Source organism: Acinetobacter sp. AOR14_HL, assembly GCF_027855175.1.
Classification (GTDB): domain Bacteria; phylum Pseudomonadota; class Gammaproteobacteria; order Pseudomonadales; family Moraxellaceae; genus Acinetobacter; species Acinetobacter calcoaceticus.
In genome coordinates this window covers 230,687-288,357 of record NZ_JAKTII010000005.1, presented here as the reverse complement: position 1 = coordinate 288,357, position 57,671 = coordinate 230,687, and the positions used below count along the sequence as shown (strand labels likewise).

The following is a 57,671-nucleotide window of genomic DNA, read 5'->3' as shown; positions in this document are numbered from 1 at the left end:
CTAGCCGATAGGCTAGCTTTTTTGTGAGTTGTGTAAAAGTCAATAAATATTTTTGTTAAATAGGTCACAATGCGCACAAATTTAATATTTTGTTACACTTTTGATTATTTTTTAACCCATAACTGTAAGTTTTTGCCCTTTTTGTAACGATTTCTCGTTAAAGACTAGACACTCTCCGTAAGCGATGAATATTATCCACCCCAATGTAGCAATTGCAAAAGTGAATAATCAGACATGTTCACTTTAAATTTCAGTCAATCACTGAAAGAAAAAAGTACATGTTCTCAGGAGTTTATACAAATGCAGTTATCGCTGAAATACGTTCTTGCACTGACGGCTAGTTTAAGTATGGCCCCATTGCACGCTGAAATGGTGCAATCTTCATCATTAAATAATGATGTAGATGGCTCTAATTTAGCAGCTCGTGTATTGAGTAAAGATACTCAAAATTTTAATTCTCGTTTTTCTAATATTAACAGTCTTTCAATCACTGAACGTTCTGGCGACCAAATTCGTCGCCAAGCTATCGCAGCAAAAATTGAAATCCCTGAAGATGAGCCTTCAGTGATTGAAAAACTTAACACAGTAGCTTCAAACACTGTTCGTAAGTTTAGCCAAACTGGCATGGCTTCATGGTATGGTCGTCAATTCCATGGTCGTAAAACAGCAAATGGTGAAACATTCGATATGAATGCTCTCACTGCTGCTCACCGTAGCCTACCATTGAACTGTTACATCCGAGTAACCAACAAAGACAATGGTAAAAGTGTGGTTGTAAAAGTAAATGATCGTGGTCCTTTCCATGGCAATCGTGTACTTGACCTATCATACGGTGCAGCTAAACGTCTTGGCATTACCAATGCTGGAACTGCAAAAGTAAATATTGAACGTGTTGATGGTCCAACTTCATAAGTTATAGCCTCTAGAGTTCATGTAAAAAGCCGCAATTTTTTCTGCGGCTTTTTTATGTTTTAAACTATAAAAATAATTTCTAACTTAGGTTTAAAAAATTATCTTTTTTAGCCCTTCTCCACCCTTAAATTTGAATATTTTTTACACAAAAAAGTACGTTTATCTTATCCAAGCTTATTTTGCTTCTAAATTGCGTTTAGAGCGACTTTACTAAATTCGCGCTACCCTAGTACCATTTCTCTAAAATTAGGGCTATTTATGGCGTTTTTAGAGTAGATGAGTAGAGCTTTTTCATACAATTTTCCCACCTATCTCAAAATTACACTTTTTTTGATGATTTCATCATTTAGCAACCTATAAAAAATATTCTGAAATATTGCATCATTCTCAAGGTTACATTGAGTACTTTTTCTATCACCCAGACATTACGTTTTTCTCATGTTCTTTTTAAATCTTTATTGCCAAGTTCCTATAGTTGAATAATACCGGTTTCTTGTCGCCTACCTTAAGAACAGGATAAAATATACTCAGAAAAAATAAATCAAAGCTAAAACAAGGAGTGTGCAATTAATGAAATCCATTACAGAATGGTTTGATGAATATAGCGAAAGCCATCAAAACCCAACCAACAAACAAATTCACTGGCTCTGCGTTCCTGCCATTTTATTTTCTATTATTGGAATCATTGCCCATTTCAGCGCTTTACTCACAGCTCTATTACTTGTACTAACTCTCGTATTTTATGCACGTTTAGATCTTGTACTTGCTGTTGCAATGGCTGCTTTACTGGTGGTTATGGCGTGGCTTATTTACACCCTACCTGTAGGAGTAGGATTTTATATCGCTATTTTTGTAGTTGCTTGGGTCGGACAGTTTTATGGCCATAAAATCGAGGGCAAAAAGCCATCTTTCTTTAAAGATTTACAATTTCTACTGATTGGACCAGTTTGGTGCATGGATGCCTATCTAGGAAAAATCTTACCTAAATGGAAAAGCAGACAAAAACACGCTCTTTCCTAATGATTAAATTAAAGCTGGATCATCTCGATTCAGCTTTTTACATTTTACTGATTTATTAGAAAATTTATAAAATAGAAAAAAACTAAACTAGCGACAACACTTAAAAGCACTCTTTTTAGATAAATGGAAATCACAATACCAAAGATTGCTGCATAAATATAAGAATTATCTAAAACTCCTTTTAAATTATCGCCATCAAAAAAAACAATCGGAATACAAATTGCTGTTAATAAACAGGGAGCAGAATAATTAAGCATCTTATTCATAATAAGAGGCAGTTTAATTTTAACGTTAGGCTCTAAAAAATAATAACGATTAAAAAAGATGATTGCTGCCAAGCCTAAAATCATGAACCAGGACATATTATCGCTCCTTCTCTATTTTTTCAGTTAACACAGCAACCAACATCCCTAGTAATCCTGAAAGTAAAATCGCCCCTTCAACCTGATAAAATTTAAAGAAAAATCCGCTAAAACAGGTCATTAGCACACCAGCAAGTACAGGCAACCCCTTACATAACGGTACGATCATGGCAACAAAAATAGCCACAATTGAAAAATCTAAATGATAATTTAATAAATCAGGAATCACTGTTGCTAAAAGTATTCCTACCAAGCTAAACACTACCCAGAATAAATAAAAAGATAGACCTGCACCCAACAGATATTCTGGCTGCCTTTTTTCACCGGATGCACATACCGCAAATAATTCATCTGTTAATAAAAAACCCAAACTTAATCGTTTCGAAAGAGGCAAAATAGAAATGTCATTTCTTAAAGTTAATGCATAAATAAAATGCTGAGCTGTTAAAAAGAAAATCGTCACATAAATTGTAAAAGTGGATGCACCTTCCATGACCATGCTTAAGCTAACTAATTGTGCTGCTCCAGCAAAGACAATTCCTGACATCGCAAGCGCCTTATAGAAAGATAAACCTGCATGAATTGCCATAGAGCCTGCTAAAATTGCCCATGGAATAACAGAAATTGACAACGGTAAAATATCCATTGCACCGCGCAAAAAAAGATAGGATCGCCTATTTTTTGGAAACTCAACCGACTGATTAAGCTGAATATTCATATATAGAATCCAATATAAGAAGCATCTCTATAAAATGCTTGATGAGAGCCGACTTATATTGAATAAAATTGCTGTAAATAAATTTTTAATAATTTAGTTATTTAGACTAGCTACATATTGAGTTGGTGTCACTCCCATTGCTTTTTTAAAGTGGCGATTAAAATGGCTTTGATCAGAAAAGCCACACTGCTGTGCCACCATCGCAATTTGATCACCCTGTTTTAATAATTGTCTTGCTTTTTGTAAGCGCGCTTGAACAAGCCAAGCATGAGGTGGCAAGCCCACATATTTTTTAAATTGTCTTAAGAAATGCCATGCGCTCAAGCCCACCATGTCAGCCAGATCTTGCAAAGAAAAATTCGTTTCAGGCATTTCTACCAACAACTCTTTAACTCTTAATATTTTTGAATATGCCTCTGGCAGCTCACAAAAAGTCTGATTGGATTTACCATGTCTCTTCATTAGACAGGCTAAAGTAGACAAATACATTGTTTCTTTGAGTAGGAAATTATCTTTTTGTTCCAATAAATCAAAGAGTAAACAAAATTGTTGCGCTAAACCCAAGTCATGAATCACAGCTTGAGGAAACCACGGCGCCCCACGTGAATTTTCAAAAAAATCTTGACTGACTTCTGCCAACATTTCAGGTGTGGGATAAATCGCCCGATATCGCCAACCCGACTCAACAGCAGATGAACCCGTATGAATCTCGTCAGCATTTACTAAAATAATATCGCCTTTGGGAGCTACATGTAGCTGGCCTGTCCTAAAAAAAGACTGTGCACCCTCTTCAATCACGCCAATACAATAGCCTTCATGAGTATGCTTCGAAAATTGCGTTTGGTGATAATGTGCTTTTAATAACTCTAAACCGCCCAGCTCTCGCACATGCAGATAATCGGCTTGCTCCCGCTGCATAAATACGTCTCATCCATTCAATAAAAAAACCATAGCATGTTTTAAGAAACTGAATAGAATAAAATTGCTCTATAAAAACAATCTCTTTATTCGTTTATTCGGCTTTATTGATAGATTTGCCCATCATGTTTGAGCCAACCGCTTTCATGACGACTTTGTGGATCACGATGAGTCCAGTGTAATACACCACCTTTAGGGTTGTATTCATATTCGCCATAAAACTCTACCACGTCACCTTTTTTTAAATTAGGAATTTTAGGTGCTAAATCGATATTATGTGCGACTAAAATTGAAAGGCCATTTTTTAAAACAAGAATAAATTTCTGGTGTCTCGACCCATCATTATCATCTTTTAAAATTGCTTTTACTCGACCACTTCCCTGCACTTGAACATTACTTTGTCTCTGCTCATGAGCAGCTTTTATGTTGTCGACTCCATTACTTGGTAATGTAGTTTCTGTATGCTGGGCTTCGGGTATGGTTGTTGACGGTAATTGATTTTGCTTATGCCCAGATAAATCTAGACCAAAATATCCAGCAACCAATAAAATAATGACACTGCCAATACTAAGATTTTTTTTATTTATCATGCTAAGCCCTCATTTTAGTTGAGATAAAAAAAGCCCCAAAGGGGCTTTTTTTATCGTGATACGAATTACTTCGCAGCAGCTTGAGCAGCAGCAACTTCTTCAGCGAAGCTAAGTTCTACTTTCTTCTCGATACCTTCACCAACTTCGAAACGTACGAAGTTAGCAACAGTAGTACCAGTTGCTTTTAATACATCAGCAACTTTTTTGTCGTTGTCGATTACGTACATTTGACGATCAAGAGCAACTTCGTTCAAATATTTATCAACAGAACCAGTTACCATTTTTTCAACGATATTAGCTGGTTTGCCAGATTCTAACGCTTTCGCTTCAGCAATTTCTTTTTCTTTAGCGATAAGGTCAGCAGGAACAGCTTCAGCATTTACAGCTACTGGGTTGAATGCAGCAACGTGCATTGCAATACCTTTACCAGTATCAGCATCACCAGTATAAGAAACTACAACACCGATTTTTAAACCGTGCTTGTAGATAGCCAAGTTTTCGCCTTCAACGATTTTCGCGCGACGAACTTGGATGTTTTCACCGATTTTTTGAACAAGTGCAATACGAGCTTCTTCAACTGTTTGACCGTCTGCTAATTTTAATTCAGCGATTTTAGCAGCATCAGTTTCGCCAGCAGCTAATGCTGCAGTAGCAACAGCTTTTGAGAAGTTAGAGAAGTTTTCGTCTTTAGCAACGAAGTCAGTTTGACAGTTAACTTCAACTAAAATTGCTTTGTTGCCTTCTTGAACGATTGTGATTGCACCGTCAGCAGCAATGTTACCTGCTTTTTTAGCAGCTTTAGCTTGACCAGATTTACGAAGGTTATCAATAGCAAGCTCGATGTCACCGTTCGCTTCTGTTAATGCTTTTTTGCATTCCATCATTGCAAGACCAGTACGGTCACGTAATTCTTTTACCATGCTTGCAGTAATTGCAGTCATGTTGATCTCCTAAAATCGGTAGAAAATAAATCTTTTCAACAAAAACGGCCCAAAGAAACTCTGGGCCGTTTGCACTCTCGACGCTTAATTTGCCACCATTACATGTCGCAAAAATGACAAGCCTGCGTCAAAACGCATTAAGCCTCAGAAGCGTCTTTCGCAGCGTCATCGCCTTTTGCTTGAGCGTTCGCTTGAGATTGAGCGTATTCTTTACCAGCAAGAATTGCGTCAGCCATAGCTGAAGCATATAGAGTTACTGCACGGATCGCATCGTCGTTACCCGGAATAACGTAATCAACGTTATCTGGGTTAGAGTTTGTATCAACGATACCGATAACAGGAATACCTAAGTTCTTCGCTTCTTTGATTGCAATCGCTTCGTGATCAACGTCGATTACAAATAATGCGTCAGGTAAACCACCCATGTTTTTAACGCCGCCTAAAGAGCGCTCAAGTTTTTCCATCTCACGAGCACGTTCTAAAGCTTCACGTTTAGTAAGCTTAGCAAAAGTACCATCTTGAGATTGAGTTTGAAGATCTTTTAAACGGTTGATAGATTGGCGAAGTGTTTTCCAGTTCGTCAACATACCACCTAACCAGCGGTGATCTACATATGGTTGACCAGCGCGTTGAGCTTGTTCACGGATGATGTTAGAAGCAGCACGTTTTGTACCAACAAACAAAACTTTGTTCTTTTTGCTTGCTAATTGGTTAGCGAAGTTCAAAGCATCATTTAACGCAGGAACAGTGTGCTCAAGGTTGATGATGTGAATTTTGTTACGCGCGCCAAAAATGTATTGACGCATTTTTGGGTTCCAGAAACGTGTTTGGTGACCAAAGTGCGCGCCAGCTTGAAGAAGGTCGCGCATGCTTACGTTGTAATCTGCCATTTTCTTTACCTTAAAGTTTGGGTTAGGCCTCCATATATCCGCATTCTCCACCCTTTTACAGGCACCCAGAGTAATGTGACGATATATGTGCGGATTTTTTACCCCATCTATCAAAATTGTTCGTAAAAGATATTCACGAAAAGCATTTGATAAAATGGGCGGCTATTTATACCATAGACACTTGTAAATTACCAAAAGTTTTTAGAGATCATGAACAGTACTTATACAGCTCCACGTCGATTAATCAAAACTCCAGATGAAATTGAAAAAATGCGCATTGCAGGACGACTGGCGGCTGAAGTTCTAGAGATGATCAAGCCCTATATTAAAGCCGGTGTGAGCACACTAGAACTTGATACCATCTGTCGTAATCACATTGAAAATGTACAACATGCTATTCCTGCCTGTGTCGGCTATGGTGGCGCTCCTGGACGCCCTGCTTTTCAGCACTCTATTTGTACTTCGGTTAACCATGTTGTCTGCCATGGCATTCCTTCTGAAAATAAAACCTTAAAAAATGGCGACATCCTGAATATTGACGTAACTGTGATTAAAGATGGTTATCACGGCGATACAAACATGATGTATATCGTCGGTGGTGAAACTTCTATTTTAGCCAACCGTCTATGTAAAGTTGCTCAAGAAGCAATGTACCGAGGTATGGCAACTGTTAAAGATGGTTCATATTTAGGTGATATCGGCCATGCAATCCAGAAATATGTCGAATCAGAGCGTTTTAGTGTAGTACGTGAATATTGTGGTCACGGTATTGGAACTGTGTTCCATGATGAGCCTCAAGTATTACATTATGGTCAAGCCGGTACTGGTATGCGTCTGGAAGCAGGTATGACTTTTACCATTGAACCAATGGTAAATGCAGGCGTATGGCAAACTAAACTGTTAGGCGACAAATGGACTGTGGTAACGAAAGACCATAAACTTTCAGCTCAATATGAACATACTATTTTAGTGACTCAAACGGGCATTGAAGTTTTAACTGCACGCCCTGAAGAAGACTTATCTCGCTTCAACTAATAGTTTAACTACATTTAATAAAAGGCTACTTTATGTAGCCTTTTATTATTTATTATGTATTTTTAATTAATAAATATTGCTAAATATAAACAATTATTTCAAAAAAAATTACAATTATTAATTTTTAATAAACAATCATTTTAATAAAACGCGGTATGGTTGGCTCAATAAAAATCAGTAAACAAATGTCGGACATGGAGTCCTTTTATGATGAAAAAGTCATTATTTTGTATGACAGCTGCCTTTTTTGCTCTGCCAACAGTCACCTCTGCCGCTTCCCCATATTTTAGTTTAAAAGATGGTGATGGCTTCAAACGTTTTTCAGTCTCTGCTGGTCCCTTATATGTCAAGCCTACAGGAAAAGCTCAACCTTTCAGAATTAATACTTCTGTTAAAGAGAATGAGCAGTCTAAGGTCGGAGATATTAAAGTAAAAACCATTCAAGATAATATTTCGGACAGTAATAGTAATGTTGTGCTGGAAGAGCTCATTGATGTTATTGGTTTAGGTACTGATACTATTCCCGCATGGTTAAGTGGAACAGCTGAAATTCGCGGTTTAAGTCAGTGGGAAGCTGAGAATACAGGGCTAGAGGCCGATGACGTTACTACCTTAGGACTCATGAGTAATTACTTTTTTACAGATAATTTTTCATTGGAGTTAAAAGCTGGTATTCCCCCTAAAGTTGATCTACAGGGTAAAGGTAAAATTTATGCACCTTTTTCTGCTACTGCAAAACCTGCTGGTGGAATCCTTGGTTCGATGGAACTTGAAAATAATCTTTTCATTACAGATCTTGAAGGACATGGAAGTGCCGCTTCAGCACGCGCTTGGACACCCGCATTTGAATTTCAATATCATTTCGGCAAAACTGGCGTAAATAAATTTAGACCTTATGTAGGTCTAGGTGTGATGTATGCCTATTTTAGCGAATTAGAAATGAACCCAGAAATTGAGAAAGATTTAGTCAATGCTGGCCATATGATTGTGAATATTAAAGATGGTAAATCAGGAGCTGCTTTAGAAAGAAAAACTAGCTCTGGTGATCCAAAAGTTGACCTTGAAGCATCCGATGCTATTGCTCCAGTAGCAACTTTAGGATTTACCTATGACTTTAATGACAAATGGTACGCTGTAGGTTCTGTCTCTTATGCTCACTTAAAAACAGATACGACCATTACAGTGAGCGACGCCAAATATGGCGAATTAATTAATGCAAAAGCAGACATCGAAATTAACCCAATTTTAGGTTATGCAGGGATCGGTTACCGCTTCTAACTTTTGTTTTATATAAAGCTATAAAAACTTATGCACGTTTTTATAGCTTTCTTTCAATCTATAAACATCTACAAATTGCTTCTTTTTAAATCAAAATGCTAAAAAAATGAGCATTTTTTATAAACACAACAGATAAAACTAACTCCCTATACTCTTATAACCCTCCTCTCGTTTCGATCTTCTTTTTTTAGTTATTTTTATCTTCACAAACTAACTTAATAAAATTAGAAAGTAATTTTTTCTTTTTAGTAAAATTCATTTTTTGGCACGCTCTTTGCTTTATTCACTGCATAATGAATCAATGATGATTCAATGAATAAACCAAGACGGCCAACGATGTCCGCTCTGATCGGTCTGCAGATAGGCAACTTATTGCCATGCAAATTAAATTTCGTTCAGTTCAGGGGGACGGCGTATGTCTTCAAATGTAAATCTAGATGCAAAAAAAGCAACTGAGATTAAATTATTCAGTTTTTCAACTCCAGCAATGCGTGCCTTCCACATGACATGGCTCGCTTTCTTTGTATGTTTCTTCGCATGGTTTGCGTGTGCACCATTAATGCCCGTTATTAAAGGTGAGTTTGGCTTAACAAAAGACCAAATTGCCAATATTAATATTGCTGCTGTCGCCATTACGATTTTAGTTCGACTTATTGTCGGGCCACTCTGCGACAAATATGGTCCACGTATTACGTACACCACCCTCCTATTAGTTGGCAGTATTCCAGTATTTGGTGTAGCTGCTGCCAATAGTTATGAATCTTTTCTGTTCTTTCGCTTACTCATTGGCGCAATTGGCGCAAGCTTCGTAATTACGCAATACCATACAAGCGTTATGTTTGCTCCTAACGTTGTAGGCACAGCAAATGCAGCAGCGGCTGGTTGGGGAAATGCTGGTGGGGGTGCAACTCAAGCATTAATGCCTTTATTGCTCGGTGCCATTGTGATGTTTGGTGTTGAGCAAGCCATGGGATGGCGTGTGGCATTAATTGTACCCGGCGTAATGATGGTTATTGTCGGCATCCTTTACTGGAAATTAACTCAAGATTGTCCTCAAGGAAACTTTAAAGAAGTCCGCGCGCAAGGCATTGATGTTGGTAGTGGTAAAAAAGGCGGTACAGCAATTTTAATGCAAGCCGCTCGCAACTACCGTGTCTGGATTTTATTTGTAGCTTACGGCGCATGCTTCGGTATTGAAATTTTTATTCATAACGTTGCAGCAATGTACTATGTCGATCAGTTCAAAATGGATTTGAAAACTGCTGGTTTAACTGCTGGGATATTTGGTTTACTGGCATTATTTGCTCGTGCACTTGGCGGGATCATCTCCGATAAAGTTGCACTCAAAAAAGGATTAGATGGTCGTACAAAAGTACTCGTACTCATGATTTTAGGTGAAGGTTTATTCTTAATACTCTTCTCACAAATGAATGTGGTTGCCCTTGCAATCATTTCTATGACCATTTTTGCACTGTTTACTCATATGGCTTGTGGTGCAACTTATGCACTCGTACCATTTATTGACCGTAATGCATTAGGCGGCGTTGCAGGAATTATTGGTGCAGGTGGTAACGTTGGTGCTGTCGCAGCAGGGTTCTTGCTCAAAGGATTGCTTGATATTCAAACTTGTTTGTTTATTTTAGGTGGTTTAGTTATGGTCGCAGGCTGTAGCGTAATTTTAATTCGTTTCACCACCGAACATAAAGAAAAAGAACAAGTTCTTTTTGAACAAGCATTACTTGAACGCAATTCCGCAGCTTAATTTTATTGTTTATAAGAAGCAGAGATCAAATAGGCTCTGCTTCTTTTCTTTTTTTCACAAAGCAATACAACCCTACTTACTCTTTAGCTCACCTTAAATATTCTATCCAAACATATCGATATTACTCGATATATCTTCTACAATAAATCATCACATTATTATAATTTTCCATTAATCATGACTAAAACTGGCAATCAATTTTCTCAGCCCCTCATCTATATGTTGATTGGCAGTGCAATTATTCTAGCTCTTTCTCTAGGAGTCAGACATGGTTTTGGACTCTATCTGGTACCGATGAGTCATGAATTTGGTTGGGGGCAACATGTCTTTAGTCTTGCGATTGCTATGCAAAACTTGATCTGGGGAGTCGTTCAACCTTTTACCGGCGCAATCGCAGACAAATATGGTAGTAAAATTGTGGTCGCCATTGGTGGGCTATTTTATACCCTCGGCTTACTCTTAATGGCTTTTAGTTCAAGCGTATTAATCTTAAATTTAAGTCTGGGGCTAATTATTGGCTTAGCTTTATCAGCAACCTCATTTACGGTTTTACTCAGTGCAGTAGGTCGAGCTGCTCCACCAGAAAAAAGAAGCATGGCAATGGGTATTGCGAGTGCTGCCGGATCTTTCGGTCAGTTCATTATGTTGCCATCTACCCTGCTCTTACTTAAAACAGTGGGATGGTCAGCAGCCCTAATGGTGAGTGCACTATTAATTGCTTTTATTATTCCGCTAGCGCTTATGTTAAAAGGGTCAAGCAATCAAACACCAAAAGCAATTGCTCAGCCTCAACTCACATTTAAACAAGTGCTTAACATTGCCAGAAAACATAAGCCCTTCTGGTGGTTAGCTTTAGGCTTTTTAGTTTGTGGATTCCAAGTTGTCTTCTTAGGCGTTCACTTGCCAGGTTATTTAATCGACCATGGATTTGACGCGGCTACTGGCACTGTATTTCTGGCATTGGTGGGGTTATTTAACGTAGTGGGAACTTACGGTGCTGGTTGGTTAGGAGATCGTTTCTCGAAACCTAAATTATTAATGGCGCTTTACGGCAGCCGTGGCATCGCAATCATTGCCTTTTTACTATTACCTTTAAGCACTTATACGGTATATGCTTTTGGCGTCATTATGGGCCTTTTATGGCTCTCTACAGTTCCGCTCACAAATGGCATTGTGGCAAATATGTTTGGCGTTAAATATCTTTCGATGCTGAGTGGTATTGTGTTTTTCACCCATCAAGTCGGTTCTTTCTTTGGTGGATGGCTTGGCGGCGTTAACCATGACTTAACAGGTAATTACAATGCGATTTGGCTATGTTCTATAGCCTTAAGTATACTAGGAGTGATCGTACACTTCTTTGTTAATGAGGGGGCAGTTATTCATGACGCATAATGCCTTACTTTTGAAAACAATTATGACTTTTATCATAGCTGCGCTTTTGGTACTTTCTATAATTTTATGGAAACAGACACCGGATTTATTTGAATATTTTAACCAAGCGTTTTGTGCCCACTAAAATATAAAGCACGTAAATCACTCATTAGAACTGTCATAAAAATATAAAAATCTTATGATCTAATGCAAATAAAAAAGCCCGCAGATTTGCGGGCTTTTTTATTAAAAACTTATTTAAAATCAAAACAAGCGATTCATACCATTGAGCGCAGCTACGCGATATGCTTCAGCCATTGTTGGATAGTTAAATGTCGTTTCAACAAAATATTTCAAGGTATTGTTTGGGCTGTGCATAACTGCTTGCCCAATGTGGATAATTTCAGCAGCGTTATTACCGAAACAGTGAATACCTAAAATTTCCATTGTGTCGCGGTGGAAAAGAATTTTTAACTCACCCACTGTATCACCCGTAATTTGTGCACGAGCTAAATGACGGAAAGATGCTTGACCTACTTCATACGGAATTTTCTCTTCCGTTAATTCCTGTTCATTTTTACCAATTGATGAGATTTCCGGAATGGTATAAATACCAGTTGGGATGTCTCGTACTGGTTTAGCATCTTCACCACTCATGTTTGCGCCAGCACAGCGCCCTTGGTCATAAGCAGCCGAAGCTAAGGAAGGCCAACCAATCACGTCACCAGCAGCATAGATATTTTCAACTTCAGTTTGGTACTGATCATTTACTGAAAGTTGACCACGGCTATTTGGTACTAACCCAACATTCTCAAGGCCTAAGCCTTCCGTATTACCTGAACGGCCATTACACCAAAGAATGGCATCAGCTTTAATCTTTTTACCACTTTGTAAATGTAGAACCACATGGTCATCAAACGTTTCAAGATGATCCATTTGTTCATTGTGACGAATTAATACACCTTGTTCACGTAAGTGATAAGACAAAGCATCAGCAATTTCATCATCTAAATAGCTTAGTAGTTTTTGCTGTGTGTTAATCAAGTCAACTTTATGGTCTAAACCAATAAAGATTGAGGCATATTCACAGCCAATAACACCTGCGCCGTAAATAATGATTTTTTGAATTGAGTAATCAAGATCAAGAATTTTGTCCGAATCAAATACGCGAGGATGGTCAAAGTCGAGACCTTGCGGATGATAAGGACGACTACCTGTCGCAATCACAACTTGTTTACAAATAATTGTTTCTTTAATGCCTTCATGGCTAAAAACTAAAACTGTATTTTTATCTTGAATATATGCACGCCCGTGGAATACACCGATCTTGTTACGGTCATAAAAACGTGTATGTGTATCAACCTGTTGTTGAATCACTTTATGTGCATTACGCAAAACCTGTTTCATGGTGAACTGTTTCCATTCACCTACTTTTTGAAACATTGGATCACGCTGATAGCGGATAATACTAGAAACTGTTTGACGTAATGCTTTACTTGGAATGGTTCCTACATGCGCACAGTTACCACCGAGTTGATCACGCACATCTACAATTGCAACACGCTTACCCGCTTTTGCAAGCTTCATTGCCGCGCCTTCACCTGCAGGTCCAGAACCGAGAACTACCGCATCGTATTTAACGAAATTCCCACTAACGACCTCTTTTTTACGTGGCATTGAAAGCTCCTTCCTCTCTTGAATGACCATATTTTATAATAGATTATGACTAATATGCGGTGAATTTATGTATTTCTCAACCCTATATTTCTGAATAACCACATTTATTATATGAATAGTTATTTTCCGCTATTAACTGAAGAACTTCGCTATAATACAATGTCAATGTCTCTATAAACGAGTGGAAAAGTTAAATATGTCAGAACACCGTAAACCTGAACAGGGTGTAAAACTTCGTGGCGCAGAAAAAGTCGCAAGAATTCCTGTAAAAGTTGTACCTACGGTTGAAGTGCCGCGTAAACCTGACTGGATTCGTGTCAAGATGACGGCACCAGAAGAAGTTCAGCGTATTAAAACGACTTTACGTGCTCAAAAACTCCATACCGTTTGTGAAGAAGCAGCTTGTCCTAACCTCCCAGAATGTTTTGGTGGCGGTACGGCAACATTCATGATCATGGGCGATATTTGTACACGCCGTTGCCCTTTCTGTGATGTTGCACATGGTCGTCCAAATGCATTAGATGCTGACGAACCTCGTCACATGGCAGAAACCATTTCCAATCTGAAACTCAAGTACGCAGTAATTACTTCTGTTGACCGTGATGACTTGCTTGACGGCGGTGCACAACACTTTGTGGACTGTATTAAAGAAGCTCGTGCGCTTAGTCCAACTACATTGCTTGAGATTTTAGTACCAGATTTCCGTGGACGTATGGATATTGCTTTACGCATTATGACTGAATGTCCGCCAGACGTATTTAACCATAACATTGAGACTGTACCTCGCTTATATAAAGCCATGCGTCCAGGTTCAGACTATCAACATTCTTTAACCTTACTCAAAATGTTTAAAGAATATTGCCCTGACATCCCAACAAAATGTGGTTTGATGGTGGGTATTGGTGAAACTGAAGAAGAAGTCATTGCATTACTTGATGACCTACGCGCTCATGATGTGGACTATGTCACTATTGGTCAATATTTACAGCCTTCTAAACAACACGCACCAATTGACCGCTTTGTAACACCAGAAGAGTTTGAACGTTATGCAGAGCATGGCCGCAAACTTGGTTTTAGAAATATTTGGTCTGCACCAATGGTTCGTTCAAGTTACTTTGCTGATCGTCAATACCATGGTGAACCAGTACCAGAAGTTCGTCGTAAAGTAGACCCTGCTAAGAAAATTGCTGTTCAGGTCGTCGAAGCTTAATAAATTAAATATCTATAAAAAGCCCTCTGTATTAGAGGGCTTTTTATTTGTATAAGAAAATCAATAACATTTCTTGACAAATCAATAAAATAACCCCTTACACTTTCACTCAAAAATATCTTATACCTAAAAGTACGATATATCCCTGCTCTAGCATATACATCAATATTTGCGACATAAAAACTCAAATTTAAACAGCAACAAAATAGCTAGTTAAGCCTTAAATATCTCCTCGCTTTTGTAACTTCATCCACTTGAGGGCTTAGCTAGAAAGGAGCAAGTATGATTTTCCTACTCTTTATATTAAGTATTATTATTCAGCTTATTGCAGTATGGGCAATTTTCTTTTTTAACTTAAATAAAGTTCTTGGTAGCGGTGTGGCCATTATTGTTGCCATACTTTCGGCGTTCTTGCTAACACCATGGTCTCTGCTTTTAGGTATTCCAATTATTGCGCTCAGCATCATTATTTTAGTTGAGCCTTTACGATTTAACCTAATTACCAAGCCAGCCTATAAGACTTTAGCGAATTCAATGCCGAGCATTAGTACCACCGAACAAGAGGCTTTAGAGGCTGGTACCAGTTGGTGGGAAAAAGAGTTATTCATGGGAGCACCTGATTGGTCTCAATTTGAAAAGTATCCCTACCCAACTTTGTCAGAAGAAGAGCAAAGTTTTATAGACAATGAAGTTGAACTACTTTGTAGCATGCTCAATGAATGGGAAATTCATCATCACTTAAAAGATCTTCCTCCTGAAGTTTGGCAATTTATTAAAGATAAAGGTTTTTTAGGCCTCATTATTCCAAAGTCTTTTGGTGGTAAAGAATTTAGTTCATTCGCACAAAGTCGCATTATGAGCAAAATTGCTTCACGCTCACTCACCACTGCGGTGAGTTGTATGGTTCCAAACTCGTTGGGACCGGGTGAGCTGCTTATGCATTACGGTACCGATGCTCAAAAACAACAATATCTACCCGGTCTTGCCAAAGGTGAAGAAATTCCGTGCTTTGGTTTAACCAGTCCAGAAGCGGGTTCAGATGCAGGTGCCATTCCAGATTCAGGCGTTGTTTGTTACGGCGAATATGAAGGTGCTCAAGTTCTTGGTCTTCGCATGAATTTCTCTAAACGCTGGATTACGCTTGCTCCGATTGCCACCGTTGTTGGCCTCGCATTTAAACTTTATGACCCAGAAGGTCTACTCGGCGATAAAAATAAAACAGAATACGGCATTACCTGTGCACTCATTCCTGCAAGTCATTCAGGCATAAAAATAGGAGCGCGTCATTTTCCAGGTTCTCCATTTATGAATGGAACAGTAGAAGGAAAAGATGTTTTTATTCCAATTGACTGGATTATTGGTGGACAAGAAAATGCTGGTAAAGGCTGGCGCATGCTGATGGAGTGCTTAGGTGTTGGCCGTGGTATTTCCCTTCCAGCTCTAGCAACAGCTGCAGGTGAAATGAGCTACCTCACCGTAGGAGCTTTTGCAAAAATTCGCCAGCAATTTAATATCTCTGTTGGTAAATTTGAAGGTGTACAAGAAGCTACCAGTGAAATTGCAAGTGATGCCTACATGCTTGAGGCATTCCGTTATTTAGTTACTTGCGGATTAAATCAAGGTGGAACACCTGCCGTGATGACCGCTATGGCAAAATATTATGCAACTGAAACGATGCGCAAAGTTGTCAATCACGGAATGGATATTGCCGGAGGACGTGCAATTCAACTTGGGCCACGTAACTTCCTTGCACTCACCTATCAAGCAATTCCAATTGCAATTACAGTCGAAGGCGCAAATATTTTAACTCGTTCATTGATGATTTTTGGACAAGGTTCAATGCGTTGTCACCCTTACCTTTTTGAAGAGTTGCAACTACTTCAGTCTGAAGATAAAAGCACTTCAGTCAAAAAATTCGATGATCTGTTATTTAAACATTTAGCCTATACCTTTAACCGCGGAGCAAAATCCTTTGCTTACGGTTGGACAGGTGGTTCAAGCGATGCTCCTCAATCAGTAGATCAATTTACTGCCAGTTACTATAAGACGATTAACCGTTTTAGTGCCAACTTTGCTTTAGTTGCAGATATGGCGCTTGGCTTACTTGCAGGAGACTTGAAACGCAAAGAAATGTTATCAGGACGCTTGGCAGATATTCATGCTCACCTCTTTATTTCTACTGCAATTTTAAAGTTTTATGAAGCTGGTCAAAAAACTGAAGCTGAACAACTTCACGCTAAATTAGCTCTGCAAAAAGCTTTCTTGAATATTCAGGAAGCATTTTGGGGCTTATTTGAAAACTTCCCAGCTAAACTCCCAGCAGCATTTGTAAAATGGATCTGTTTCCCTTTTGGTCGTGTCATTTCAAAACCCGATGATGAGTTAAAAAAGCAAGTTGCTGAACTTATGATGCAAGAGCATCCTTTTAGAGAACAGCTTAAACATCACGTATTTTATTCAACCAAAGCCGATGATGTGACTGGTCGTTTAGAGCATACATTCCAAATTTTACGAACCCTTGAACCACTTTGGGATAAGTTTAAAAAAGCTGAATCTAAAGGGAAATTTAAAGGACTTACTTTCGAAGAGAATATTGAACACGCGATAAAAGAAGGTTTCATTTCTGAAAGCGAAGCTCAACAATTATTGCAATACAACGCAATTCGATTCGACAGCATGCTTACAGATATTTTTGATGAAAACTTAAATAAAGATCTTCCTTTATCGAACCCTCATCAAATTTAGTGACTGATGCCTCCACTAATTCACTATTGCAATCACTTTTGATTCGCATTAATTAATAAACAGCCATAAAAGCGTCAATCGACGCTTTTATTTTTAGGAGAAATTAATGTCTAAGCAAGATTACGAAAATGGATTAAAAGTTCGCACAGAAGTAATGGGAGAAGCTTTTGTAAAACGTGCCCAAGAGAATACCGTACCATTTACTCAGCCATTGCAAGACTGGATTAATGAACATGCATGGGGTTCAACTTGGCAACGTGAAGGCGTATTACCGCGTAAATATCGTTCATTAATTACTTTGGCAATGTTAACTGCACTTAAGTCACCAACTGAACTCAAAGGCCATGTTCGTGGCGCTCTCAACAATGGTTGTACAGTTGAAGAAATTCAAGAAACGTTATTGCATAGCCTGCCATATTGCGGTGCCCCTGCTACTCAAGAAGCCTTTCGAGCGGCTTTAGAAGTGATTCAAGAATACCAACAAAAATAACTTTAATATGAGCCAGCACTCTACTGGCTCTTTTTTATCTAATTCAATTTGATTGAATGCATTTGAAAATTACGATCATCAATCACGATAGCCTGACGACAAATCCCTTCCACTTGACGTTGCTTTTCAAAGACTGCCACTGACATCGGTTCAAAACTATCAAAAAAACAGATTTCATTTTGATCTATAGAATAAATGAGTGACTGATTTCCGATACCCTCTAAAGTGTCATAATACACAATCACCATTTTTCCATTTTGAATTGCAGCTTGAATATCCTGATAGCTTAACGCTGGGCCCGTTGGTATTTTCAATACATTTGCTTCTTTATAACTCATACGTTCGCTTGGGCTAATATTTGGGTCTTTATCTGAATGAAATGAAACCTCAAACCCAAATTTTTTTAAAGCAATAGCCAAGGCAATTGTATAGGTGCCGTCTTCATCATATCGACAAATTTGAATCAGCTCGGAAATATCAATTTGAACCCCATGATGCCGAAGTACCATCCAAACCGCAAAAACACCGCTATTCGCTTCGAGGTTTGCCAAAGATTCGGGAATATTTAAGGCCATAATTTAAATCTAAAGTCGTAATTAAGCAGATAATAAACAAAACTGGATTGGCACTAAAAGCTTTTCCAAGTACAATGTTTCGCTAGTCGAGGGATGCTGCGACAAGTGATCGGCACTAAAGATCAATTTGCCAGGCTCGACAATCGGTTAAACGCTCGTTTTTAACCAACAACGGCATCCGCGAACAGAACGATCCATACTATTTTTTCCCTAGGAGATCCTGATGAACGCGGTTAATGCTTCATTTACAGATTATAAAGTTGCTGACATCTCACTTGCTGACTACGGTCGTAAAGAAATCAAACTTGCTGAAGCAGAAATGCCAGCTCTAATTGGTTTACGTAAACGTTATGCAGCTTCTAAACCACTTGCTGGCGCAAAAATTCTTGGCTGTATCCACATGACCATTCAAACAGCGGTTCTTATTGAAACGCTTATTGAATTAGGTGCTGAAGTTCGTTGGACTTCATGTAACATTTTCTCGACTCAAGACCATGCTGCTGCTGCAATTGCTGCTCGTGGTATTCCAGTTTTCGCTTGGAAAGGTGAAACTGAAGAAGAATATGTATGGTGTTTAGAACAACAAATTAATGTTAATGGTCAACCTTGGGATGCCAACATGATCTTGGATGATGGCGGTGACTTAACTGCTCTTGTTCATGACAAATACCCTGCACTTTTAGAACGTATTCACGGTATTACTGAAGAAACCACAACAGGTGTTCAACGTCTTATCGAAATGTGGAAAGACGGTTCTTTGAAAGTACCTGCAATCAACGTAAATGACTCTGTTACTAAGTCTAAAAACGACAACAAATATGGTTGCCGTCACTCATTAAATGATGCAATCAAACGTGCAACTGACATGCTTTTGTCTGGTCGCCGTGCGCTTGTGATCGGTTATGGCGATGTTGGTAAAGGTTCTGCTCAATCTTTACGTCAAGAAGGCATGATCGTTCGTGTAACTGAAGTTGACCCAATTTGTGCAATGCAAGCATGTATGGACGGCTATGAAGTTGTATCTCCATACAAAAACGGCGTACAAACAGGCAAAAAAGAAGATATTAACCAAGACTTACTTGGCAACACTGACCTTGTTGTAACTACTACTGGTAACTACCACGTATGTGATGCTGCAATGTTAGATAGCTTAAAAGCTGGTGCAGTTGTATGTAACATCGGTCACTTCGACACAGAAATTGATACTGCTTATTTACGTGGTTACAAGTGGGTTGAAGTTAAGCCACAAGTTCACCAAGTTTATCGTTCTGAAGATGAAAATAACTACCTCATTCTTCTTTCTGAAGGTCGCCTTGTAAACCTTGGTAATGCAACTGGTCACCCATCACGTGTGATGGATGGTTCTTTTGCTAACCAAGTGTTAGGTCAAATTCACTTATTCCAAGAGAAATTTGCTGACCTTCCTGCAAACGAAAAAACTTCAAAAATTCGTGTAGAAGTTCTTCCTAAGAAACTTGACGAAGAAGTTGCTGCGGCAATGGTTGCAGGTTTTGGTGGTGTACTTACTCAATTAACTCAAGAGCAAGCTGGCTATTTAGGTGTTGCTGTTGAGGGACCATTCAAGTCTGACGCTTACAAATACTAAGAACTTAAGGGCAGACGGTGAACCGACTGCCCTTTTTTCTAAAAATATTGTTTCGCTGTTTACAAGGATTTGACATGACTAAACGTATACCCATTTCTTTTGAGTTTTTCCCACCGAAAACTGATGCCGGTGCTGAAAAACTTCGTATTGTTCATCAAGAATTACAACTATTAAATCCTGATTTCTTCTCGATTACTTATGGCGCTGGTGGTTCTACTCGCGAACGTACTCTTGCTGCTATTGATGATTTCAATGGCAAAGGTACACCAGTTGCTCCTCACCTTTCATGCATTGGTGATGATAAAGCTCGTATTGCTGAGTTACTTGACCTCTATAAAGCGCAAGGAATTAACCGTATTGTCGCTTTACGGGGTGATTTGCCGTCTGGTCAAGTCGGACTTGGCGAACTTCCTTATGCTCAAGATTTAGTACGTTTCATTCGTCAGCATTCAGGTGATCATTTTCATATTGAAGTTGCAGCTTATCCAGAAATGCACCCTCAAGCTGAGAACCTTGATTCAGATATCCAACGTTTTATTGAAAAAGTACAAGCTGGCGCTAATGCAGGAATTACTCAATTCTTCTTTAATCCAGACTCATACTTTTATTTTATTGAGCGTTTAGAAAAAGCTGGAGTTAATATTCCGGTAGCTCCTGGCATCATGCCTATTACCAATGCCAGCAACTTAATTCGCTTTGCTGATGGTACGGGTGCAGAAATTCCTCGCTGGATCCGTAAGCAATTACAAGCCTATGGCGATGACAGTGAGAGTATTAAAGCTTTTGGTCATGAAGTTGTTGTTAAGCTATGTGAACGCCTCATTGCAGGAGGTGCACCAAGCTTACATTTCTATTCAATGAATCAAGTCGAACCAACTCGTCAACTCGTCGTTGATCTTGGTTTAAATTAATTTTGTAAGGCGTACCCAATGAATCGTTTTTTTATCGAAACTGAACTTGCTGTTAGCTCAACAATTCAACTGACAGAAACAGTATTTCATCATTGGGTGCGTGTTTTACGTGCACAATTACAAGAACAAGCTACTCTCTTTAATGGTCAAGGTGGCGAATATCTCGCGACACTAACCGAAATTAATAAAAAAAATGCGTTTGTCACGATTGAGAGTTTTAACCCTACTAACCGTAGTGCCCCTTTTAAAGCTGTCCTTGGTCAGGTCATGAGTAAAGGTGACCGAATGGACTATGCCATTCAGAAAGCCACGGAACTTGGAGTAAATCAAATTCAGTTGCTTACTAGTGAGCGCTGTGAAATGCGCTTAAAGTACGACCGAGATCAAAAAAAATTAGATCACTGGCAAGCTGTTGCAATTGCTGCTTGTGAACAATGTGGTCTTAATATCGTTCCAGAAGTGTTAGCGCCCATTTCTCTAAGTGAATGGTTAAGCTCTACTCAACTTCCCGCTTCAAAATTTGTTTTAGCACCAGAAAAAGAACAAAAAGATGTATTAGCAGGCATACAACCTGAACTTGCCTTATTGATTGGGCCAGAAGGCGGTTTAAGTGAAAATGAAATTACTCAAGCCAATCAAGCTGGTTTTATGAATTGGTGTATTGGTGACCGTGTCTTACGTACAGAAACCGCACCTGTCGTTGCCTTATCTATTTTAAATTATCGGTTTTTATCAACCTAAGTTCATTGAACATTGATTAAATCGTTATTTAAAGTTAATTTACTTTTATTGTATGAATAAAATTTCAAATTCTTTATCACTGATAAATCAGATTCTTTCTGTATATATGTAAAAAAATAGGATAGAAAAATCTTATGTCCGGGCTTCAGGAAGAATATTTACAGCATCAAACAAAAATTGAGCAGCTAAAACTTTCAATTCAATATATACGCTGGTATTTGATTAGCTTAATACTGTTATGTCTGATCTCATATGCTATTTTTTCTTATTATTTTTCATCTTCAATAACCATATTTAACTGGTCTATCGGCCTCACTATTGCATCTTTTACCTGTCTATTATTCGTTCCAAATATTTTAACCCACTATCGTACTATTAATTTTATTAAAAAAGCTGATCTTATATTACAAAGTATTTGTTTTATTTCAGGAATTTTATTAGGGATAACCGTTACAGTTATTCACTTCTATCTTCCTCAAGAGTTAGTTTCGTTACCAGATGCTCATATTTTAATTGCTTTGTTTATCACTTCTGCCCATATCATTGGCCTGACTTTTTTAACGCAACAACCTCGATACTTTTATCTTTTATTCATTCCCAGTACGTTACCCCTATTAATCGCTCAATTTACACATACTCCCATTGCTCAGCTACCTTTTTATTTCGCCTATAATATAGCTTTTGTAGCTACAGTACTCTGCGCATACGCAACTCAACGTAACTATCAAAAGATTTCTCAACTATTATTAAAAAATAAACAGCTTGTTCAAATTTCAGATCAACACACTCAGTGGGCTGAAGAATTATGTGTGCAACTTCAACAAGAAGTGAATAAATCTAAAGATATTGAAGCCCAGCTCCAATTTAATAACCATTTACTTGAGCAAAAGGTACGTGAACGAACTTACGATCTCACAAAAATGAATGAGCAACTCGAAAGCCATCACTACAATTTAGCTTTTGCACATGAAACAGCTGGCATTCGGCCATGGGACTGGGATATTGAAAATCAAAAATTAGAAATTACGTTTTTCGATCAACAAAAACAAACTCAGACGACCATTATTCATCTCAATACCATTTTAGACCGCATACATCCAAGTGATAAAAAGCTTTTTGACGAGCGCTTGAAACAACATTTGGAAGGAATTACAGATCATTTTAATGTCAATTTTCGAATTTTACGTCGTGATGGTTCTTGGCGATGGATTCATGATGTAGGCCGTGTCATTACAAGAGATCCTAAAACACAAAAAGCGCTTCGCATGGTTGGTATGACCCGAGATATACATCAAGAGAAAAAAGATCAAGAACACTTAAGACTATCGGCAATTGTGCTTGAGCAAGCTGCAGAAGGCATATTTATTTTAGATGAACACCTGAACTATATTGATATTAACCCTTACTACGAAAAATTAACCGGATTTTCTAAATCAGAACTCCTAAATAAAGAGTTATTTAGCATTACAATTAATCAAAAAGAACTACAACAACAATTTCATAGCTCAATTACCCAACAGCTCCTCGAAACTGGAGAATATATGGGCCAATTTGACGAAAAGTTTAGTTCTGGCAAAAGCGTATATTTGTGGTTACACATCAATGTGGTCAAAGATGAGTTCAATCAAATTACAAATTATATTGGATTTGCAAGGGATCTCTCTGAGCAAAAACGTCAGGAACAGCATCTATCCTATTTAAAAAATTACGATAGCCTCACTCACTTGCCTAATCGTCTTTACTATTACAACCAACTTCATCAATACCTTGTAAACCCATCATATAACATTAAAAACTTAGCATTAATACGAGTAAACATTGACCGTTTCAGAGCTTTTAATGAATTTTTAAATAATGATAGTGGTGATGAACTTCTTAAACAGTTTGCACAACGATTACGCTTAATCAATATTAATGCAATTTTAGTTGCCTATTTAAATAGTGACGATTTTGCAATTATTTATGAAATTTCCCCAATTCATCCAAATATTGAACAATATTGCCAAAATATTTTGCAGGCACTCAATGCCCCTTTTTATATTGATAATCAAGAATATTTCATTACCGCATCTATTGGCGTAGCATGCTTTCCTGAGCATGGACGACAAATTGATCATCTAAACAATCATGCAGAACAAGCACTTTCAGAAGCAAAACGCTTAGGAGGCAATACCATTTCTTACTATTGCAATCAAACAACTCACTCGTATAAATCTGCCGATTTAGAGCAAGAGTTACGTAAAGCCATTCAAAATGATGAATTTGTCGTTTATTACCAACCCAAAATCAATCTACAAGATCAATCAATTATAGGTTTTGAAGCATTAATTCGCTGGCAACATCCCGAAAAAGGATTAGTCATGCCAAATATGTTTATACCTTTTGCTGAGCGTAGTAGCCTGATTTCGGATATTGGTAAAGTCGTTTTAGATAAAGTTGGAAAACAATTACAAGAATGGAAAAGCCAAGGCTACACAAACATTCAAGTCTCTGTAAATATTGTTGCTCAGCAAATACATCGAGGCTTATTACTCAATGATATTGATGAAATTTTGCAGAAATACAATATACAAGGTTCAGATCTTGAACTTGAGATTACTGAGTCAGCCCTCTTGGACAATACCGATAACGTAAAAACGTTATTACATGCAATAAAACAACGAGATATTTCAATTGCGCTTGATGACTTTGGTACAGGCTATTCATCTTTAGCGTATCTGACAGAATACCCAATTGATGTATTAAAAATTGACCGTGCTTTTATTTCTAAAATTGGTGATCACAAACAAGAAGCCATTGTAAATGCCATGATTGCGATGGGTAAAAGTATGGGGCTTAAACTGGTTGCCGAAGGTGTAGAAACAGAGGAACAAGTTGCCTATCTACAAAAACAGCAATGTGATTTTTTACAAGGCTATTTCTTTAGTCGTCCTATCCCAGCTGAGCAGATTATTCCTTATCTACAAACAGATTCGCCTATTTCTTAATGGTTCTCACAGACTATTTTTACATATGCTGCTTTTTCCAAAAATGAGCGTTTTTGACTGTGAGAAATAAAGAAGTAGTGTTATATTCTTTAGCATTTAGCTCACCACAGGGCTATTGGCAATTCGTCTACTATTCTCTTAATTGGTAAAAATTAAAGCATAGTAGAAGAACCGAGTTGCCTTCCCCTGAATGAGTGATTTGACTAGTTTGCTTTTTTGTATCAAATAGAGACTCAGATGGACGATCAATCTTTAAAACAGGCCGCTTTAAATTACCATGAATATCCAAACCCAGGGAAAATCAGCGTCACCCCAAGTAAGCAACTTGTCAACCAACGAGATTTGGCTCTAGCCTACTCACCCGGAGTTGCTGCGCCATGTTTAGAGATTGAACGTGATCCTTCAACTGCTGCTAAATATACAGCACGCGGAAACTTGGTTGCTGTAGTCACTAACGGTACTGCTGTTCTTGGTTTAGGTAATATTGGCCCATTGGCTTCTAAACCTGTAATGGAAGGTAAAGGCGTTCTCTTCAAGAAGTTTGCTGGTGTTGACGTATTTGACATCGAAATTGCAGAAAACGATCCAGATAAAATCGTGGATATTGTTGCCTCTCTTGAGCCAACTTTCGGTGGTATCAACCTCGAAGACATTAAAGCGCCAGAATGTTTCTATATCGAAAAGAAACTTCGTGAACGCATGAAAATTCCTGTATTCCATGACGATCAACATGGTACAAGTATTATTGTAGGTTCAGCTTTGCTCAATGCATTGCAACTTGTAAATAAGAAAATTGATGAAATCAAAATCGTAGCTTCAGGTGCAGGTGCAGCAGCACTTTCATGTTTAGACTTGCTTTGTGCGCTTGGTGCTAAAAAAGAAAATATTATTGTTGCCGATTCTCGTGGCCTATTAACGACTTCTCGCGAAGGCTTAGACGAATCTAAAAAACGTTACGTTCAAGATATTACAGCATCTCAGCTTCATGAAGTAATGACTGGCGCTGATATGTTCTTGGGTCTTTCTGCTGCTGGTATTCTCACCAAAGAAATGGTGAAACAGATGGCAGAGAACCCAATTATTTTTGCTTTGGCAAACCCAGATCCAGAAATTTTACCTGAACATGCACATGAAGTACGCTCTGATGTCATTATGGCAACTGGTCGTTCTGACTATCCAAACCAAGTAAACAACGCATTATGTTTCCCATACATTTTCCGTGGTGCGCTTGATGTTGGTGCAACTACGATTAATGAAGACATGAAAATTGCATGTGTACATGCTATTGCGCGTATGGCTCATGTAGAAGCTGATGCAGCAACTTATGGTGAAAAATCTGCTTCATTTGGTCGTGACTATTTAATTCCACGCCCACTTGATCAACGTTTAATTTTAGAAATTGCGCCAGCTGTTGCTAAAGCTGCAATGGACTCAGGTGTAGCAACTCGTCCTATCGAAGATTTCGCTGTGTATCGTCAAAAATTGTCTGAGTTTGTATATAACTCTGCATTCTTGATGAAACCAATTTTTGCTCAAGCAAAAGCTGATCCAAAGCGTATTGCATATGCGGAAGGTGAAGACGAACGCGTATTACGTGCAGTACAAATTGCTGTTGATGAAGATTTAGCTAAACCAATTTTAGTAGGTCGTACTGCTGTAATTGAAGCAAATATCAAAAAATTAGGCCTACGTTTACAACATGGCGTAAATATCGAGATTGTAGATCAAGAACAAAACCCGATGTATGAAGAGTTTTGGAAAGACTACTATCAAACAATGCAACGCAAAGGCATCACTGTTGAATATGCTCAACGTGAAGCTCGCCGTCGTTCAACGTTAATTGCATCTCTACTGGTTAAATTCGGTAAAGCAGACGGTATGTTATGTGGTACTTACAGTAGCTATAACATTCACCTTGACTTTGTACGCAATGTCATCGGTCTTAAAGAAGGCATGAATAACTTCTTCACGTTAAATGCATTAATGCTTGAAGATCGTAATTTATTTATTGCAGATACATATGTAAACACGAATCCGACTGCTGAACAACTTGCTGAAATGACTATTTTGGCAGCCGAAGAAGTACGTCGCTTTGGTATTACTCCACGCGTAGCACTTCTTTCTCATTCAAGTTTTGGTAGCGACCAAACTGATTCAAGCGCTCAAAAAATGCGTGAAGTTTATCGTATTTTATCTGAACAAGCTCCTGAGCTTGAAGTTGAAGGTGAAATGCATGGTGATGCAGCATTAGACGAAAATATTCGTCAATTTGCATTCCCTGGTTCACGTTTTAAAGGTTCTGCAAACTTGCTCATTATGCCAAACCTAGATGCAGCAAATATTTCATTTAACTTGTTGAAAGCGACTTCTGGTAACAACGTTACTATTGGTCCAATTTTGCTTGGCGCAGCAAAACCTGTTCATATTTTGACACCGACAGCAACGACTCGTCGTCTTATCAATATGACTGCTTTAACTGTTGCGGAAATCCAACAACAAGAAAAGTAATTTAGAAAGAGCTTTTTACGAAAAGCCTGTCTAATGACTTGAGAAAACCTCTATTCTGTAGCATGATTGCTTGAAGAATAGAGGTTTTTTCATGCAAGTGTATTTAGTAGGCGGTGCCGTCCGAGATTCTCTACTTGGGCATCCCTATCAAGAAAAAGATTATGTTGTGGTCGGAGCAACGCCTGAACATATGCTCGCCCAAGGTTTTCAACCTGTAGGCAAAGATTTTCCTGTGTTTCTTCATCCTAAAACTAAAGAAGAATATGCACTTGCACGTACTGAGCGAAAGTCCGGTAAGGGCTATCACGGTTTTCAGTTTTTTACTGATACCACAGTAAGTTTAGAAGAAGATTTAATTCGCCGTGATTTAACCATCAATGCCATAGCAATGGATCAAGATGGCAGAATATATGACCCCTATGGTGGTCAGACTGACTTAGAAAATAAAACCTTACGACATGTTTCAGAAGCTTTTGCTGAAGATCCTTTACGTGTTTTACGTGTGGCACGCTTTGCAGCTCGATATTCTTCATATGGCTTTCATATTGCATCTGAAACCTTACAATTGATGCAAACGATGGCTGAATCAGGTGAACTCGATGCATTAACACCAGAACGTGTGTGGAAAGAGACTTCGCGTGCGCTTTTAGAAGACCATGCAGATATTTATTTTCAGACGCTACGTGATTGCGGTGCCTTAAAACATCTTTTCCCTGAAATTGACGCCTTGTTTGGTGTACCACAACGCCCAGAATATCATCCTGAAGTAGACTGCGGCATACATACCCTAATGTCTTTACAGCAAGCGTGTAAGTCAAACTATTCACTTGATGTTCGGTTTGCTGTTTTAGTACATGATTTGGGTAAAGCATTAACGCCTATACATGAACTCCCTCGCCATATCATGCATGAAGAGCGCGGAGTGAAACCCGTTACCGAATTATGTGAACGTTTAAAGGTTCCCACTCAAACTCGACAGTTGGCATTATCGGTGTGTAAAGAACATCTAAAATGCCATCAGATTATGTCGTTAAAACCCGGAACGGTATGGCGTTTATTACAGCGTTTAGATGTATTACGTCGCCCTGAGAGAGTGGAAGCTTTTGTACAGGCATGTGAGTGTGATGCTAGAGGAAGATTAGGTTTAGAAGACCGCCCTTATCCTCAAGCTCAGTATATGTTAGATGCGATGCAAGTGGTTCGCTCTATTAAAGTTCAGGACTTACCCGAGAACATTAAGGGTGCTGAAATTGGTGAAATGTTAATTCAATGTCGCATTGATGCTTTAACTGAGTTCAAACATCAACATCAAACACCCACACATTCTTAATTTAAGCCAATAAAAAAGCCTCATTACGAGGCTTTTTTATTTTTACTGTTTAGGCAGTGGTATATATTGAGATTGAGTATTTTGGTTTTTTCTTTCCCCAACTGCTACCACAAAGTTTTCTTGCTTCCCAGCTCGCTCAACCACCACATTAATTTCGCTATTAGGCGCTTGTAATGCAACATAATTAATCAAATGAGATGCCGAAGTGATTGGTTCATTATTGACCTGAATAATTTTATCACCAACTTTTATACCGGCTGAAGCAGCTGGCCCACTTTTTAATACATCAGCAACGACCACACCAATTTGTTGTTTTGAAGCTAATACATCTTCTTGTGTAGGCGGTACTAGACTAATGCCCAACCATCCACGTACAACACGACCATCTTTCAAAATCGAGTTTAATACTTGTTGGCAAATTTTAGCTGGAATTGCGAAACCAATACCTAAAGAGCCGCCTGACTGCGAGAAAATAGCGGTATTTACCCCAATTAGATTACCAGCGACATCAATTAAAGCTCCGCCTGAGTTACCTGGGTTAATTGCAGCATCTGTTTGAATAAAGTCTTCATAGGTATTGATGCCTAAATCAGAGCGCTCAGTAGCAGAAATAATACCTTGAGTTACCGTTTGCCCTACGCCAAATGGATTACCAATCGCTAAGACAACATCACCCACTTCATTACCGCTAAGCTTAAATGGCAACACGGGTAATTTATCTAAATCGATTTTAATTACAGCTAAATCCGTATCAGGATCTGTTCCAACAATAGTTGCCTCTGCACGACGTCCGTCACGCAATGCAACTACAATTTGGTCAGCCTGAGCAATCACATGATTGTTGGTAAGAATATAACCATCAGCACGAACAATAACCCCAGAGCCTAAACTATTTTCATTTTGCTGTTGTTGTTCAGGAACCTGATTTCCAAAAAATTCGCGGAATACTGGATCACTTAACAATGGATGATTTTGTTTAACTTTCTGGGTCGTAAAAATATTAACAACTGCCGGCGCTGCAACTTTCACCGCAGCACTATAAGACACCACCCCGCCCGCTCGTGAAGTATCAACCAGTGGTTCAACTTTTTCGGCAGGCATTTGCACCCCATCAACTGCAACAGTTGGTTTCGGCTGATGGTATTTTTGCCATGCAATAAAACTGGCAATTACAATAATAAGTAACACCCAAGGTAACCATGTAAAGGTGCGGCGCACGTTCATATCCTCTACGCAAAGAAGCTTTTAATTAAATTAATATATTGAACAAAAAGAGTTTTCAGTTAAGCATTTTAAATTAAATATGTCGATATACATAAAAAACTCAAAAAAGATTTGTCTAGCTTTAGTTACACAACAAAATATGTTTCTATAGCTTTAGCAATTATTTACTACTCAATTCAGGAAATATCATGGCGAATTTGCATGAAATTATTCAGTGGTGCGACCAAACCTTAAAAGCAGCAGAATTTAAAGATTACGCACCAAATGGCCTGCAAATTGAAGGTTCAACTGAAGTAAAACGTATCGTTTGTGCCGTTACTGCTTCCGAAGATGCTATTGATGCAGCTATTGCTCAGAATGCCGATCTATTACTCGTGCATCATGGTTATTTTTGGAAAGGCGAACCGTACCCAATTACAGGAATGCGCGGTAACCGAATTAAAAAATTAATTCAAAATAATATTTCACTCGTGGCTTACCACCTACCTTTAGATGCACATCCAAGTTTGGGTAACAATGTAGCCATTGCAGAAAAATTGGGCTTACACCATTTAGAACCACTCGATTTAGCCGAAAAACATCCAATTGGAAATATTGGATATTTAGAGCAAGCTGTTTCTGTTGAAGAGTTTAACGCAAAATTACAAGATAGCTTTGATTTTAAAGTGATTCATTTACCAGCCGAGAAGAAAAGCATTCAAAAAGTAGGCTTTTGTACGGGTGGTGCTCAAGATTTTATTGCTAAAGCAGCTTTGCAAAATTGCGATGCTTATATTTCAGGCGAAGTCAGTGAACGAACTTTCTATGAAGCAAAAGAATTAGGCGTTCACTATTTTGCGTGTGGTCATCATGCAACTGAACGTTATGGAGTTCAACGTTTAGCACAAGCAATTTCAAAGCAGTTTGCAATTGAAGCCGAATATTTTGAATTGAATAATCCGATTTAATTAAGTCTTTTTTTCAATCTGTGTTATGCGTATTAATTAGATCTTTATTGTGTATAGTTCTTTAAAACGATGCCCTATTGTGAACAGAATCATTTACAATAGAGCCACTTAATTGTATAACCCAGCAAATGCAAGGAATAGGAACATGACAACCATTACTTTACCTGCACTTCCATATGGCTATGATGATTTAGCGCCACATATTAGTAAAGAAACTTTAGAATACCATCACGATAAACACCACAATACCTATGTTGTTAACTTAAACAACTTAATCAAAGGGACTGACCTTGAAGGTAAAACTTTAGAAGAAATCATCAAAGCAACTGCTGGTGATGCATCTAAAGCTGGTATTTTCAATAACGCTGCTCAAGTTTGGAACCATACATTCTACTGGAATTCTATGAAGCCAAATGGTGGTGGTAAGCCTACTGGCGCAATCGCTGCTAAAATTGAAGAAGCGTTTGGTAGCTACGAAAAATTTGCAGAAGAATTTGCTGCTGCTGCAACAACTCAATTCGGTTCAGGCTGGGCTTGGTTAGTTGCTGATGAAGTAAACGGTAAATTATCTATTACTAAAACTTCTAATGCAGACACTCCACTTGCACATGGTCAAATTGCTGTATTAACAATTGACGTATGGGAACATGCTTACTACATCGATTTCCGTAACCTACGTCCTAAATACATCGCAACTTTCTTAGAAAGCCTTGTGAACTGGGACTATGCGAATGCAAAACTTGCAGGTCAACCAGCTGGTGTAGAGAAATAATTTTATTTCTTTATAAAAAACCACCCTATTTTGGGTGGTTTTTTTTATTTTTAGTACCTTAAAAGCATATTAATCAAGCAAACGATTCATTTTCTTTAATATTCTTATTGACGCTTTTAGATTTCATCCATAAAATGCGCATCAGATTCTCCAATAGCTCAGTCGGTAGAGCGACGGACTGTTAATCCGCAGGTCCCTGGTTCGAGCCCAGGTTGGAGAGCCATCTACTAATCTCCCATAGCTCAGTCGGTAGAGCGACGGACTGTTAATCCGCAGGTCCCTGGTTCGAGCCCAGGTGGGAGAGCCAAGATTCTAAAAGCCCGCATTCATTGCGGGCTTTTTCTTATCCAATCATTTAATAATTTTCTATTATTGTTAATAAAATCAATGTTTCGAATATTTTTAAACCAAACGATTAGATATTCTCACTAATTCCGTTATTAAGACTTGACCCCGCCACCTTTCCTGCCTAAAATCCTTTTCCAGATTCTCCAATAGCTCAGTCGGTAGAGCGACGGACTGTTAATCCGCAGGTCCCTGGTTCGAGCCCAGGTTGGAGAGCCAAGATTCTTAAAAACCCACTCATCATGAGTGGGTTTTTATTTGTATGATGCCTTCACATGTTCGAATCGAGTCACTTATTTTTTATTGTTTTAGGTTGCATCAGCACCTGCATTTTTCTTGCTGTTTGTTTACGCCCTTATTTATTTCCAAAACAAAAATTCTTTGCTCGTCCTGTTATTACCAACTTTGAAACTCAAATGTTTATCCGCTTAAAACAAAGTTTTCCAAGTTATCATGTTTTAGCACAAGTGGCTTTTAGCGCTTTAATTACCAGTAAGGACTATAAAATTCGTAGTCAGTTCAACCGTAAAGTTACCGACTTCGTTGTGCTTAACGACAAGATGGAAGTAATTGCCATTATTGAACTAGATGACCCTTCTCATCTTGAAAAAGCGGAAGAAGATCGTATTCGCGATCAAATGCTCACAGAAGCAGGTTACATTGTAAGACGTTACACAAATATTCCAACGGTACGTCAGCTACAAAAGGATATTCATTAAAAAGCTGCTGTTATTTCTTTTGAGAATTTGCGGCTTCTTTCTCAGCTATTCTTTTTGCCATTTCTAGACGTTGCTGTTCATATTGTTTTTTAGTCTTAGCATCACTTTTTGCAGCCAAGAAAAGTATTCCGATAATCAGGAAAGGAATAAGCAAACCTAATCCCATTAATAGCCAAGGGACAGATTTTTTTTCAACAGTTGGCTGGCTCATAAGTGATTCAAACTCAAATGGTATCGATTTCGGAATGCGTAACAATATAACAAAAAGGGCCCTCTTAAGGACCCTTTTAATTTGAATATTTTAAATACAAAAAATTATTGTGCTATTCCTGTACATTCGAAATTCTTACTTGCATCTATTACTGATGGATCAAGCACTATATTTGTTTTAGCTGGCATCTTAGATTGTACAAATTGATAAATTTCAGCATTTCTACATACAATCGCTTGAGTATGAGCAGCTCCTAGAACAGGCACAAATGTTACATCCGTTCCCTTGTCTTTAAGTCCTTGTTGCAATCCTTCAGTAACAGGATATGGTACAGCCATATCAGCAGTACCCTGAACAATCATGACCGGTGAATTAATTTTTTTGGTTGCAGGTTGGTTATCCGCCAAGAATTTTTTCACAGTTGGGTTTTCTTGGAAGTTACCAGCTAAACCAGGATAATCTAGGACTGTTTTGCCAGCATTAGTCGCAAGAAAATCACGAATATCATCTGCAAATTTATTATGCAAATCAGTTAAACATACGCCATTTTCACCAGTAGTCCCTTCTGCGAACTCAGCTACACTCTGAGAACGTTGTTGGAAAATTTCACGATAATTAAATTTAGGCTCATAAGCAGTAATACCTACTGTGGTATATGCAGCATATGCGAGTAGCTCAGCATATACTTCTACAGCCGTACCAACAGGTGCAGTACCAGCCTGCTCTTTCTCAAGAATACCTTTAATTGCTTGCGGAGCAATTTTAGAAATAATATCGCCAAGGCTAGAAGCTGGTGCTGTTGCAACCGCACCTTTGTAGTTACTGTCGTTATTAGCAAATTCAGCTGTTCCTAATGAAGCATGGCCTCCTTGGGACTGTCCAATTGACATCCATGAACTATTTAACTGACTACCGTAATGATCCTTCGCAGCTTTAACTGCTGCAATTGCAGATTTAGCCTCACTTCCTAAATTAAGGTATGGATGCATCCCTCGAGTACCCAAACCTTCATAGTCTGGAGCAATCACAACATAGCCAGCTGCCAATAATGTATCTGCTAGAATTTTAAAGCGTGGATTAATCGTATTATTGCTTGGGGCACAACTATCTCCTACACCTACAGTGCCGTGCTCCCATACCACTACGCGATAACCATCTTTAGGCTGAGTCGCTTTAGGGAACATTACCAAAGCAGTTGCTTCAGCTGTTTTTCCTTGTACATTGACCATGTTATAAGTCATAACTTTTATAGATGAAGCACCGCTTAAGCTATCTTTAGAATAGGCTTTTTCAGAAACATAAGTTTTATCAGGGTTCACACCAGTATAGTCATCATTATCGTCATTACATGCTGCAAGAAATAATGTTGAAACCGATAATGTTATAGCTAAAGCAATTTTTGACCGTTTCATAAAATATCCTTTTTATGTTATGTGTTATTTATTCCGCATATTTTTATGCACAAATATTAAGGCATAAAAAAAGTGCTCTGCATAGAACACTTTTCAACCTTACGGTCATTTTTACTATATGAAATTTAAAAATATTCCCAGAAAAATGATTAATCCAACCCAGCGATTGTGACGGAATGCCCAAAAACATACTTGAGGGTTGCGGTCTTTGGTTTTGATTGTTTGATATATAAAATCGAATGCAACAACAATTAAAGCAATGATCGCCCATGGAAATAAGATATTTTCTAAATACAATGCAGTGCCAATCAAAACAAGACTGGTTGCTTGTAAAAGCGCAATAATCTGGATGTCATATCGACCAAAAAGAATAGCTGTAGATTTCACACCAATCTTTAAATCATATTCACGGTCAGTAATGGCATATTGAGTGTCATAAGCGACTGTCCAAGCTAGATTACCAAAATAAAGAAGCCAGCAAGTTATATCTAAAGGCTTACCCATCGCAGTAAATGACATTGGAATTCCCCAAGAAAATGCCATACCTAAAACCACTTGTGGTAAATGGGTATATCTTTTCATGAAAGGATATATAAATGCTAAAACTAATCCAGCTAGTGCACAATAGAATGTCGCTATAGGTAAAAAGAACAAAGTACAAGCGCTAGCAAATACTAGCGCTAAAAATACATATATTGCTTCTCTAGGACGAATTACCCCAGTTGCTAATGGGCGTGTTTTAGTGCGTTCAACATGCGCATCTACTTTACGGTCCGCAAAGTCATTAATGGCACAACCAGCAGCACGCATAAAAATTGTGCCTAAGACCATTGCCAAAAGAATATGCAATGGCGGCCTTCCTTCTGCCGCAACCCAAAGTGCCCACATGGTTGGCCAAAAAACCAGTTCTGTTCCAACTGGCTTATCAAATCGACATAGATAATAGTATGCTTCTAAACGCTGACGCCATGTGGTATCTGTTGCAGTCGTCATAGTAGTTCCTTGTCGTGCTGCTGATGTAGAAAAGCTTCAAAAGCTGGTAAGAATGTTTCTTGGACTATAAATTTACACCCATGCCAAGTATAGCAACTTTGTCGCGTCCACCCTTCTGGCAAACGAATGACACGGCGGTCACAAAGTGGGGTCGTTCTTTGAAATAGAAAAAATCCAATCGGTGTAGAACCAATGTGCTGAAATATGCGGGCTTTTTTTTGTAGGCTTAAAATAGGGAAAATACTTTTTGCTTTAACCCATGGCTCTGCTTCACTGCCATATAAATAAGTCTCACGCACCCATGAGGTGTGAGTATGAGGCATATTCATCCACTGGCTATCTGCAAAAGTTAAACGCTGAAAGTGTTCTTTAAAAGGTTTTACACTGAACTGACCGCCACCAAGATCAGTCAATTGTTGAGTCAGAGAACCGGACGCATACAACCATTTTTTCAACTCAGGATTTAAAGTCTTGTCCTGTTTAAGTACTGGTTGCCGTTTACGCATAATCTGCTCACATGAAAACTCGCACTTAGTTTACCCCAATTTTTTGATAAAAAACGTAGAGAATTCAATCAACATTCCAAGCAATAAAAAAGCCTGCATAAGCAGGCTTTTTATGAAAATACGTATTACAAGCTGTAGTACATATCAAACTCAACTGGGTGAGTAGTCGTGTTAAGACGACGTACATCTTCAGTTTTAAGTTCGATGTATGCATCAAGCATTTCTTTAGTGAACACGCCGCCTTTTAACAAGAATTCGTGATCTGCTTGAAGTGCTTCTAGAGCCATATCTAAGCTATGAGCAACTGTTGGGATTTTTGCTTCTTCTTCTGGAGGAAGATCATACAAGTTCTTATCAGCAGCTTCGCCCGGATGGATCTTGTTTTGGATACCGTCGATACCAGCCATTAACAATGCAGCGAAACCTAAGTACGGGTTCATCATTGGATCTGGGAAACGAGCTTCGATACGCTTACCTTTAGGGCTAGAAACGTATGGAATACGGATAGATGCAGAGCGGTTACGCGCTGAGTAAGCAAGCATGATCGGCGCTTCGAAGTGAGGAACCAAACGCTTGTATGAGTTTGTAGATGGGTTTGTGATTGCATTCAATGCACGAGCGTGCTTGATGACACCACCGATGAAGTACAATGCCATTTCTGAAAGGCCTGCATATTCATCACCAGCAAACAAGTTCTTGCCATCTTTAGAGATAGACATATGAACATGCATACCTGAACCATTATCGCCTACCATTGGTTTAGGCATAAAGGTTGCAGTTTTTGCATATTGGTGCGCAACGTTCCAAACAGCATATTTGAATTGTTGAACTTCGTCAGCTTTACGTACAAGTGTATTGAAGCTCACACCAATTTCTAATTGGCAAGAAGCAACTTCGTGGTGATGTACTTCTACACGACCAGGGCCCATGATGTCTTCGATTTTCGCACACATTTCTGCACGCATATCTTGTGAAGAATCAACTGGAGGAACTGGGAAGTAACCACCTTTAACACGTGGACGGTGACCTGAGTTACCAGACTCGTAATCTTTACCAGTAGACCAAGCAGCTTCTTCAGCGATCAATGTATGACGAGCGCCAGACATATCGATGTCCCACTTCACTTCATCAAATACAAAGAATTCTGGTTCTGGACCAAAGAATGCAGTATCACCGATACCTGTAGATTTTAAGTATTCTTCTGCACGGCGAGCAATCGAACGTGGGTCACGCTCATAACCTTGACCAGTTGAAGGTTCAATAACGTCACAAGTCACAACTACAGTTGGTTCAGCAAAGAACGGGTCAACAAAACCAGTTTCTGCATCTGGACGTAAAATCATGTCAGATGCTTCAATGCCTTTCCAACCAGCGATTGAAGAACCATCAAACATTTTACCGTCTTCAAAAGTATCTTCATCAATAGAATCAGCTGGGTAAGTTACGTGCTGTTCTTTACCCTTAGTATCAGTAAAGCGAAAATCGACCCATTTTGCGCCACTTTCTTGTATGAGTTGAAGGACCTTGTTCGCCATGCTCATTTTGCTCCAATGAAATTTTGTTGCACTTGTTAAGTGCGTGTTAATTGCTGGTATTTATAAAGCAAATCTCATACCAACTTTATAAGACTTACCTAAAACATTGAATTGCTTATAACTATCCATGATTTAGGCCCCTTGTCCTGAACCCATTATACTGTTTGCATAGTGAAATGCACCATATTCAGACATTTTCAAATTATGGCATACAAGAGTAGCTCACAATCGCCCTAATTTAGTGCAAAATTGTTGCGCCAATATGAATCATCGCATCAATATCTAACAGTAATTCATGATCATAATACTTTCTTATATAGCAAGCTGGCATTCTTATTACAATGAATAAAAAAATAATAAACGATGATTTATGAAATTCTAACTCTTAGATGAGAACTCCACATCTACTCATGCCTTTGCCAAAAAGGTTTTAATGTAAATATTGCCTTGAAAAGTAATTTTCAAAAAAATTTAAAAAGTCCTCTTTTGCGTTACAGCTCACCCATTAAAATACTGAGGTTGTTTGAAATTATTATTCTTTTTTACAGCACTTCTATTTTAAGGCTCGTTAAAAACAACTTAATTTTTATTCTTCTTATGGAGTTCTCTGCTGTGAGGCAAGTTTTGATCAGCTTTGGTGCGTAATAGTCTAATAGCTTAGCTTTTCACGATATAATTTTCACTTTTTCATTTTTTACCATTTGTTATATACCTTTTTTATACATGACCAACTTGCTTTTCAATTTAAAAAAAACTAAAAAATAAAACATAACTTTTTTTTATAACTAAACAAACTAAAAGTTTGGCTTATTAAACTACAAATATGTTCAAAGGATTTGAAATGAAGCATGAACTCGAACAATGTGACACAGCTTTTTTCGGCCATCCAAAACCCTTAAAAACTTTATTTTTTACTGAACTGTGGGAACGGTTTTCTTACTATGGAATTCGCCCCTTATTGGTACTTTACATGGTTGCGATGGTCAATGATGGTGGTTTAGGGCTTGATCGTCCTACCGCAGCAGCAATTGTTGGGTTATTTGCTGGCTCTATGTATTTAATGACCGTTTTAGGGGGTTGGATTGCCGATAACTGGTTAGGCCAAGCAAGATCTGTCTGGTATGGTTCCATCATTATTGCATTAGGTCATTTATCTATTGCACTTACTCCTATCTTTGATCAATTCTTTTTTTATTTCGGTTTAGTTCTTATTGTTATTGGTTCGGGGTTATTTAAAACCTGTATTTCAGTGATTGTCGGAACATTATATAAAGCCCAAGATAATAGACGTGATGCCGGCTTCTCCATTTTTTATATGGGGATTAATATGGGTTCATTTATTGCCCCGCTTATTACAGGTATATTAGCCCGCGATCATGGCTGGCATCTGGGTTTTGGGATTGGCGGTCTTGGAATGTTAGTTGCATTACTTATTTTTCGTGTATTCGCTATTCCACAGCTACAAGCTTTTAATCAGTTGCGTCAAGAAAATGACAATTGGAATAAACCAATTGTTGAAAATAAAAATGCGCCAAAAATTGCTTTCTCCTTTTTATTAAGTGTTGCAGTCGTTATTGCCCTCACCTTCTTTGGTGTCATTCACATCAATCCAGTTGCGGTAGCAACTTACTTAACAGTTGGAATAGGCATTGGCATTATCGCTTATTTTGCATATTTATTACTTTTTCTTAATTTAGAACAACATGAAAAATTTAAAATTATTATCTGTTTTGTTCTATTACTAACCTCTGCACTATTTTGGTCTGCCTTTGAGCAGAAACCAACATCTTTTAACCTGTTTGCTCAAGATTATACGGACCGTAATGTATTTGGATTTGAGATTCCGGCAGTATGGTTTCAATCTATTAATGCACTTTTTATTATTATTTTTGCCCCAATTGCAGCATGGCTTTGGGCGAGACTAGGTAAGTCAAATAAAGACCCAAGCTATATTAGTAAATTTATTATTGCGCTTTTACTAGCAGCAGGTGGCTTTCTACTTATGTCATTTGCAAGCCGTTTCGCCATTGCTGGTGGATTAGTTTCGCCATTTTGGTTAGTCGGTACTATATTTCTGCTTACCCTAGGCGAACTTTGCTTAAGCCCAATTGGTTTATCTACCATGACTAAACTTGCCCCCGATGTTATACGCGGTCAAATTATGGGGCTATGGTTTACTGGTTCAGCTTTAGGTAATCTGATAGCAGGGTTGATTGGAGGACATGTATCGGCAGATGGCATTAATCATTTACCTACCCTCTTTATGAGATGTGTTTTGGCACTAGTAATTGGTGCAATCGTGTTATTTTTATTAAAGAAACCTATTTATAGATTAATGAACAAAAGTACTAGTAAAGTTCAACCTGACTTGGAAACCATATGACCAATTTAACTGTTCAAGAAAAGCTAGAGAAACTTCGTGAACTCATGCTTAACCAGCATGTTGATGCGTTAGTCGTCATGAGTGCCGATCCACATATGTCAGAATATTTACCAGATTACTGGAAAGCAAGACAATGGCTTAGTGGCTTTAGCGGTTCTGTTGGAACACTTGTAGTCACTCAAAACTTTGCAGGACTATGGGCAGATGGACGCTATTGGGTACAAGCCGAGCAACAGCTTGTCGGAACGGGATTTGAACTTCAAAAACTGACCAGTGATGAATCATCAACACATCTCGCTTGGATTGAAAAAAATCTACAACCAGAATCAGTCATTGTGGTAAATGGACATACTCTATCCATTCAACAATATAAGGCACTCGAACATACTGCAAGACTTAACAACTATAAACTCGAAACTCAACAAGATTTAATTGGAGCCATCTGGTCTGATCGCCCTGAGCTTCCATCAAATAAAATTCATTTAATGCCTGAAGGGTTAAATGCGCTATCTCGTAAACAGAAAATTCAGAATATTCGTGAAACTTTACACAGCAAGAATATTAAGGGTCACTTCATTTCATCTTTAGATGATATTGCATGGATCTTAAATGCACGTGGACAAGATGTAGAATACAACCCTGTTTTTCTGTCTCATTTATATATTAGTGAAAATCAAGCTGTTCTTTTCATTGAGACGGATAAAGTTGATATAGCCATTCAACAAGCTTTTAAAGCTGATGATATTGAGATTCGTAACTACCAAGATACAGCTAAGTTTTTAGCGAATATTTCTGATGCCACTGTACTTTTAGATCCAGCCAAAGTATCAATTTATCATGAACAAGCCATCGCAAAAGATATTCGGGTTGAATACGATATCAACCCGAGTACGCTATTTAAATCACGTAAGCATGAAAGTGAAATAGCTCATATTCGACATGCAATGGTTAAAGATGGTGTTGCCCTTTGCCACTTTTTCCACTGGTTAGAGAAAGCACTTCATCATCGTGAAAACATTTCAGAACTAACCATTGATGAAAAAATTACAGCTTTCCGTGCTCAGCAAGATGGGTTTATAGGGCCAAGTTTTTCTACAATTGCTGGCTTTAATGCCAATGGCGCTCTACCCCACTACCGTGCAACTGAGGAGCACTATTCATTTATTGAAGGCGATGGGCTATTGCTGATTGACTCAGGTGGGCAATATGTAAATGGAACAACAGATATTACTCGTGTAGTTCCTGTAGGCACGCCAACGCAACCACAAAAACGTGACTATACCTTGGTTTTAAAGTGTCATATTGCTTTGGCAAAAACCATTTATCCAGAAGGTTTAGCTGCACCGCTACTCGATTCAATTTGTCGCCATACCTTATGGCAACATGGTTTAGATTATCGCCACGGAACAGGTCACGGCGTAGGCTTTGCTCTTAACGTTCATGAAGGACCGCAAGTACTTTCTTATTACGCGCCAGTTCATGCTTACAGCAAACTACGTGAAGGAATGATTCTTTCTAACGAGCCGGGCTTATACCATGAGGGACAATACGGTATTCGCATTGAAAATCTAGTGGCAAACCGTCTTCACTCTGGGTTTGAAAAAACTTATGGTGAATTTTTGGAGTTTGAAACACTTACGCTTTGCCCAATCCATTTGGACTGTATCGTTGTTGATATGCTTAACAATGAAGAGAAAGACTGGCTAAATACCTATCACCAAATGGTTCAAGAAAGACTAGCTGAACATTTATCTGGAGAGGTTTTAGACTGGCTGATTTACAATACTCGTGCGATTTAATCTGCTTTTCTAACTAAGGCAGAATACTTTTTAGTTCTAATGAAAAGGCCGATTCTGCCCTAGTTGCACATATCTCTGTTTCTTAACAGATCTAATATCAATTTAAAGCTGACTTTTTTAGCAAATTTCTAACGAATGAAATAGTTAAACTGGTCACTTCATTTTTTGTTATATTAGCCGCTTAGAAAGTGGCTTTTTATTTTTTAATCAAGAAGTTCTTTCTATAAAGTGAGTATTAATGTGAGTAACTACTCTAGTCACTTATTAAATATATATTAATTATTATGAGGTTAAGTTCATCATGCTTCTAATGATCGACAATTACGACTCTTTTACCTACAACATCGTCCAGTACTTTGGCGAGTTGGATCAGGAAGTAAAAGTTGTTCGCAATGATCAAGTCACATTAGAGGATATTGAACGATGGCAACCTAAATATCTGGTTATTGGTCCTGGCCCTTGCTCTCCAAGCGAAGCAGGTATTTCTATTCCGGCAATTAACCACTTTGCCGGAAAAATTCCTTTGCTTGGCGTGTGTTTAGGGCATCAAAGTATTGGGCAAGCTTTTGGCGGAAACATTGTAAGAGCCAAAACGGTGATGCACGGACGTTTATCTGATATGTACCATAGCAATAAAGGTATTTTCAGTAATCTCCCTAGCCCATTCTCGGCAACTCGTTATCACTCATTGGTGATCGATCAGCAAACACTGCCTGATTGCCTTGAAGTAACGTGTTGGACCAATGAAGCAGATGGCTCAATGGAAGAAATCATGGGTGTTAAACATAAGACATTGCCTGTTGAAGGTGTGCAGTTCCATCCAGAATCAATCTTGAGCCAACATGGTCATCAAATCTTTAAAAACTTTTTAGATATTTATGCATAAGTGATATTTATGAACATTCAACAAGCACTTAACCATATTACAAAAAATATTCACCTGACTCAGCCGCAAATGGAAGACATTATGCGCAGCATCATGCAAGGTGAGGCAACCGAAGCACAAATTGGTGCTTTGATGATGGGCCTTCGCATGAAAGGTGAAAGTATTGACGAAATTACTGCTGCCGCACGTGTCATGCGTGAATTCGCTATTAAAATTGATGTCAGTGATATCAAATATTTAGTTGATATTGTCGGTACTGGTGGTGATGGACAAAACTTATTTAACGTCTCTACAGCGTCTAGCTTTGTGATTGCAGCAGCTGGTGCAACCATTGCAAAGCATGGTAATCGCGGTGTTTCAAGTAAATCAGGTTCATCTGACCTACTTGAACAAGCAGGTATTAACCTTGATTTAGATATGGAACAAACTGAGCGCTGCATTCGTGAGATGGGTGTAGGCTTTTTATTTGCCCCAAACCATCACAAAGCGATGAAATATGCTGTTGGCCCACGTCGTGAGCTTGGTGTTCGCAGCATTTTCAATTTACTCGGCCCGCTTACGAATCCGGCCGGCGTAAAACGCTTTGTCATTGGGGTATTTTCAGATGAACTTTGCCGTCCAATTGCCGAGGTTATGAAGCAACTTGGTGCTGAGCATGTCATGGTCGTTCATTCAAGAGATGGACTTGATGAAATTAGCCTTGCTGCTCCTACTGCTATTGCTGAACTTAAAGACGGCGAAATTACCGAATGGACGCTTAATCCAGAAGATGTCGGGATTGAATCACAAACCTTAAATGGTTTAGTGGTAGCAGATGCCGCAGCAAGCTTAAAGCTGATTAAAGATGCATTAGGTAAAAATAAATCTGACATTGGTGAAAAAGCAGCAAATATGATTGCGCTTAATGCAGGTGCAGGCATCTATGTGGCGGGCATTACCAAAACTTATGCTCAGGCTGTTACATTCGCTCAAGATATTATCTATGGCGGACAGGCTTTAGAAAAAATGAGTGTTTTGGCTGAATTTACCAAAACATTAAAGCAATCTCAGGCAGATTAAGGATTTCTCATGATTAATATTCAAAATACCATTTTAGGTAAAATTGTTGACCGTAAACATGAGGAACTTGCTGCGCGTTTAAAACAACGTAATTTGCAAGATGTTGAAGAATTAGCAAAAGCTGCGACTCCAGTGCGTGGCTTTGCAAATGCTTTAAAACATAAACGTCCGGGTGTGATTGCTGAAATTAAAAAAGCGTCTCCATCAAAAGGGATTATTCGCGCAGATTTTAATCCTGCTGAAATTGCAGAGCATTATGAGCAAGCTGGAGCAGCATGTTTATCGGTACTGACCGATGTTGATTTCTTTCAGGGTGCAGATGAAAATATTGCGATTGCCCGCAGTCATTGTGCCCTGCCTGCTTTACGTAAAGACTTTCTGATTGACCCATATAATGTAGTTGAAGCACGTGCTTTGCATGCTGACTGTATTTTATTAATTGTTGCATGTTTGTCTGACCAGCAACTCGAAGAAATGTCTAAAACTGCGTTTGAACATCAACTCGATGTACTAGTTGAAGTTCATGATGAAGAAGAAATGGAACGCGCTTTAAAGCTTTCTGAGCAATGTTTATTAGGTGTGAATAACCGTAATTTAAAAACGTTTGATGTAGATTTAAATACATCCATTCGATTGAAAAAATTACTTCCGGCCTCACGTTTATTAATTACTGAAAGCGGTATAGCGACACCAGATGATGTGCGCATGATGCAAGAGCATGATATTCACAGCTTCTTGGTCGGCGAAAGTTTTATGAAACAACCACGTCCAGATCAAGCTTTTACTGCCCTTTTTGGACAACCTCAAACGGTTTAATGAAGATATATGAGTAATAAAGATTCATCGCTTTCTAAAGAGCAACAAAAGTTATTGAAGCAATTTAAAAAGCAAATCTCCAATCCTCATTCAAGCAAAATCACAAATCAGCCTGAGACTAAAAAATCTCAGGCCGAGCCTGAAGAATTGGAAGATACCCATCTGTTTCAACAGGCTGTTGCAGGTGTTAAACGCATCAACAATAGCAATGTTGCCGATGTAAAAACACCTCGTGCCAGAAAAGTCGACGCACAAACGCTAGCGAAACGTGCAGCTGCCGAAGGTGGTCGTGATACCGAACATGCCGAGTTATCAGATACGCAAGCTGCTTTAAATCCGGTCGCAAGCCAAGCAACGCTAAGCTATCGCATTGCGACTCTGCAACATAAAGTTTTTGAAGATTTAAAAGCAGGCAAGATGCGTTGGTTTGAAGCTGTAGATTTACACGGCTGCACGATTGAGCAAGCACGTGACGCAGTTTTACAGATTATCCAGATGGCAAAAGATGAAAATCAAAATGTCATCAAAATTGTGCATGGTAAAGGCCCTGAAGCGGTCTTAAAAACCTATGTCAACGGATGGTTACGTCAACACCGCGATGTTTTGGCTTTTGTCAGTGCTCCAGAAAATCAAGGTGGTACAGGTGCCGTTCTCGTACTGCTTAAACGTGCAGAAAAAAATCCTAAGTTCGAACAAAAAAAATGATCCTTTGGGATCATTTTTTTACATCAAATACTTGTAATAATTGAGCAACTACTGCAATGGCAATCATTGCAGGTTGTTTCGATGAAATCCCTTCTATCCCGATCGGGCAAACCAAACGTTGCAAAGTTTCCGGAGTATAACCTCGCACCTGCATGCGTTTTTCAAAAATAGCCCTTTTACTTTTTGAGCCAATCATCCCAACATAAGCAAATGGTTTTGCCGTAGGTTTTAAGGCTGAAAAACATAGTTGCAAATCTAATTGATGGTCATGAGTTAATATTAAAATTGCGCCTGAACGGTCAAAATGCTCGATCTCGGCTTCTAAGGTATCAGTCGTTATACAGTGCACCTGTTGCAGTAAATCGGATGGAAAAATATCATCACGTGGATCAATCCATTTCACCCGAACACCAATAGGTAATAAACAACGGACAATTGCTTCACCCACATGCCCTGCACCACAAATCAGTACTTGCATGGCATAAGGCTGAATTTGCTGGCTAAATTGCCATTGCTCACTACTGTCAGAATCAAACTCGAAACTTGGTTGTTGCTTCATATCCATAGTCTGCCAAGTGGATGCATATTGATGTGAGACGGTACGCGATATACGCTTTCCAACTCGCCATGCTTGCAAACTCACGGATAAATCCGATGTGACCGTAGCGGGTGATATTTTTTCAAACAATAACCACATTACTCCGCCACAACACTGCCCTAACCGAGCACTGAGGTTAAAGCGTTCAATACGCCTCACACTAGTTTCCGTTTCTTTTAACATTGCTTTAGCAATATCAATCGCCTGAAACTCTAAATGCCCACCGCCGATCGTATCTGACTGCTGCCATTGCTGTTGCAAATTAAACCGCAACAACATAGTTGCACCAACCTCTCGCGGTGTAGAACCATCAGCGCGGACTACTGTGACCAATACCGTAGGTAGAGCATCGACTTGCCACGCTACAAAATCAGTCCACCATTGTAAATGTTGCATAATCTTCTACATTTTAGCCTGTGGGCGAGCAGCCAAAGCTTGTCCCCGTCCAATCGCAATTGCACGTAAAATTTCTTCGGCAGTTGCTGGAGCATTGAGCACGAGCGGAGCTTTTTCGGGAATAGCCGCCTGTACCGCCTGACGAATTGCAGAGAAAACAGATAATGCCAACATAAATGGCGGTTCACCTACCGCTTTGGAGCGGTAAATGGTGTCTGCCTGATTTTGATTATTGAACAGTTTGACATTAAAAATATGAGGAATATCTACACTGGTCGGGATTTTATAAGTTGAAGGCGCATGGGTAAACAAACGGCCTGCGTGTGGTCCCTGCGGCTGCCAATACAGCTCTTCTGTCGTAAGCCATCCCATCCCTTGCACAAAACCGCCTTCAATTTGTCCAATATCAATTGCAGGGTTAATTGACCGCCCGACATCATGCAAAATTTCAGCACGTAATACTTTCATTTCCCCAGTTAGCGTATCTATTGCGACCTCACTAACCGCTGCACCATAGGCATAATAGAAAAATGGACGCCCCAAATGGTTGACCTGATCATAGTGAATTTCTGGCGTTTTATAAAAACCGCTGTCCCATAGTTGTACACGTGCCATATATGCCCGTTGAACCAAATCAGGAAAAGTCCATGAATGACCATTCACTGTTGAAACCATACTATCTTCAAACTGGACTTGCCCTGCGTCACTGTCACTTATTTCAGCTGCAAGTTTTGCCAGACGCTCACGAATTTTAATACAAGCATTTTGAACAGCTTTACCATTTAAATCCGCGCCACTCGATGCTGCAGTTGCCGAAGTATTTGGCACACGAGAAGTATCGGTTGCAATTAAACGAACGCTATCGATTGGTAAACCCAACTCATGTGCAGCGACCTGCCGTACTTTGGTATATAGCCCTTGTCCCATTTCTGTACCACCGTGCGTAATCGCGACAGTGCCATCCATGTAGACATAGACCAGTGCACCTGCCTGATTGTAATGCACGGCGTTAAACGAAATACCAAACATTAATGGGGTTAACGCAATACCACGTTTAATGATGTCATTGTTCTGATTAAAGGCCTGAATAGCCTGTTTGCGTTTCGCATAATCGCTAGTCTGCAATAATTCAGCTACCAATTTTGGCGCAACATTATCACGGACTTCCGCCCCATAGTGCATACGGTCACGTCCAGCACCGGGCTGTTCGGCAAAGAAATTACGTTGACGAATTTCAACAGGGTCACAACCTAAATAACGAGCAATGTCATCAATAATATTTTCGATGACAAACATGCCTTGCGGTCCACCAAAACCACGATATGCCGTATTGGACACCGTGTTGGTTTTACAACGTAAGTTACGTAGCTCAACTGCATTTAAATAATAAGCGTTGCCAATATGACAAATCGCACGTTCATTCACTGGCCCAGAAAGATCAGCCGAAAAACCGCAATTTGAAGCCAATTGAACCTTCAAGCCTTGCAAAACACCACTGTCATCAAAAGCCACAGACCACTCATAAGCAAAACCATGACGTTTGCCTGTAGCACTCATGTCGTCATCTCGATCTAAACGTAATTTACACGGACGGCCTGTTTTTTGTGCTGCCAAAGATGCAATGCATGCCCACTGTGCCGACTGTGACTCTTTACCACCAAAACCACCACCCATACGGCGACTTTCCACACTGACCTGATGCATATTCATGCCTAGTGCATGACAAATCAGTAACTGCATTTCGGTTGGATGTTGTGTTGAGCAATAGACTTTTAAGCTCTGATTTTCTTGTGGAATTGCATAGGAAATTTGCCCTTCAAGATAAAAATGCTCTTGCCCACCCAGCTCAATAGCACCTGAAAGTTGATGGGCTGCATTTTGAAATGCCTGTTCAACTTCACCATGGCTAAATTCAACAGGCGGCAACACCCACGATTCTTTTTCAATCGCATCTTGAATCGTTAAAATTGGGGTTTCGGGCACATACTCAATTTTTGCTAAGCGAATTGCCTGACGGGCTTGTTGATAACTCTCGGCCACGACCACAAATAAGGCTTGTCCATAAAATTCGACCTGTTCTTCTGCAAAAATTGGGTCATCTTTAACAATTGGCCCCCAATTATTTTCAACCTCAATATCGTTTGCCGAAAAAACTGCATGGACACCTTCAGCCTGACGTACTGCATCCAAATCAAACTTACTGATTTTGCCTTTGGCACAATTTGAAAATCCGACTGCCAAATGCATGGTATTTTCAAGCTCGGGTAAATCATCAATATAGGTTGCCTGCCCAGTTACATGTAAATGTGCACTTTCGTGTGGAATCGAGTCGCCTGCTTTAGCGGATTTTTTAGAAATATTTAAGTCAATGGTTTGATTCATATTAGATCTCCACCATAGCAATCAAGTCATTCACACGAGTAATCGTTTTAGACAGAACTTTTTCTACATAAAAACGCTGTAAACAGTTTTTCGCGACGTGTAATCGATATGCCGAGCTAGCACGTCCATCATCTAAAGGTTGATAGTCTTGCGACAAGGCCTCTTGAGCCTTAGCTATCAATTCTGCTGTAAGTTGCTGACCTTCCAATATGGCTTCTGCATATTTTGCACGTTTGGGAATAGCAGCCATGCCACCAAAAGCAATTCTCACATTGTGAGCAACATAATGAGTATCTAACTCGCATGAAATAGCCGCACATACCGCAGAAATATCTTGCTCAAAACGTTTGGCAATTTTATAGCTGGCAAATTTAAAACGCGTCTGCCCTTCACGAAGTGGAATAACAATCGCCTCAACAAACTCACCAAGCTGTAATGCTGTTTTTTGATAATCTAGATAAAAATCTTCCAAGGCGATTTCACGGGTCTGTTCACCTACACGTAAAATCAATCGTGTACCTAGCGTAATTAATGCCGGCATTGAGTCACCAATAGGTGAACCATTAGCAATATTTCCGCCTAGGGTTCCCGCATTTTTAATAGGCATGGAAGCAAAACGGCGCTGTAATTCTTGAAAGTCAGGATAAAAATCTGAAATTTTTATGAGTGCATCACTCAGACTTACATTTGCCCCAATCGTTAAAGCATGCTCGGTAACTACAATCTTTTTCAGTTCTTCAACCTGACCGATATAAAGCATATCGCCTAAATCACGGCCCTGCTTGGTTACCCACAAACCGACATCTGTGCTACCAGCGACAATACGTGCTTGCGGCAATTGCAAACGTAAAGCGGCAAAATCCTGTAAAGTCTTTGGTGCAAAAAATTGCTGACCATGATCATTCAAATGCAATGCAGGTAATGCTTTGATCTCTTTTAATACATCAAGTACCTTTTGACGTTCTAATACAACACGTGGATAGTCATAAGCTTTTTGTGCTGCCTCTAAAATAGGGCGATAGCCTGTACAGCGACACAAGTTTCCAGAAAGATAATCGCTGATTTGATCTTTGCTCGGAGAATGTTGTTCATTTTCATACATTGACCATAACGACATGATAAAACCGGGTGTACAAAAACCGCATTGTGAACCATGCAAATCGACCATCGCCTGTTGTACCGGATGAAGTGTCCCATCCTGTGTAGGCAATAACGTATGCAGATCTTCTACTGTAAATAGGGCTTTACCATCTAAAGTCGGTAAAAACTGAATACACGCATTCACACTCCGCAATTGCAAGCTGTCATTGACCAACTCACCAATCACGACTGTACATGCACCACAATCGCCCTCAGCACAGCCCTCTTTTGTACCGGTCTGCCTAGTCTTACCAGTTTGGGTGTATTCTCGCAGAAATTGTAAAACCGTCATGGTAGGTAATACATTTTCCACTTGCTGCTGACCACCACGGAAAAAAAAGGTGATTGGACGTTCTGACATGTTTTATCCTTATGCTCTATAACACTGCATCTGTGCAAATATGATGCCACTAGGCGATCATTTAGAACTTACCAACATTAAATGCATATTTCATGTTCAAACTCTTGACTATTAACGATAAAAAACATGAAATTTATTCATCTTTTATTAAACGCGCGCAAAACCAAAATAAATATAGTGCGTCGAGTTATGAACATCTGGTTATGTTTCTGATACAATGCCGAGCTTGTCTAATAGAGTAAATTTATACGTCTTATGTCAATGCAGCAATCGTACGCAAATATTCTGACTGCCGTCGGTGAAGATCTTAATCGTCCCGGCCTTAAAGATACGCCTGTGCGTGCGGCTAAAGCTTTTTCATATTTAACTTCTGGCTATAGTAAAACTTTAGAAGAAGTCACCAATAATGCTGTTTTCCCATCAGATAACCATGAAATGGTATTGGTGAAGAATATTGAATTCTATTCGCTTTGCGAACATCATCTCCTCCCGTTCTATGGCCGTGTTCATATTGCCTATCTACCGGAAGGCAAGGTTCTTGGCTTATCAAAATTTGCACGTATTACTGAAATGTTTGCACGCCGTTTGCAAATTCAGGAAAACTTGACTCAGCAAATCGCAGAAGCTGTGGCTGAAGTGACTGGTGCTCGAGGCGTTGCTGTCGTCATCGATTCAGCACATATGTGCATGATGATGCGTGGTGTAGGCAAACAAGAGTCAACCACTCGTACAGTTTCATTTATTGGCGACTTTAAAACCGATAAAGAATCACGACGTGAGTTCTTGAGTGCAGTACCAGAAAGTTACTAAATTCTTTTTAGTGATAAATTTAAAAGCCCAACTTAGTTGGGTTTTTTTATATCTAAATACAGCGTTTATTCTATAAAACATAACAATTAAATTATGTGATTTTTGTTATAAAAGTACGTCCCTTCACTTTAAAATGTTTGATGAGTTGATAATGCGATTCAAAAAAATTTCTTACTTAATTCTACCTTCTCTTTTTATTTTTAATACCTCAATTTATGCAGGTAACACATCAAAAGAACAAGATATCAAGAAAGTTGTTGATCAGAACTTTAAACCATTATTAGAAAAATATGACGTTCCCGGTATGGCGGTTGGTGTCATCCAAAATAATAAAAAGTACGAAATGTATTATGGCCTACAATCTGTTCAAGATAAAAAATCTGTAAATGGCAATACGATTTTTGAGCTAGGTTCAGTCAGTAAATTATTTACTGCGACAGCAGGTGGATATGCCAAAACGAAAGGAAAAATCTCTTTTGACGACACCCCAGGAAAATACTGGAAAGAGCTAAAAAATACACCGATTGACCGAGTGAACCTACTTCAACTTGCAACCTATACGAGTGGCAACCTTGGCTTACAGTTTCCAGATGAAGTACAAACAGACCAACAAGTTTTAACTTTTTTCAAAGACTGGAAACCTAAAAACCAAATTGGTGAATATAGACAATATTCAAACCCTAGTATTGGCCTATTTGGAAAAGTTGTAGGCTTATCGATGAACCAGCCTTTTAGTCAGGTTTTAGAAAAGACAATTTTTCCGTCTCTTCACTTAAAACATAGCTATGTGAATGTTCCTAAAATTCAGATGCAAAACTATGCCTTTGGCTATAACCAAGAAAATCAGCCGATTCGTGTGACCCCAGGCCCACTAGATGCGCCTGCCTACGGGGTTAAATCTACATTACCAGACATGCTTAGCTTTATTGATGCCAATCTAAATCCACAAAAATATCCGGCAGATATTCGACGCGCAATTGATGAGACTCATAAAGGTTTTTATCAAGTCGGTACGATGTATCAAGCATTAGGTTGGGAAGAGTTCTCTTATCCAGCACCTTTGCAAACTTTATTAGACAGTAATTCTGAACAAATCGTGATGAAACCTAACAAAGTGACTGCTATTTCAAAAGAACCTTCAATCAAGATGTACCATAAAACAGGTTCAACTAACGGATTTGGAACTTATGTCGTGTTTATTCCCAAAGAAAATATTGGTTTAGTCATGTTAACCAATAAACGTATTCCAAATGAAGAACGTATTAAAGCGGCTTATGCAGTGTTGAATGCAATAAAGAAATAATCTTTTCTGAAAACAAAAAAAGGGAGAAATGATTTCATTCATTTTTCCCTTTTTTTATTCGTAATGCTATTTAAAAGAACCAAACATATCCGAGACTTGATTTCATCCAGTCTCGATGATTTTGTTGTTCATAATCCCAGTTTAATCGAACGGCATTATTACTATTAATCACATATTGCCACTGAGTATTTACTCTCAAATTCCATTGATTTTGGTCTTCCCAATATGGCAATTCAATCTGTACAACAGAGTTAAATCGATCAAACCATTGGTTCATACAACCTAAAGTCGGGCCCATTCCCACACGCCACCCTTTATCTAAATTTGAGCCTGTTTGAACATAGGTTTGGAGTTGCCCATAGCAAATATGTTTGCGCTCATAGTCTGCAAGACTGTAACCAACCTGAGCATTAAAATTCGCTACACCATGCTGTTTTTCTTCACTAAAGTTTCCATCATGAATTGCTTCTTGACGCCAGCCTAAGTTAAATCCCCAACTCAGCGGTGTTTTAAAAGGTTGTATTGGGTTATAAGAATTTACTTCTAATAAATCAAGATTTTCTAGTTTTAAATGGTCATCTCGCCACTGCGCATTACCATTTAAAAAGAGTAATTGAGTACCCGCGCGGTATCCCCCTTGAGGATCTATTAAGTCGTGATAGGCTTGCCGATGACCAATTTCGATAAACTTATCACCTTGGACTTCACCGGCTTTCACTGAAATATTACGTGCATTATGGCCTTGAGTTGGCTCTTTTTCTGGTCGTTTAGGTTCTTGACGCTGTTTGTCTAAATCAATCTGGCTTCTTAAAGCCAAAAGCTGACGTAACTGTGGCTGAGCAATGCTTTCTTCTATTTGACGGCTGGTAAATTGAAGATATAAATCATCGTAAGCCATCTCTAGAATTTTGGCCTGATCTTGCTCACTAAAAGTTTTTAAAACCTCTGTAGACTGCTTAATTGGCATCATCGTAATTTGATGTGCAACCTTCGCTAGTGAGGCGCCATGTTGATGAGCTTGGGCCAATAGTTGAGTTTCTAAAGCAGGCCGATACACAGGAGCTTTGGTGAGCCCTTGCTGTTGCATCGATTTAATGGTTTCCATCGGAATAGATGCATAAGTAAACTTTTCTTGTAAGTTAGACTCAGGTTTTACTAAATCGACCAAGCCTAATAACCTATAGGCACAGTTATCACTGACAAAATAATAAGGAAAACTTACATGCTGCATTTCCCAAATATGGCTTACTAAAAACCGCGTTTCTTCAGGGGAAAGTTTCAGCTCATATTCCCATAAATCACGGCTTTCGAAATCACCGTACTCTTTTACCTTACGGTAATAAGGCATCAGTGAATATTCACCCGGATATTGCCCTGTTAAACCTTTCCATGCATATGACCAGTTGTCATTCCCTGCCACAGTTGCCGCATAATTTACAGCATAGGAAACTAAATTTAATTGCTGCTGATCTTTGGGGTCTAAACGCAATAAAGTATGACCAAACATCGAGCTAGGGTTGCCCATAAAATCTGTCGCATAAATTAATGTGGCTTTATAAGGCTTAATCTGTCCAATCCAGTTTTCAAATTCTGAACATTTTATTTGAGGCAATTCATTTTCTTTAATGCCTACTTTTTGTATGAGCCATTGGCTTCGAGCCGGAAACTTACAATGAATCGACTGATTATCTTGAGCAGGCATAAATAATGCCGAGATGTCAGCTTTCAGTTCTTCTTTTAAATTATTTTTCCCATTTTCTGACATGAAATAACCAGAATAAGTGACGTCACTTTTATGGTTTTTATTAGCATACATCAGCCGTTGCCATGTAATGTCTTGATCTAGATTTTGTTGTTCTGCAATGGACCAATATTTTTGAATAGATGGATTTATATCTGCTGAATACGCAATATTAACTGCCAAAGAGGCAAATACTAAAACAACTGACTTCATTAAGCTCATCAATTTTTATCATTAAATATAAGAAAAACCCTGCCATACGACAGGGTTTTCAATTTCAAACTTATACGTAAGCTTTTAAAACGTCGTCTTTAGCCATTACAGTTTGTAATGATGCTAAAACTTGAAGGGTATTTTGATTATTTGCTGAATAGATTTCACCAAAGTTTGCTTTTGAAACTTTAAAGAAATGGTCTTTATCTTGAGGTTTAATTTGCATTAACTCAGCAAGTACGTTCAGGCTTTCACCTTGGCCTACTGCCATATCACGTGCTAAAGCTTCTGCATTTTCATTTGTGAATGTTACAACTTGCGCTGTTACTGTCCCGCCTTGACGGCAGCCTAAAGTACCGAAAGTGATCCCTAATAATTGGTTAGTAAAAATACCGTTTGTTGTTGCAGCAAGAATTTTAGGCGCTACTCCTTTTTTGCCAGCCCATATTTGTGTACCCGCACCACAACCCACATCGTTGTCAGCCATTGCAACACTTGAACCAGCTGCTAACAATGCAGCTAAAGCTATTTTTTTTAACATAGATGTATATCTCCAAAAATCATTATTGATTGTTTCTTATGTCTTGTATTGTTATGTGTAATTTTTATTACACGCTATTAAAGATAGCGATAAGGCTACGATTTAGCAATTAAAAAATAAACAATATGATGAAAAGTGCTAAAGAAAAATTTACCTTAAATTCCAATTACCTTGATTATCTCGATTACCTAATATTTTAAGAACCAATACCAAGCTTAAAAGTAATAATAAATACCACGACCCAAGCTTGCCCCACCCCACCATATGCCAAGCATCGACCTGACTTGGATAGAGCCAAATTTTATAAAATGTACTTATATTTTCAGCAATCCAGATGATAAATGCGAGCGTCAATAATATCGGTAACATCGGGATTTTAAATTTATGTTCATTTATTTGAAAATAAAGTTTTGTTTTCCAGAAAATAAAAATACTAATCGCAAATAAAATATAGCGAATATCTGGAACAAAAAATTTACTCATAAAATTTATATATGAGAAAAATGCCAGTAATAACATAGTTCCAAATCTTGGAAGCTTTTCAAAAGACACTTGAAACAGTCGTATTGAACGTGCGAAGAAGCTACCTACAGCCGAATACATGAAACCTGCAAATAGAGGCACTGTTAAAATTTTAAATACGGCGGGCTGCGGATATTGCCATGAAGCAATTGCAGGATGCGTTAGGAATATTTCCATGACCATCGCCATGACGTGAAATAAGGCAATTACTTTAGCCTCTGCCCATGACTCCAGTTTTAAATAGAGTAAACAGATCTGGATCAGTACAGCATAGATGAGTAAATAATCATAACGATAGAACCCCATATATTCATGGCTTCCCATCGGTGCTGTTAAAGCAAAAGCAATTAAAAGCAAAATACCAAACAAGGCTGCCGAAACAGCCTTGCCGATAAATTGAAACGGTAAAGTTAGATATTGCACAAAAACTATCCTAGATATTTAGCACTATACTCATGCACTGTATCTACAAAGATTTTTGGTTGCGCAGGGTCTACCCACTGAGTAATCCCATGGCCTAAGTTAGCAATGTAACCCGTCTTTTCACCATTTGCGTAGGCATCATCCAACATGGCTTTTACTGCTTTTTCAATTGAAGCAGCCGAACCATATAAAACAGCAGGATCAAGATTTCCTTGCAAAGCGACACGTCCAGCCACCGTAGTTCGAGCTGTATCTAATCGCGTAGTCCAATCTAAACCTAATGCATCTGCGCCTGTGCTAATCATTGGCTCTAACCATTGACCACCACCTTTAGTGAACACAATGATAGGAATACGTCGACCGTCTTTTTCACGTTGCAAACCAGCAATGATTTTATTCATGTAGTTTAAAGAAAATTCGACATATTCACGATGTGCCAATGCCCCGCCCCAACTATCAAAGATCTGGATCGCCTGAGCACCTGCATCAATTTGAGCATTTAAATAGTCAATGACCGACGTAGCCAAGTGATCAAGTAAAGCATGCAAAACTTCTGGTTGGGCGTACATCATTTGCTTGGTAAAACGGAACTCTTTACTTGAACCACCTTCAACCATATAAGTCGCTAGAGTCCAAGGACTACCAGAGAAACCAATCAGTGGAACTTGACCACCTAAAGCAGAGCGAATTGTGCTTACAGCATTCATGACATAATCAAGGTCTGATTTTGCATTTAACTTAGGTAAATTCGCCACATCTTGTTCAGTACGTACTGTTTTATGGAACTTTGGTCCTTCACCTGTTTCAAAATAAAGACCTAAACCCAGTGCATCTGGAATTGTTAAAATATCTGAAAATAAAATTGCTGCATCTAAATCATAGCGACGCAAAGGTTGTAAAGTGACTTCACAGGCAAAATCTGTATTTTTACATAAGGATAGAAAGTCACCTGCTTTTGAACGTGTTTCACGATATTCAGGCAAATAACGCCCTGCTTGACGCATCATCCATACCGGAGTGGTATCTACAGGTTCGCGTAACAAAGCACGGAGGAAACGATCATTTTTCAAAGTCGTCATTACCAATCTCTATCTTCTTTATGTGGCAGCATCATATCAAAAACAGAGACATTTTTATAATTTCAATTTCACACAAAAAACTCGTCAATCTACTAAAAAATGCATATTTACACAAAAGTCTACTGCAAGCTGCGGGGTTTTCTGCAATACTTGCAACATGTTACATTGGGTTTATTGATATTCTTTTAATCACTAAATTGCCAATCTTGGGCTCATAGAGATGAGTCATTGGTAATTTTATGCACTTTAAGATCACATCAATCCTCCTATTGCTTATATGAAAATTCTTAAGGTTGAATTACATGTTTGTTCGCTCATTACTCGCTATGAGTTTAAGTTGTATCATTGCTAATGTTGCTTTTGCTGCTTCAACAACTGAGCAACCCCTGAACCCTAAAAAGGTATCAGCTCCTGTAGAAGATCCGATTGATCCTTTAGCAGTAGATGCAGCTTCAACTGCAAAAGCTCAAGCTTCGACACAAATTACCGCTCAAGAACAAAGTGACTTAAATCGAGCGTCAACAACATTACAAAATTTGCAAAAAACTGAAGACCAAAATGCTGATTCAGGTATTGCCGCTTCAGCACCAGTAGCCGTAGCTAAAACGACCACAACAACTGCAAAGACTTCAGCTCCAGCAGTTTCTTGGACATTAGATAGCTTAAATTCGGCTGAATGGTATGAAAATATTGGTAAGGGCCAGTTTCCAGTTTATGCTCGTGCTCACGTCATGCTAAATAATGCACATGCATCGCCAGGTGCAATTGACGGTATGAGTGGCAAAAACACGTTAAAAGCAATCTCTTCATTCCAGCAAATGAATGGTTTATCACCTACTGGTGAACTGACTAAAGAAACTTGGGATGCACTAGTTGCCAAGCAAACAAAACCTTCATTTATTGAATACACCATTACTGATGCTGATTTAAAAGGCCCATATGCACAATCAATTCCTTCTGATTATGCTTTACAGGCTAAAATGAAAGGTTTGTACTACACTCGTGTTAGCGAAATGTTGGGTGAAAAGTTTCATATCGATGAAGCTTTCTTAAAAACAATCAATCCAACAGCAACATTCAAAAAAGCGGGTGAAAAAATCATTGTTCCAAACGTACGCAATGATTTACCAGAAGATATTCATTTGATTATTGCCCATAAAGGTGCAAAACAATTGTATCTCTTCAATAGCCGGAACCAAATGATTGCCTCATTTCCTGCAACAATTGGCAGTACTGATACGCCTTCTCCGGCCGGTACTTACAAGGTAGTTGG

49 protein-coding genes and 3 tRNA genes (2 of these 52 running past the window's edge) are annotated in these 57,671 nt (G+C 38.8%); 31 read left to right on the top strand and 21 right to left on the bottom strand.

What is annotated here, in order from left to right:
* From mltB to MKL38_RS06460, 3 genes are all read left to right on the top strand, one after another.
* Window positions 1-11, top strand: partial view of a lytic murein transglycosylase B gene (mltB, locus tag MKL38_RS06470; RefSeq protein WP_004643496.1) — the final stretch only. Its footprint begins 991 nt before the window's first position; the window shows 11 of its 1,002 coding nt (coding positions 992-1,002); the start codon falls outside the window, past its left edge; the stop codon is at window positions 9-11.
* A 289-nt stretch (window positions 12-300) separates the two neighbouring features.
* Window positions 301-912, top strand: coding sequence for a septal ring lytic transglycosylase RlpA family protein (locus tag MKL38_RS06465; RefSeq protein WP_045430069.1), 612 nt, complete (start codon window positions 301-303; stop codon window positions 910-912).
* 570 nt (window positions 913-1,482) lie between these two features.
* Window positions 1,483-1,932: an Mpo1 family 2-hydroxy fatty acid dioxygenase gene (locus MKL38_RS06460; RefSeq protein ID WP_004643497.1), complete on the top strand. Its 450-nt coding sequence runs from the start codon at window positions 1,483-1,485 to the stop codon at window positions 1,930-1,932.
* A 44-nt stretch (window positions 1,933-1,976) separates the two neighbouring features.
* Here MKL38_RS06460 and MKL38_RS06455 read toward each other — a convergent pair whose 3' ends face one another.
* From MKL38_RS06455 to rpsB, 6 genes are all read right to left on the bottom strand, one after another.
* A complete protein-coding gene (locus MKL38_RS06455; protein ID WP_270902845.1) occupies window positions 1,977-2,294 on the bottom strand; it encodes an AzlD domain-containing protein in 318 nt (105 codons plus the stop codon).
* Between the two features lies 1 nt (window position 2,295).
* On the bottom strand, window positions 2,296-3,012 hold the full coding sequence (locus tag MKL38_RS06450; RefSeq protein WP_270902844.1) for an AzlC family ABC transporter permease: 717 nt from the start codon (window positions 3,010-3,012) through the stop codon (window positions 2,296-2,298).
* A gap of 93 nt (window positions 3,013-3,105) precedes the next feature.
* On the bottom strand, window positions 3,106-3,930 hold the full coding sequence (locus tag MKL38_RS06445) for an AraC family transcriptional regulator (protein WP_270902843.1): 825 nt from the start codon (window positions 3,928-3,930) through the stop codon (window positions 3,106-3,108).
* Between the two features lie 104 nt (window positions 3,931-4,034).
* Entirely contained in the window at window positions 4,035-4,520 is a 486-nt protein-coding gene (locus MKL38_RS06440; protein ID WP_270902842.1) for a DUF3465 domain-containing protein, read from the bottom strand.
* A 65-nt stretch (window positions 4,521-4,585) separates the two neighbouring features.
* Window positions 4,586-5,461, bottom strand: a complete 876-nt coding sequence (gene tsf, locus MKL38_RS06435; RefSeq protein ID WP_151743292.1) for a translation elongation factor Ts — start codon at window positions 5,459-5,461, stop codon at window positions 4,586-4,588.
* Window positions 5,462-5,598: 137 nt separating this feature from the next.
* Window positions 5,599-6,351 (bottom strand): 30S ribosomal protein S2, encoded by a 753-nt coding sequence (rpsB, locus tag MKL38_RS06430; RefSeq protein WP_002118204.1) that lies wholly within the window; start codon window positions 6,349-6,351, stop codon window positions 5,599-5,601.
* A 210-nt stretch (window positions 6,352-6,561) separates the two neighbouring features.
* On the opposite strand from rpsB, the gene map reads away from it, so the two are divergent.
* The 4 genes from map (at window position 6,562) to MKL38_RS06410 (ending at window position 11,818) form a co-directional block, all read left to right on the top strand.
* On the top strand, window positions 6,562-7,386 hold the full coding sequence (gene map, locus MKL38_RS06425; protein ID WP_004790999.1) for a type I methionyl aminopeptidase: 825 nt from the start codon (window positions 6,562-6,564) through the stop codon (window positions 7,384-7,386).
* A gap of 207 nt (window positions 7,387-7,593) precedes the next feature.
* Window positions 7,594-8,664, top strand: coding sequence for an OmpW/AlkL family protein (locus MKL38_RS06420; protein ID WP_003650621.1), 1,071 nt, complete (start codon window positions 7,594-7,596; stop codon window positions 8,662-8,664).
* Window positions 8,665-9,079: 415 nt separating this feature from the next.
* A complete protein-coding gene (locus MKL38_RS06415) occupies window positions 9,080-10,426 on the top strand; it encodes an MFS transporter (protein WP_209831201.1) in 1,347 nt (448 codons plus the stop codon).
* Window positions 10,427-10,603: 177 nt separating this feature from the next.
* Complete coding sequence (locus MKL38_RS06410) at window positions 10,604-11,818, top strand: MFS transporter (protein WP_270902841.1); 1,215 nt, start codon at window positions 10,604-10,606, stop codon at window positions 11,816-11,818.
* A gap of 243 nt (window positions 11,819-12,061) precedes the next feature.
* Here MKL38_RS06410 and sthA read toward each other — a convergent pair whose 3' ends face one another.
* On the bottom strand, window positions 12,062-13,474 hold the full coding sequence (gene sthA, locus MKL38_RS06405) for a Si-specific NAD(P)(+) transhydrogenase (protein WP_003650611.1): 1,413 nt from the start codon (window positions 13,472-13,474) through the stop codon (window positions 12,062-12,064).
* 196 nt (window positions 13,475-13,670) lie between these two features.
* Between sthA and lipA the strand changes: the two genes are divergently transcribed.
* The 3 genes from lipA (at window position 13,671) to MKL38_RS06390 (ending at window position 17,919) form a co-directional block, all read left to right on the top strand.
* Window positions 13,671-14,684: a lipoyl synthase gene (lipA, locus tag MKL38_RS06400; RefSeq protein WP_003650609.1), complete on the top strand. Its 1,014-nt coding sequence runs from the start codon at window positions 13,671-13,673 to the stop codon at window positions 14,682-14,684.
* 282 nt (window positions 14,685-14,966) lie between these two features.
* Window positions 14,967-17,429, top strand: coding sequence for an acyl-CoA dehydrogenase (locus tag MKL38_RS06395; RefSeq protein WP_270902840.1), 2,463 nt, complete (start codon window positions 14,967-14,969; stop codon window positions 17,427-17,429).
* Window positions 17,430-17,535: 106 nt separating this feature from the next.
* Window positions 17,536-17,919 carry a carboxymuconolactone decarboxylase family protein gene (locus MKL38_RS06390; RefSeq protein WP_000043120.1) on the top strand — a complete coding sequence of 128 codons (384 nt, stop codon included), beginning with the start codon at window positions 17,536-17,538 and terminating at the stop codon, window positions 17,917-17,919.
* 38 nt (window positions 17,920-17,957) lie between these two features.
* On the opposite strand, the gene MKL38_RS06385 is transcribed toward MKL38_RS06390, so the two are convergent.
* Window positions 17,958-18,494, bottom strand: a complete 537-nt coding sequence (locus MKL38_RS06385) for a cysteine peptidase family C39 domain-containing protein (protein WP_270902839.1) — start codon at window positions 18,492-18,494, stop codon at window positions 17,958-17,960.
* 223 nt (window positions 18,495-18,717) lie between these two features.
* Between MKL38_RS06385 and ahcY the strand changes: the two genes are divergently transcribed.
* The 6 genes from ahcY to MKL38_RS06355 all read left to right on the top strand — a co-directional run bounded on the left by ahcY (window position 18,718) and on the right by MKL38_RS06355 (window position 28,577).
* Window positions 18,718-20,100: an adenosylhomocysteinase gene (gene ahcY, locus MKL38_RS06380; protein ID WP_270902838.1), complete on the top strand. Its 1,383-nt coding sequence runs from the start codon at window positions 18,718-18,720 to the stop codon at window positions 20,098-20,100.
* Window positions 20,101-20,174: 74 nt separating this feature from the next.
* On the top strand, window positions 20,175-21,011 hold the full coding sequence (gene metF / locus MKL38_RS06375) for a methylenetetrahydrofolate reductase [NAD(P)H] (RefSeq protein ID WP_045430027.1): 837 nt from the start codon (window positions 20,175-20,177) through the stop codon (window positions 21,009-21,011).
* 18 nt (window positions 21,012-21,029) lie between these two features.
* Window positions 21,030-21,752 (top strand): 16S rRNA (uracil(1498)-N(3))-methyltransferase, encoded by a 723-nt coding sequence (locus MKL38_RS06370; protein WP_270902837.1) that lies wholly within the window; start codon window positions 21,030-21,032, stop codon window positions 21,750-21,752.
* Between the two features lie 134 nt (window positions 21,753-21,886).
* A complete protein-coding gene (locus MKL38_RS06365; protein ID WP_270902836.1) occupies window positions 21,887-24,739 on the top strand; it encodes a putative bifunctional diguanylate cyclase/phosphodiesterase in 2,853 nt (950 codons plus the stop codon).
* A 237-nt stretch (window positions 24,740-24,976) separates the two neighbouring features.
* Complete coding sequence (locus MKL38_RS06360; RefSeq protein ID WP_003650593.1) at window positions 24,977-27,247, top strand: NADP-dependent malic enzyme; 2,271 nt, start codon at window positions 24,977-24,979, stop codon at window positions 27,245-27,247.
* A gap of 91 nt (window positions 27,248-27,338) precedes the next feature.
* A complete protein-coding gene (locus MKL38_RS06355) occupies window positions 27,339-28,577 on the top strand; it encodes a multifunctional CCA addition/repair protein (RefSeq protein WP_270902835.1) in 1,239 nt (412 codons plus the stop codon).
* 42 nt (window positions 28,578-28,619) lie between these two features.
* On the opposite strand, the gene MKL38_RS06350 is transcribed toward MKL38_RS06355, so the two are convergent.
* Window positions 28,620-29,795 (bottom strand): S1C family serine protease, encoded by a 1,176-nt coding sequence (locus MKL38_RS06350; protein WP_270902834.1) that lies wholly within the window; start codon window positions 29,793-29,795, stop codon window positions 28,620-28,622.
* A gap of 194 nt (window positions 29,796-29,989) precedes the next feature.
* On the opposite strand from MKL38_RS06350, the gene MKL38_RS06345 reads away from it, so the two are divergent.
* The 6 genes from MKL38_RS06345 (at window position 29,990) to MKL38_RS06320 (ending at window position 32,584) form a co-directional block, all read left to right on the top strand.
* On the top strand, window positions 29,990-30,748 hold the full coding sequence (locus MKL38_RS06345) for a Nif3-like dinuclear metal center hexameric protein (protein ID WP_270902833.1): 759 nt from the start codon (window positions 29,990-29,992) through the stop codon (window positions 30,746-30,748).
* Window positions 30,749-30,893: 145 nt separating this feature from the next.
* The gene (locus tag MKL38_RS06340; RefSeq protein WP_003650584.1) at window positions 30,894-31,520 is read left to right on the top strand and encodes a superoxide dismutase; all 627 of its coding nucleotides are present in this window, start codon (window positions 30,894-30,896) and stop codon (window positions 31,518-31,520) included.
* Window positions 31,521-31,667: 147 nt separating this feature from the next.
* Window positions 31,668-31,743 (top strand) — tRNA-Asn (locus MKL38_RS06335).
* A gap of 8 nt (window positions 31,744-31,751) precedes the next feature.
* Window positions 31,752-31,827, top strand: a tRNA-Asn gene (locus tag MKL38_RS06330).
* 181 nt (window positions 31,828-32,008) lie between these two features.
* A tRNA-Asn gene (locus MKL38_RS06325) sits at window positions 32,009-32,084 on the top strand.
* Between the two features lie 56 nt (window positions 32,085-32,140).
* Window positions 32,141-32,584, top strand: coding sequence for a DUF2726 domain-containing protein (locus MKL38_RS06320; protein ID WP_017391937.1), 444 nt, complete (start codon window positions 32,141-32,143; stop codon window positions 32,582-32,584).
* Window positions 32,585-32,594: 10 nt separating this feature from the next.
* On the opposite strand, the gene MKL38_RS06315 is transcribed toward MKL38_RS06320, so the two are convergent.
* From MKL38_RS06315 to glnA, 5 genes are all read right to left on the bottom strand, one after another.
* The gene (locus tag MKL38_RS06315; RefSeq protein ID WP_270902832.1) at window positions 32,595-32,795 is read right to left on the bottom strand and encodes a hypothetical protein; all 201 of its coding nucleotides are present in this window, start codon (window positions 32,793-32,795) and stop codon (window positions 32,595-32,597) included.
* A gap of 104 nt (window positions 32,796-32,899) precedes the next feature.
* Window positions 32,900-34,207, bottom strand: a complete 1,308-nt coding sequence (locus tag MKL38_RS06310) for a lipase family protein (RefSeq protein WP_270902831.1) — start codon at window positions 34,205-34,207, stop codon at window positions 32,900-32,902.
* A 114-nt stretch (window positions 34,208-34,321) separates the two neighbouring features.
* Window positions 34,322-35,200 carry a 4-hydroxybenzoate octaprenyltransferase gene (gene ubiA, locus MKL38_RS06305; protein WP_151743306.1) on the bottom strand — a complete coding sequence of 293 codons (879 nt, stop codon included), beginning with the start codon at window positions 35,198-35,200 and terminating at the stop codon, window positions 34,322-34,324.
* Window positions 35,197-35,706 (bottom strand): chorismate--pyruvate lyase family protein, encoded by a 510-nt coding sequence (locus MKL38_RS06300; RefSeq protein WP_005039136.1) that lies wholly within the window; start codon window positions 35,704-35,706, stop codon window positions 35,197-35,199. Before MKL38_RS06300 ends, ubiA begins: the two co-directional genes overlap by 4 nt.
* Window positions 35,707-35,831: 125 nt before the next feature.
* The gene (gene glnA / locus MKL38_RS06295; protein WP_003650573.1) at window positions 35,832-37,247 is read right to left on the bottom strand and encodes a type I glutamate--ammonia ligase; all 1,416 of its coding nucleotides are present in this window, start codon (window positions 37,245-37,247) and stop codon (window positions 35,832-35,834) included.
* A gap of 817 nt (window positions 37,248-38,064) precedes the next feature.
* On the opposite strand from glnA, the gene MKL38_RS06290 reads away from it, so the two are divergent.
* From MKL38_RS06290 to MKL38_RS06265, 6 genes are all read left to right on the top strand, one after another.
* Window positions 38,065-39,624, top strand: a complete 1,560-nt coding sequence (locus tag MKL38_RS06290; protein WP_270902830.1) for a peptide MFS transporter — start codon at window positions 38,065-38,067, stop codon at window positions 39,622-39,624.
* Window positions 39,621-41,423 (top strand): aminopeptidase P family protein, encoded by a 1,803-nt coding sequence (locus MKL38_RS06285; protein WP_270902829.1) that lies wholly within the window; start codon window positions 39,621-39,623, stop codon window positions 41,421-41,423. Before MKL38_RS06290 ends, MKL38_RS06285 begins: the two co-directional genes overlap by 4 nt.
* A 301-nt stretch (window positions 41,424-41,724) precedes the next feature.
* Entirely contained in the window at window positions 41,725-42,309 is a 585-nt protein-coding gene (locus tag MKL38_RS06280) for an anthranilate synthase component II (protein ID WP_003650566.1), read from the top strand.
* Between the two features lie 9 nt (window positions 42,310-42,318).
* Window positions 42,319-43,368: an anthranilate phosphoribosyltransferase gene (trpD, locus tag MKL38_RS06275; protein ID WP_270902828.1), complete on the top strand. Its 1,050-nt coding sequence runs from the start codon at window positions 42,319-42,321 to the stop codon at window positions 43,366-43,368.
* A gap of 9 nt (window positions 43,369-43,377) precedes the next feature.
* Window positions 43,378-44,184 carry an indole-3-glycerol phosphate synthase TrpC gene (trpC, locus tag MKL38_RS06270; protein ID WP_017480714.1) on the top strand — a complete coding sequence of 269 codons (807 nt, stop codon included), beginning with the start codon at window positions 43,378-43,380 and terminating at the stop codon, window positions 44,182-44,184.
* Window positions 44,185-44,193: 9 nt separating this feature from the next.
* Window positions 44,194-44,889 carry a Smr/MutS family protein gene (locus tag MKL38_RS06265; RefSeq protein WP_005068085.1) on the top strand — a complete coding sequence of 232 codons (696 nt, stop codon included), beginning with the start codon at window positions 44,194-44,196 and terminating at the stop codon, window positions 44,887-44,889.
* Between the two features lie 10 nt (window positions 44,890-44,899).
* On the opposite strand, the gene xdhC is transcribed toward MKL38_RS06265, so the two are convergent.
* The 3 genes from xdhC to xdhA are packed head-to-tail and all read right to left on the bottom strand — an operon-like array spanning window position 44,900 to window position 49,766.
* The gene (gene xdhC, locus MKL38_RS06260; protein ID WP_270902827.1) at window positions 44,900-45,883 is read right to left on the bottom strand and encodes a xanthine dehydrogenase accessory protein XdhC; all 984 of its coding nucleotides are present in this window, start codon (window positions 45,881-45,883) and stop codon (window positions 44,900-44,902) included.
* Between the two features lie 6 nt (window positions 45,884-45,889).
* Window positions 45,890-48,265: a xanthine dehydrogenase molybdopterin binding subunit gene (xdhB, locus tag MKL38_RS06255; RefSeq protein ID WP_270902826.1), complete on the bottom strand. Its 2,376-nt coding sequence runs from the start codon at window positions 48,263-48,265 to the stop codon at window positions 45,890-45,892.
* 1 nt (window position 48,266) lies between these two features.
* A complete protein-coding gene (gene xdhA / locus MKL38_RS06250; protein WP_270902825.1) occupies window positions 48,267-49,766 on the bottom strand; it encodes a xanthine dehydrogenase small subunit in 1,500 nt (499 codons plus the stop codon).
* Between the two features lie 261 nt (window positions 49,767-50,027).
* Between xdhA and folE the strand changes: the two genes are divergently transcribed.
* Window positions 50,028-50,576 carry a GTP cyclohydrolase I FolE gene (folE, locus tag MKL38_RS06245; protein WP_005039113.1) on the top strand — a complete coding sequence of 183 codons (549 nt, stop codon included), beginning with the start codon at window positions 50,028-50,030 and terminating at the stop codon, window positions 50,574-50,576.
* A gap of 151 nt (window positions 50,577-50,727) precedes the next feature.
* Window positions 50,728-51,879 carry an ADC family extended-spectrum class C beta-lactamase gene (gene blaADC / locus MKL38_RS06240; protein WP_270902824.1) on the top strand — a complete coding sequence of 384 codons (1,152 nt, stop codon included), beginning with the start codon at window positions 50,728-50,730 and terminating at the stop codon, window positions 51,877-51,879.
* 70 nt (window positions 51,880-51,949) lie between these two features.
* Here the strand turns inward: blaADC and MKL38_RS06235 are convergent, their stop codons facing one another.
* The 4 genes from MKL38_RS06235 to hemE all read right to left on the bottom strand — a co-directional run bounded on the left by MKL38_RS06235 (window position 51,950) and on the right by hemE (window position 56,398).
* Window positions 51,950-53,833: an Lnb N-terminal periplasmic domain-containing protein gene (locus tag MKL38_RS06235; RefSeq protein ID WP_442866678.1), complete on the bottom strand. Its 1,884-nt coding sequence runs from the start codon at window positions 53,831-53,833 to the stop codon at window positions 51,950-51,952.
* 70 nt (window positions 53,834-53,903) lie between these two features.
* Window positions 53,904-54,374, bottom strand: coding sequence for a DUF3015 family protein (locus tag MKL38_RS06230; RefSeq protein WP_270902822.1), 471 nt, complete (start codon window positions 54,372-54,374; stop codon window positions 53,904-53,906).
* A 150-nt stretch (window positions 54,375-54,524) separates the two neighbouring features.
* Entirely contained in the window at window positions 54,525-55,319 is a 795-nt protein-coding gene (locus MKL38_RS06225; protein ID WP_209831225.1) for a DUF817 domain-containing protein, read from the bottom strand.
* A 5-nt stretch (window positions 55,320-55,324) separates the two neighbouring features.
* A complete protein-coding gene (gene hemE / locus MKL38_RS06220; protein WP_017387937.1) occupies window positions 55,325-56,398 on the bottom strand; it encodes a uroporphyrinogen decarboxylase in 1,074 nt (357 codons plus the stop codon).
* Window positions 56,399-56,700: 302 nt separating this feature from the next.
* Here hemE and MKL38_RS06215 point away from each other — a divergent pair, with 302 nt between their 5' ends.
* Window positions 56,701-57,671, top strand: partial view of a L,D-transpeptidase family protein gene (locus MKL38_RS06215; RefSeq protein WP_209831227.1) — the 5' portion only. Its footprint extends 271 nt past the window's final position; 971 of the gene's 1,242 nt are visible here — the first part of the coding sequence; it begins with the start codon at window positions 56,701-56,703; its stop codon lies beyond the right edge, outside the window.

Excerpts from the sequence above, each read along its gene's own strand:
- MKL38_RS06465 (WP_045430069.1), top strand. The coding sequence starts at position 301 with ATGCAGTTATCGCTGAAATACGTTCTTGCACTGACGGCTAGTTTAAGT.
- MKL38_RS06460 (WP_004643497.1), top strand. The coding sequence starts at position 1,483 with ATGAAATCCATTACAGAATGGTTTGATGAATATAGCGAAAGCCATCAA.
- MKL38_RS06455 (WP_270902845.1), bottom strand. The coding sequence starts at position 2,294 with ATGTCCTGGTTCATGATTTTAGGCTTGGCAGCAATCATCTTTTTTAAT.
- MKL38_RS06450 (WP_270902844.1), bottom strand. The coding sequence starts at position 3,012 with ATGAATATTCAGCTTAATCAGTCGGTTGAGTTTCCAAAAAATAGGCGA.
- MKL38_RS06445 (WP_270902843.1), bottom strand. The coding sequence starts at position 3,930 with ATGCAGCGGGAGCAAGCCGATTATCTGCATGTGCGAGAGCTGGGCGGT.
- MKL38_RS06440 (WP_270902842.1), bottom strand. The coding sequence starts at position 4,520 with ATGATAAATAAAAAAAATCTTAGTATTGGCAGTGTCATTATTTTATTG.
- tsf (WP_151743292.1), bottom strand. The coding sequence starts at position 5,461 with ATGACTGCAATTACTGCAAGCATGGTAAAAGAATTACGTGACCGTACT.
- rpsB (WP_002118204.1), bottom strand. The coding sequence starts at position 6,351 with ATGGCAGATTACAACGTAAGCATGCGCGACCTTCTTCAAGCTGGCGCG.
- map (WP_004790999.1), top strand. The coding sequence starts at position 6,562 with ATGAACAGTACTTATACAGCTCCACGTCGATTAATCAAAACTCCAGAT.
- MKL38_RS06420 (WP_003650621.1), top strand. The coding sequence starts at position 7,594 with ATGATGAAAAAGTCATTATTTTGTATGACAGCTGCCTTTTTTGCTCTG.
- MKL38_RS06415 (WP_209831201.1), top strand. The coding sequence starts at position 9,080 with ATGTCTTCAAATGTAAATCTAGATGCAAAAAAAGCAACTGAGATTAAA.
- MKL38_RS06410 (WP_270902841.1), top strand. The coding sequence starts at position 10,604 with ATGACTAAAACTGGCAATCAATTTTCTCAGCCCCTCATCTATATGTTG.
- sthA (WP_003650611.1), bottom strand. The coding sequence starts at position 13,474 with ATGCCACGTAAAAAAGAGGTCGTTAGTGGGAATTTCGTTAAATACGAT.
- lipA (WP_003650609.1), top strand. The coding sequence starts at position 13,671 with ATGTCAGAACACCGTAAACCTGAACAGGGTGTAAAACTTCGTGGCGCA.
- MKL38_RS06395 (WP_270902840.1), top strand. The coding sequence starts at position 14,967 with ATGATTTTCCTACTCTTTATATTAAGTATTATTATTCAGCTTATTGCA.
- MKL38_RS06390 (WP_000043120.1), top strand. The coding sequence starts at position 17,536 with ATGTCTAAGCAAGATTACGAAAATGGATTAAAAGTTCGCACAGAAGTA.
- MKL38_RS06385 (WP_270902839.1), bottom strand. The coding sequence starts at position 18,494 with ATGGCCTTAAATATTCCCGAATCTTTGGCAAACCTCGAAGCGAATAGC.
- ahcY (WP_270902838.1), top strand. The coding sequence starts at position 18,718 with ATGAACGCGGTTAATGCTTCATTTACAGATTATAAAGTTGCTGACATC.
- metF (WP_045430027.1), top strand. The coding sequence starts at position 20,175 with ATGACTAAACGTATACCCATTTCTTTTGAGTTTTTCCCACCGAAAACT.
- MKL38_RS06370 (WP_270902837.1), top strand. The coding sequence starts at position 21,030 with ATGAATCGTTTTTTTATCGAAACTGAACTTGCTGTTAGCTCAACAATT.
- MKL38_RS06365 (WP_270902836.1), top strand. The coding sequence starts at position 21,887 with ATGTCCGGGCTTCAGGAAGAATATTTACAGCATCAAACAAAAATTGAG.
- MKL38_RS06360 (WP_003650593.1), top strand. The coding sequence starts at position 24,977 with ATGGACGATCAATCTTTAAAACAGGCCGCTTTAAATTACCATGAATAT.
- MKL38_RS06355 (WP_270902835.1), top strand. The coding sequence starts at position 27,339 with ATGCAAGTGTATTTAGTAGGCGGTGCCGTCCGAGATTCTCTACTTGGG.
- MKL38_RS06345 (WP_270902833.1), top strand. The coding sequence starts at position 29,990 with ATGGCGAATTTGCATGAAATTATTCAGTGGTGCGACCAAACCTTAAAA.
- MKL38_RS06340 (WP_003650584.1), top strand. The coding sequence starts at position 30,894 with ATGACAACCATTACTTTACCTGCACTTCCATATGGCTATGATGATTTA.
- MKL38_RS06320 (WP_017391937.1), top strand. The coding sequence starts at position 32,141 with ATGTTCGAATCGAGTCACTTATTTTTTATTGTTTTAGGTTGCATCAGC.
- MKL38_RS06315 (WP_270902832.1), bottom strand. The coding sequence starts at position 32,795 with ATGAGCCAGCCAACTGTTGAAAAAAAATCTGTCCCTTGGCTATTAATG.
- MKL38_RS06310 (WP_270902831.1), bottom strand. The coding sequence starts at position 34,207 with ATGAAACGGTCAAAAATTGCTTTAGCTATAACATTATCGGTTTCAACA.
- ubiA (WP_151743306.1), bottom strand. The coding sequence starts at position 35,200 with ATGACGACTGCAACAGATACCACATGGCGTCAGCGTTTAGAAGCATAC.
- MKL38_RS06300 (WP_005039136.1), bottom strand. The coding sequence starts at position 35,706 with ATGCGTAAACGGCAACCAGTACTTAAACAGGACAAGACTTTAAATCCT.
- glnA (WP_003650573.1), bottom strand. The coding sequence starts at position 37,247 with ATGAGCATGGCGAACAAGGTCCTTCAACTCATACAAGAAAGTGGCGCA.
- MKL38_RS06290 (WP_270902830.1), top strand. The coding sequence starts at position 38,065 with ATGTTCAAAGGATTTGAAATGAAGCATGAACTCGAACAATGTGACACA.
- MKL38_RS06285 (WP_270902829.1), top strand. The coding sequence starts at position 39,621 with ATGACCAATTTAACTGTTCAAGAAAAGCTAGAGAAACTTCGTGAACTC.
- MKL38_RS06280 (WP_003650566.1), top strand. The coding sequence starts at position 41,725 with ATGCTTCTAATGATCGACAATTACGACTCTTTTACCTACAACATCGTC.
- trpD (WP_270902828.1), top strand. The coding sequence starts at position 42,319 with ATGAACATTCAACAAGCACTTAACCATATTACAAAAAATATTCACCTG.
- trpC (WP_017480714.1), top strand. The coding sequence starts at position 43,378 with ATGATTAATATTCAAAATACCATTTTAGGTAAAATTGTTGACCGTAAA.
- MKL38_RS06265 (WP_005068085.1), top strand. The coding sequence starts at position 44,194 with ATGAGTAATAAAGATTCATCGCTTTCTAAAGAGCAACAAAAGTTATTG.
- xdhC (WP_270902827.1), bottom strand. The coding sequence starts at position 45,883 with ATGCAACATTTACAATGGTGGACTGATTTTGTAGCGTGGCAAGTCGAT.
- xdhB (WP_270902826.1), bottom strand. The coding sequence starts at position 48,265 with ATGAATCAAACCATTGACTTAAATATTTCTAAAAAATCCGCTAAAGCA.
- xdhA (WP_270902825.1), bottom strand. The coding sequence starts at position 49,766 with ATGTCAGAACGTCCAATCACCTTTTTTTTCCGTGGTGGTCAGCAGCAA.
- folE (WP_005039113.1), top strand. The coding sequence starts at position 50,028 with ATGCAGCAATCGTACGCAAATATTCTGACTGCCGTCGGTGAAGATCTT.
- blaADC (WP_270902824.1), top strand. The coding sequence starts at position 50,728 with ATGCGATTCAAAAAAATTTCTTACTTAATTCTACCTTCTCTTTTTATT.
- MKL38_RS06235 (WP_442866678.1), bottom strand. The coding sequence starts at position 53,833 with ATGAAGTCAGTTGTTTTAGTATTTGCCTCTTTGGCAGTTAATATTGCG.
- MKL38_RS06230 (WP_270902822.1), bottom strand. The coding sequence starts at position 54,374 with ATGTTAAAAAAAATAGCTTTAGCTGCATTGTTAGCAGCTGGTTCAAGT.
- hemE (WP_017387937.1), bottom strand. The coding sequence starts at position 56,398 with ATGACGACTTTGAAAAATGATCGTTTCCTCCGTGCTTTGTTACGCGAA.